Annotated in this window: 47 protein-coding genes, 1 tRNA gene, 1 pseudogene and 1 riboswitch; of the genes and pseudogenes, 35 read left to right on the forward strand and 14 right to left on the reverse strand. The window is 58.5% G+C overall.

Annotated features, from left to right (window positions below):
• The 6 genes from AD930_RS01470 to prfA form a co-directional block, all read left to right on the forward strand.
• The coding region (locus tag AD930_RS01470) for an aspartate kinase (protein WP_061504847.1) at positions 1–1,015 on the forward strand (1,015 nt) is incomplete at its 5' end.
• Positions 1,008–2,093 (forward strand): NAD(P)H-dependent flavin oxidoreductase, encoded by a 1,086-nt coding sequence (locus AD930_RS01475; protein ID WP_061504873.1) that lies wholly within the window; start codon positions 1,008–1,010, stop codon positions 2,091–2,093. The genes AD930_RS01470 and AD930_RS01475, both read left to right, overlap by 8 nt.
• Positions 2,086–3,468, forward strand: coding sequence for a helix-turn-helix domain-containing protein (locus AD930_RS01480; protein ID WP_208598542.1), 1,383 nt, complete (start codon positions 2,086–2,088; stop codon positions 3,466–3,468). The genes AD930_RS01475 and AD930_RS01480 overlap by 8 nt, the downstream gene beginning before the upstream one ends.
• A 130-nt stretch (positions 3,469–3,598) precedes the next feature.
• Positions 3,599–4,759 carry a flavodoxin-dependent (E)-4-hydroxy-3-methylbut-2-enyl-diphosphate synthase gene (ispG, locus tag AD930_RS01485; protein ID WP_043552527.1) on the forward strand — a complete coding sequence of 387 codons (1,161 nt, stop codon included), beginning with the start codon at positions 3,599–3,601 and terminating at the stop codon, positions 4,757–4,759.
• Between the two features lie 129 nt (positions 4,760–4,888).
• Positions 4,889–6,160 carry a histidine--tRNA ligase gene (gene hisS / locus AD930_RS01490; RefSeq protein ID WP_061504848.1) on the forward strand — a complete coding sequence of 424 codons (1,272 nt, stop codon included), beginning with the start codon at positions 4,889–4,891 and terminating at the stop codon, positions 6,158–6,160.
• The gene (prfA, locus tag AD930_RS01495; RefSeq protein ID WP_061504849.1) at positions 6,157–7,215 is read left to right on the forward strand and encodes a peptide chain release factor 1; all 1,059 of its coding nucleotides are present in this window, start codon (positions 6,157–6,159) and stop codon (positions 7,213–7,215) included. The genes hisS and prfA overlap by 4 nt, the downstream gene beginning before the upstream one ends.
• 13 nt (positions 7,216–7,228) lie before the next feature.
• Here prfA and AD930_RS01500 read toward each other — a convergent pair whose 3' ends face one another.
• Complete coding sequence (locus AD930_RS01500; protein ID WP_061491810.1) at positions 7,229–7,705, reverse strand: hypothetical protein; 477 nt, start codon at positions 7,703–7,705, stop codon at positions 7,229–7,231.
• A 32-nt stretch (positions 7,706–7,737) separates the two neighbouring features.
• Here AD930_RS01500 and prmC point away from each other — a divergent pair, with 32 nt between their 5' ends.
• Positions 7,738–8,625 (forward strand): peptide chain release factor N(5)-glutamine methyltransferase, encoded by an 888-nt coding sequence (gene prmC, locus AD930_RS01505; RefSeq protein ID WP_061491811.1) that lies wholly within the window; start codon positions 7,738–7,740, stop codon positions 8,623–8,625.
• A 253-nt stretch (positions 8,626–8,878) separates the two neighbouring features.
• Positions 8,879–9,316, forward strand: a complete 438-nt coding sequence (locus AD930_RS01510) for a DUF4167 domain-containing protein (RefSeq protein ID WP_043552531.1) — start codon at positions 8,879–8,881, stop codon at positions 9,314–9,316.
• 235 nt (positions 9,317–9,551) lie between these two features.
• Here the strand turns inward: AD930_RS01510 and AD930_RS01515 are convergent.
• A tRNA-Met gene (locus AD930_RS01515) sits at positions 9,552–9,626 on the reverse strand.
• An 89-nt stretch (positions 9,627–9,715) separates the two neighbouring features.
• Positions 9,716–10,174, reverse strand: a complete 459-nt coding sequence (locus AD930_RS01520) for an MlaD family protein (protein WP_061504850.1) — start codon at positions 10,172–10,174, stop codon at positions 9,716–9,718.
• Positions 10,175–10,303: 129 nt separating this feature from the next.
• Here AD930_RS01520 and AD930_RS01525 point away from each other — a divergent pair, with 129 nt between their 5' ends.
• Both AD930_RS01525 and AD930_RS01530 read left to right on the forward strand, forming a co-directional pair.
• The gene (locus AD930_RS01525) at positions 10,304–11,152 is read left to right on the forward strand and encodes an undecaprenyl-diphosphate phosphatase (RefSeq protein ID WP_061491813.1); all 849 of its coding nucleotides are present in this window, start codon (positions 10,304–10,306) and stop codon (positions 11,150–11,152) included.
• Positions 11,153–11,252: 100 nt separating this feature from the next.
• Positions 11,253–12,782: an amino acid permease gene (locus AD930_RS01530; protein ID WP_061504851.1), complete on the forward strand. Its 1,530-nt coding sequence runs from the start codon at positions 11,253–11,255 to the stop codon at positions 12,780–12,782.
• Positions 12,783–12,812: 30 nt separating this feature from the next.
• Here AD930_RS01530 and AD930_RS01535 read toward each other — a convergent pair whose 3' ends face one another.
• A complete protein-coding gene (locus AD930_RS01535; protein ID WP_082781605.1) occupies positions 12,813–13,928 on the reverse strand; it encodes an ATP-grasp domain-containing protein in 1,116 nt (371 codons plus the stop codon).
• Positions 13,925–14,500, reverse strand: a complete 576-nt coding sequence (locus tag AD930_RS01540) for a DedA family protein (protein WP_043552540.1) — start codon at positions 14,498–14,500, stop codon at positions 13,925–13,927. The genes AD930_RS01535 and AD930_RS01540 overlap by 4 nt, the downstream gene beginning before the upstream one ends.
• A 220-nt stretch (positions 14,501–14,720) precedes the next feature.
• Here AD930_RS01540 and AD930_RS01545 point away from each other — a divergent pair, with 220 nt between their 5' ends.
• The 8 genes from AD930_RS01545 to AD930_RS01580 are packed head-to-tail and all read left to right on the forward strand — an operon-like array spanning position 14,721 to position 22,583.
• Positions 14,721–15,725, forward strand: a complete 1,005-nt coding sequence (locus AD930_RS01545) for a lytic murein transglycosylase (RefSeq protein ID WP_061504852.1) — start codon at positions 14,721–14,723, stop codon at positions 15,723–15,725.
• Entirely contained in the window at positions 15,722–16,603 is an 882-nt protein-coding gene (locus AD930_RS01550) for a septal ring lytic transglycosylase RlpA family protein (protein ID WP_061504853.1), read from the forward strand. Before AD930_RS01545 ends, AD930_RS01550 begins: the two co-directional genes overlap by 4 nt.
• A gap of 8 nt (positions 16,604–16,611) precedes the next feature.
• Positions 16,612–17,829 carry a D-alanyl-D-alanine carboxypeptidase family protein gene (locus AD930_RS01555; protein ID WP_061503190.1) on the forward strand — a complete coding sequence of 406 codons (1,218 nt, stop codon included), beginning with the start codon at positions 16,612–16,614 and terminating at the stop codon, positions 17,827–17,829.
• Between the two features lie 3 nt (positions 17,830–17,832).
• Complete coding sequence (gene tmk / locus AD930_RS01560; protein ID WP_061504854.1) at positions 17,833–18,471, forward strand: dTMP kinase; 639 nt, start codon at positions 17,833–17,835, stop codon at positions 18,469–18,471.
• 4 nt (positions 18,472–18,475) lie between these two features.
• The gene (locus AD930_RS01565) at positions 18,476–19,423 is read left to right on the forward strand and encodes a DNA polymerase III subunit delta' (RefSeq protein WP_061504855.1); all 948 of its coding nucleotides are present in this window, start codon (positions 18,476–18,478) and stop codon (positions 19,421–19,423) included.
• Positions 19,420–20,961: a methionine--tRNA ligase gene (metG, locus tag AD930_RS01570; RefSeq protein ID WP_061504856.1), complete on the forward strand. Its 1,542-nt coding sequence runs from the start codon at positions 19,420–19,422 to the stop codon at positions 20,959–20,961. Before AD930_RS01565 ends, metG begins: the two co-directional genes overlap by 4 nt.
• 11 nt (positions 20,962–20,972) lie before the next feature.
• The gene (locus AD930_RS01575) at positions 20,973–21,761 is read left to right on the forward strand and encodes a TatD family hydrolase (protein WP_061504857.1); all 789 of its coding nucleotides are present in this window, start codon (positions 20,973–20,975) and stop codon (positions 21,759–21,761) included.
• Between the two features lie 18 nt (positions 21,762–21,779).
• The gene (locus tag AD930_RS01580) at positions 21,780–22,583 is read left to right on the forward strand and encodes an MBL fold metallo-hydrolase (protein ID WP_061504858.1); all 804 of its coding nucleotides are present in this window, start codon (positions 21,780–21,782) and stop codon (positions 22,581–22,583) included.
• Positions 22,584–22,729: 146 nt separating this feature from the next.
• On the opposite strand, the gene AD930_RS01585 is transcribed toward AD930_RS01580, so the two are convergent.
• Together AD930_RS01585 and pdxH are read right to left on the reverse strand one after the other, a co-directional pair.
• Positions 22,730–23,608 carry a universal stress protein gene (locus AD930_RS01585; RefSeq protein WP_061491823.1) on the reverse strand — a complete coding sequence of 293 codons (879 nt, stop codon included), beginning with the start codon at positions 23,606–23,608 and terminating at the stop codon, positions 22,730–22,732.
• A 63-nt stretch (positions 23,609–23,671) separates the two neighbouring features.
• Complete coding sequence (gene pdxH / locus AD930_RS01590; RefSeq protein ID WP_061504875.1) at positions 23,672–24,307, reverse strand: pyridoxamine 5'-phosphate oxidase; 636 nt, start codon at positions 24,305–24,307, stop codon at positions 23,672–23,674.
• A gap of 168 nt (positions 24,308–24,475) precedes the next feature.
• On the opposite strand from pdxH, the gene fabI reads away from it, so the two are divergent.
• Together fabI and aroC are read left to right on the forward strand one after the other, a co-directional pair.
• Positions 24,476–25,315 (forward strand): enoyl-ACP reductase FabI, encoded by an 840-nt coding sequence (fabI, locus tag AD930_RS01595; RefSeq protein ID WP_043552559.1) that lies wholly within the window; start codon positions 24,476–24,478, stop codon positions 25,313–25,315.
• Between the two features lie 8 nt (positions 25,316–25,323).
• On the forward strand, positions 25,324–26,394 hold the full coding sequence (aroC, locus tag AD930_RS01600) for a chorismate synthase (protein WP_061503177.1): 1,071 nt from the start codon (positions 25,324–25,326) through the stop codon (positions 26,392–26,394).
• A gap of 3 nt (positions 26,395–26,397) precedes the next feature.
• Here aroC and AD930_RS01605 read toward each other — a convergent pair whose 3' ends face one another.
• Positions 26,398–26,829 (reverse strand): OsmC family protein, encoded by a 432-nt coding sequence (locus tag AD930_RS01605; protein WP_061503175.1) that lies wholly within the window; start codon positions 26,827–26,829, stop codon positions 26,398–26,400.
• A gap of 257 nt (positions 26,830–27,086) precedes the next feature.
• Between AD930_RS01605 and AD930_RS01610 the strand changes: the two genes are divergently transcribed.
• Entirely contained in the window at positions 27,087–28,586 is a 1,500-nt protein-coding gene (locus tag AD930_RS01610; protein WP_061504876.1) for a malate:quinone oxidoreductase, read from the forward strand.
• Between the two features lie 103 nt (positions 28,587–28,689).
• On the opposite strand, the gene AD930_RS01615 is transcribed toward AD930_RS01610, so the two are convergent.
• From AD930_RS01615 to AD930_RS01640, 6 genes are all read right to left on the reverse strand, one after another.
• On the reverse strand, positions 28,690–29,214 hold the full coding sequence (locus AD930_RS01615) for a 6-pyruvoyl trahydropterin synthase family protein (RefSeq protein WP_061504859.1): 525 nt from the start codon (positions 29,212–29,214) through the stop codon (positions 28,690–28,692).
• The gene (queC, locus tag AD930_RS01620; RefSeq protein ID WP_061504860.1) at positions 29,207–29,935 is read right to left on the reverse strand and encodes a 7-cyano-7-deazaguanine synthase QueC; all 729 of its coding nucleotides are present in this window, start codon (positions 29,933–29,935) and stop codon (positions 29,207–29,209) included. The genes AD930_RS01615 and queC overlap by 8 nt, the downstream gene beginning before the upstream one ends.
• Positions 29,936–29,938: 3 nt before the next feature.
• Positions 29,939–30,583, reverse strand: a complete 645-nt coding sequence (gene queE, locus AD930_RS01625; RefSeq protein ID WP_061504861.1) for a 7-carboxy-7-deazaguanine synthase — start codon at positions 30,581–30,583, stop codon at positions 29,939–29,941.
• 45 nt (positions 30,584–30,628) lie between these two features.
• Positions 30,629–31,630, reverse strand: coding sequence for a biotin synthase BioB (gene bioB, locus AD930_RS01630; RefSeq protein WP_043552567.1), 1,002 nt, complete (start codon positions 31,628–31,630; stop codon positions 30,629–30,631).
• 135 nt (positions 31,631–31,765) lie between these two features.
• The gene (locus AD930_RS01635) at positions 31,766–32,806 is read right to left on the reverse strand and encodes a threonine aldolase family protein (RefSeq protein ID WP_061504862.1); all 1,041 of its coding nucleotides are present in this window, start codon (positions 32,804–32,806) and stop codon (positions 31,766–31,768) included.
• A 55-nt stretch (positions 32,807–32,861) separates the two neighbouring features.
• Positions 32,862–32,978: riboswitch (SAM-I-IV-variant riboswitch) on the reverse strand.
• Between the two features lie 95 nt (positions 32,979–33,073).
• Positions 33,074–33,847: an SDR family oxidoreductase gene (locus AD930_RS01640; protein ID WP_061504863.1), complete on the reverse strand. Its 774-nt coding sequence runs from the start codon at positions 33,845–33,847 to the stop codon at positions 33,074–33,076.
• Positions 33,848–33,994: 147 nt separating this feature from the next.
• Here AD930_RS01640 and AD930_RS01645 point away from each other — a divergent pair, with 147 nt between their 5' ends.
• The 14 genes and pseudogenes from AD930_RS01645 to AD930_RS01710 all read left to right on the forward strand — a co-directional run.
• Positions 33,995–34,918, forward strand: a complete 924-nt coding sequence (locus AD930_RS01645; RefSeq protein WP_061504877.1) for a LysR family transcriptional regulator — start codon at positions 33,995–33,997, stop codon at positions 34,916–34,918.
• 99 nt (positions 34,919–35,017) lie between these two features.
• The gene (locus AD930_RS01650) at positions 35,018–35,299 is read left to right on the forward strand and encodes a putative hemolysin (RefSeq protein ID WP_043552575.1); all 282 of its coding nucleotides are present in this window, start codon (positions 35,018–35,020) and stop codon (positions 35,297–35,299) included.
• Between the two features lie 1,163 nt (positions 35,300–36,462).
• The gene (locus tag AD930_RS01655; RefSeq protein ID WP_061491035.1) at positions 36,463–37,149 is read left to right on the forward strand and encodes a phosphoadenylyl-sulfate reductase; all 687 of its coding nucleotides are present in this window, start codon (positions 36,463–36,465) and stop codon (positions 37,147–37,149) included.
• Between the two features lie 49 nt (positions 37,150–37,198).
• Positions 37,199–37,993, forward strand: a complete 795-nt coding sequence (gene cysD, locus AD930_RS01660; RefSeq protein ID WP_061491034.1) for a sulfate adenylyltransferase subunit CysD — start codon at positions 37,199–37,201, stop codon at positions 37,991–37,993.
• A 24-nt stretch (positions 37,994–38,017) separates the two neighbouring features.
• The gene (gene cysC, locus AD930_RS01665) at positions 38,018–39,910 is read left to right on the forward strand and encodes an adenylyl-sulfate kinase (RefSeq protein ID WP_061504864.1); all 1,893 of its coding nucleotides are present in this window, start codon (positions 38,018–38,020) and stop codon (positions 39,908–39,910) included.
• Between the two features lie 136 nt (positions 39,911–40,046).
• Entirely contained in the window at positions 40,047–40,898 is an 852-nt protein-coding gene (cysT, locus tag AD930_RS01670; RefSeq protein WP_061504865.1) for a sulfate ABC transporter permease subunit CysT, read from the forward strand.
• Positions 40,895–41,698, forward strand: a complete 804-nt coding sequence (locus tag AD930_RS01675) for a sulfate ABC transporter permease (RefSeq protein ID WP_061504866.1) — start codon at positions 40,895–40,897, stop codon at positions 41,696–41,698. Before cysT ends, AD930_RS01675 begins: the two co-directional genes overlap by 4 nt.
• Positions 41,695–42,768 carry a sulfate/molybdate ABC transporter ATP-binding protein gene (locus tag AD930_RS01680; RefSeq protein WP_061504867.1) on the forward strand — a complete coding sequence of 358 codons (1,074 nt, stop codon included), beginning with the start codon at positions 41,695–41,697 and terminating at the stop codon, positions 42,766–42,768. The genes AD930_RS01675 and AD930_RS01680 overlap by 4 nt, the downstream gene beginning before the upstream one ends.
• A 145-nt stretch (positions 42,769–42,913) precedes the next feature.
• The gene (locus AD930_RS01685; protein ID WP_061504868.1) at positions 42,914–43,258 is read left to right on the forward strand and encodes a DUF2849 domain-containing protein; all 345 of its coding nucleotides are present in this window, start codon (positions 42,914–42,916) and stop codon (positions 43,256–43,258) included.
• A gap of 26 nt (positions 43,259–43,284) precedes the next feature.
• The gene (locus AD930_RS01690) at positions 43,285–44,979 is read left to right on the forward strand and encodes a nitrite/sulfite reductase (RefSeq protein ID WP_061504869.1); all 1,695 of its coding nucleotides are present in this window, start codon (positions 43,285–43,287) and stop codon (positions 44,977–44,979) included.
• Positions 44,966–45,454, forward strand: coding sequence for a DUF934 domain-containing protein (locus AD930_RS01695; RefSeq protein ID WP_061504870.1), 489 nt, complete (start codon positions 44,966–44,968; stop codon positions 45,452–45,454). The genes AD930_RS01690 and AD930_RS01695 overlap by 14 nt, the downstream gene beginning before the upstream one ends.
• Positions 45,455–45,472: 18 nt before the next feature.
• On the forward strand, positions 45,473–47,485 hold the full coding sequence (locus AD930_RS01700; protein ID WP_061504871.1) for a glycosyltransferase N-terminal domain-containing protein: 2,013 nt from the start codon (positions 45,473–45,475) through the stop codon (positions 47,483–47,485).
• Positions 47,485–48,471 (forward strand): tetraacyldisaccharide 4'-kinase, encoded by a 987-nt coding sequence (gene lpxK / locus AD930_RS01705; RefSeq protein WP_373320513.1) that lies wholly within the window; start codon positions 47,485–47,487, stop codon positions 48,469–48,471. The genes AD930_RS01700 and lpxK overlap by 1 nt, the downstream gene beginning before the upstream one ends.
• Positions 48,468–48,678 (forward strand): annotated as a pseudogene (locus tag AD930_RS01710) (lauroyl acyltransferase); the annotation flags it as partial. The gene lpxK and the pseudogene AD930_RS01710, both read left to right, overlap by 4 nt.

The following is a 48,678-nucleotide window of genomic DNA, read 5'->3' on the forward strand; positions in this document are numbered from 1 at the left end:
AACAAGCGGCCTGCTGGCCATTGCACTGCAGAAGCTGGGCGTGCCCTCACGCTCCTTTGCTGGCTGGCAGGTGCCCATCCGTACCGACTCGGCACACGGCAAAGCCAGCCTGGACACGATTGATGGTGAACGCCTGCTGGGCAGCATGGCCGAAGGGATGGTGCCGGTTGTTGCAGGCTTTCAGGGCGTGGGGCCTGATGGCCGCGTGACGACGCTGGGGCGTGGCGGGTCCGATACGTCCGCTGTGGCTCTTGCGGCCGCCATCAAGGCTGACCGATGTGATATTTATACCGATGTGGACGGGATTTACACGACAGACCCGCGCATTGTGGCCAAAGCCCGCAAGCTTGAAAAAATCACCTATGAAGAAATGCTGGAACTCGCCTCTGTAGGGGCCAAGGTTCTGCAGACGCGCAGCGTGGGCCTTGCCATGCGTGAGCAGGTGCGTGTTCAGGTGCTTTCAAGCTTTGTGGATGGCCCGGCGATGGTTGAAGGTAAACTGCCCGGCTCTCTTGTGGTGGATGAGGACGAAATCGTGGAAAAGAAACTGGTAACCGGCATTGCGTATTCCCGTGATGAAGCAAAGCTGTCGGTCAGGCGTATTCCTGATCGTCCGGGTATTGCCGCGGCCATTTTCGGCCCGCTGAGCGAAGCCAACGTGAATGTGGACATGATTGTGCAGAGCACGGGTGCTGATGGCACAACGAACATGACCTTCACCACCAGCAAAACCGACCTGCCGCGTGCGATCAGCACGCTGGAATCTGTGCGGGATGCCGTGCAGTATGAAGAGCTGGCAACAGACGATGATGTGGTGAAAATCAGCGTCGTCGGCACAGGCATGCGCTCGCATGCCGGGGTGGCAGCCACCATGTTCCGCACACTGTCTGAACGCTCTATCAATATTCAGGTGATCTCTACCAGCGAGATCAAGGTGTCCGTCCTGCTGTCTGCTGAGTATGCAGAGCTGGCCGTGCGCGCCCTGCACACAGCCTATGGACTGGACAATGTCTGACATGCCTGCTCTCGACCTGAACGCCCCGCCGACCGAGGCTGAAAGAGCCCGTGCCCGGACGCGCTTTGACCATCTGTGTCGGCGCGGCACGGAGTTCCTTGGCACGGACTACGCTATTCTTGGCGGGGCAATGTCCTGGGTGAGTGAGCGGAATCTGGTTTCGGCTATTTCTAACGCTGGCGGGTTTGGCGTGATTGCCTGCGGGGCGATGCAGCCGGAACGGCTGGCGGAAGAAATTGCTGCAACGCGTGCGATGACAGACCGGCCGTTTGGTGTGAACCTCATCACCATGCATCCTCAACTGGATGAACTGGTGCAGGTCTGCCTGAAAGCTGGTGTGGGTCATATCGTTCTGGCGGGTGGCATTCCGCCCGGTGCGGCCATTAAGGCAGCGAAGGAAGGTGGTGCGAAGGTTGTGGCCTTTGCTCCGGCTCTGGTGCTGGCCAAGCGTCTGATCAAGATGGGCGTTGATGCGCTGGTGATTGAAGGCGCAGAAGCGGGCGGGCATGTCGGCCCGGTGTCTCTGACAGTGCTGGCGCAGGAAATCCTGCCGCATATCGATCAGGTTCCGGTGTTTGTCGCAGGCGGTCTGGGCCGGGGCGATGCGCTAGTCTCCTATCTGGAGCTGGGAGCGTCCGGTGGCCAGCTGGGCACACGGTTTGCCGCGGCGGCCGAGAGCATTGCGCATGAAAAGTTTAAGAAGGCCTTTGTGCGTTCCAATGCGCGTGATGCCATTACGTCTGTGCAGCTGGACGAGCGCTTCCCGGTTATTCCTGTACGGGGCCTTGTGAATGAAGGGAGCCGCCGCTTCCTTGCGCATCAGGCAGACGTCATTAACCGCTTCCAGAGCGGTGAGCTGACGCGTGAGGAAGCTCAGCTTGATATCGAACATTTCTGGGCTGGTGCGTTGCGCCGTGCTGTGATTGATGGTGATGTTGAAAACGGATCTGTCATGGCCGGGCAGTCTGTTGGTATGGTAAAGGCCGTTCAGCCTGTGGCTGAAATTATCTCTGACCTTGTTGAGCAGGCTGTTGTGGCGCTCGTCCGCCAGCAGCGGCGCATGGATTGTAATGGCTGAACCCGGTTCTGTTCCAGAGCAGGAACTTCCTGCTTTCTCCCCCCCTTTGCCTGATGTTGAAAGCCTCGGGGTGGGGGCGGCGTTGCGTACGCGGCGGGAACAGCTTGGGTGGTCTCTGCCTGATGTCGCAGCATGGCTGCGGATCCGTGAATCTTATCTGGAAGCGCTGGAAAGCGGGCGGGCCGGCGTTTTTCCGGCCGAAGCTTACGCGCTGGGCTTTTTGCGCACCTATGGGGCCGCTTTAGGGTTTGATGCCTCAGCGCTGGTCGTGCGCTATAAGCGGGAAGGGAAAGGCGGCGGACGCAAGCCGGACCTGACATTCCCCGCACCGGCGCCTGACAGGCGCATCCCGCCCGGCGTCAGCGTCTCTCTGGGGCTTGCGGTTATCCTGGCAAGTTATATTGGCTGGTATCACTTCATCGGGCACGCTCCGCCATTGCCCGAGCATGTGCCTCCGGTTGCCACCATTATTCCCGGTGCACAGACCAATAATGCCCCATCCCCGCAGGTGGCCTCTATTCTGCCCGGGCCGGGCGCTGTGCCGTCTCGCAGACCAGAGGATCAGGCATCTGCTGCGGCAAATGGTGCCAGTGCTCCGCAGGCGCAGGCTGGCACTCAGCCGTCTCTGGATCAGAACGGCAATCCGGATTTCTCAAAGCCATCATTTCCTCCGACGCAGGGTGAAGCGACGCCTGATGCCGGAGCAGTTGCAGGCACAGCTGGAGAGACTGCTGCTGAAAACAGTGGTGTGGCTAGCGGCGCGCAACCTGCGCCAGATCAGCAGGGCACCATTGCTCCCGGAGTTCTGCCGGATAATCAGATTGTCCTGAAAGCCGTAGCCCCCAGTTGGGTGCAGGTGAAGGATGCCAGCGGCAAGGTCGCATACGATCACATCATGCAGGTGGATGATCAGTGGACCGTGCCCGCAGAAGGCGGCCCGTATAGCCTGACTGTAGGGAATGCTGGCGGTATTGTGCTGAGTTCAGGGGCGGTGACGACCCAGCCGCTGGGGCGAAACGGATCTGTGCGCAGAAAGCTGGTGTTGACGCCTGAGGCTGTAAAGGATGGTTCTCTAGCCGCTGCGGCACAATCTGCGTCGCCAGCCGGTGCGGCTGGTCCGAGCGCTAGCCCAGCGACACAAACGGGTAATGTTGTGCCTGCTGTGCCCGAGCCCAAACGCCCTGCCGGAGTGAACGGAGAGGGGGCGGTACCGGCTATCTGGGCAGATGGGCAGCCTGCGTCAGCCCCGCCAGTTGCGGATGCACCGGCACAGGAGGCACCCAAACCGCGCCCCCGGCATAAGCCCGTCGAAAAGCCTGAACCCAGTGCGGATGATCTGAATGCTCGTCAGCTTCAGGGGATAGGCGGGCACTGAAGGACTGTTTTTCGTGCTTTCATGTAGCCAACGCGCATTGATTTTGGCAGGAAGGCATCAAACGTAATGGGCAGGCGCGTGACGGAACGCGGTTTGCCTGACAACTGTCGTCGCGACAAAAGGATGTAACATGAGTGGCTACCGGCCTTACCAGCATATCGAGCGTCGGAAATCACGGAAAATCCATGTCGGCAAAGTTGCCGTCGGTGGGGATGCGCCGATTTCCGTCCAGACCATGACCAACACGCTGACCAGTGACGCGCAGGCCACGATCGAACAGATCCGCCGTGCAGAACTGGCAGGCGTGGATATTGTGCGTGTGTCCTGCCCGGATGAAGAGAGCACCAAGGCGCTGGAAGAAATCGTGCGCGAAGTGAATGTGCCGATCGTGGCCGATATTCACTTTCACTACAAACGTGCGATTGAAGCCGCTAAAGCAGGTGCTGCCTGCCTGCGCATCAACCCCGGCAACATTGGCAGCCCCGACCGCGTGCGTGAAGTGGTTCAGGCCGCCAAAGACTATGGCTGTTCCATCCGTATTGGTGTGAATGCCGGGTCTTTGGAAAAGCACCTGCTGGAAAAATATGGTGAGCCGAACCCCGAAGCGCTGGTGGAAAGCGCTCTGGAACACGCCAAGATTCTGGAAGATCATGACTTCCGTGAATTCAAGATCAGCGTGAAGGCTTCCGACGTGTTCATGGCAGTTGCGGCCTATCAGCAGCTGGCTGACGCCTGTGACTATCCGCTGCATATCGGCATTACGGAAGCAGGCAGCAAACGTGCTGGCACCGTGAAGTCCTCTATTGGTCTGGGCAATCTGCTGTGGGCTGGTGTGGGTGACACCATGCGTGTGTCTCTCTCCGCCGCGCCTGAAGAAGAAGTGCTGGTGGGCTGGGATATTCTGAAATCCCTCGGCCTGCGTCATCGTGGTGTGAAGATCATTTCCTGCCCGTCCTGTGCGCGTCAGGGCTTCAACGTGGTTGAGACGGTGCAGACGCTGGAAGATCGTCTGGCTCATATCAAAACCCCGCTGACCCTTTCCATCATCGGCTGCGTGGTGAACGGACCGGGTGAAGCGTTGATGACTGACCTCGGCGTGACCGGCGGTGGCTCTGGCCGCCACATGGTTTATTCCGCTGGTAAGCAGGATCATACCGTGCCGGGTGCCGACATGATTGAGCATGTTGTGGAACTGGTGGAAGCCCGCGTGGCGGCCATTCAGGCAGAAGAAGCCAAGGAAAAGGCTGAAGGCGTAGTGCCGGAACTGCCGGAAATGTCTTCCGCCAAATAAGGTCTCGGAAAGGTGCGTGTGCGGGCTTTCTGGCCGCCACGCCCCCGAGAGATTTTCTCTTTTTTATTACAGATCAGGACACGATATCCGGCGGCCTGAGCCGTGCGGGGGTCAGGTCGGGAGTCATTCGTGAGCAGCATTCAGCCCGTTAGAGGAACGCACGACCTTATTGGGGAGCAGCAGCGCCGACACGCCCATGTGGTGTCTGTCGCCCGCCATATTGCTGGCCTTTACGGGTTTGATGAATGGGCAACCCCGATCTTTGAAGAAACCCGCGTGTTCTCCCGCTCTCTGGGCGATACGTCGGACGTGGTCTCCAAGGAAATGTATTCCTTCAATGATCGCGACGGTGAAAGCCTGACCCTGCGGCCGGAAGGCACCGCAGCGATCTGCCGCGCACTGGTGACCAATGGCCTGACCCAGTCTCTGCCGCAGAAGGTTTTTTATGCCGGGCCGATGTTCCGGTATGAGCGCCCGCAGAAAGGCCGGTATCGCCAGTTCCATCAGATTGGCGCGGAGCTTCTTGGCGCAGCGGAGCCGCTGGCCGATGCGGAAGCCATTGCTCTGGCGCATCAGCTCCTGACAGCACTTGGCGTTGCGGATGATGTGACGCTGGAACTGAATACGCTGGGCGATACAGCCAGCCGTGATGCCTGGCGGGCGGCGCTGGTGGCGTATTTCTCCGGCCATAAAGACAAGCTGTCCGAAGACAGCCTGAACCGTCTGGAAAAGAACCCCCTGCGTATTCTGGACAGCAAGGATGCCGGGGACCGCGTTCTGGTGGCCGATGCGCCGATGATGGAAGACTTCCTGACACCGGAAGCGCGTGCGTTCTGGGACGGCCTGCGTCGTACGCTGGACGGGTTCGGGATCGCCTACAAGGTCAATCCGAGCATTGTGCGCGGGCTGGATTACTACAACCACACGACGTTTGAGTTCGTCACGCGCCGCCTTGGCTCTCAGGGCACAGTGCTGGCTGGCGGCCGTTACGACGGGCTTGTGCAGCAGATGGGTGGGCCAGAAGTGCCGTCTATCGGCTGGGCTGCCGGGGTGGAACGCCTCGCCATGCTGCTTGAGGAAGCTCCTGCCGCGCCGCGTTCTGTGGTGATCGTACCGGTTGGGTCTCCGGATGAAGGGGCTTTGCTGAGCATCCTGCAAACGCTGCGTCAGCAGGGCGTGCGGGTGGAAATTGGCTATCGTGGCTCCCTGCGCAAGCGGATGGAACGCGCCGGCAAGCAGAACGCCAGCCACGTGCTGTTCCTGGGGGATGATGAACTGGCGCGGGGCAGCTTCCGTGTGAAAAACATGGGAACGGGGGAAGAAGCTGAAGTCTCGCGTGACACGCTGTTTTCCAACGCTGCCAGCATGTTTGCCAAAGCAGGTGAGTCTGCCGCGCAATGACTTTGGACGAACGGCTGGACAGAATTGTTGGCCGGGCGCTGGAGCTTGAAGCCCTGCTGGCAAGCGGTGTGAGTGGTGAGGCCTTTACACAGGCCTCACGGGAGTACGGGGAAATAGAACCCGTCGTCTCCCGTATTAATGCCCTGCGTGCGGCGGAGCAGGAAGCCCGTCAGGCGGAAGCCCTGCTGGCTGATCCTGAAATGAAGGAACTGGCCGAAGCGGAGCTGTCCGAACTGCATGAAACACTCCCGCAACTGCGGCAGGATGTCCGTCTGGCCATGCTGCCGCGTGATGCGGCAGATGAACGCAGCGCCATTCTGGAAGTTCGTCCCGCAGCGGGTGGAGATGAGGCTGCTCTGTTCGCTTCAGAACTGTTCGATCTCTATCGCCGGTATGCGGACCTTCGGGGCTGGCGCTTTTCCGTCATGGATTATGATGAAAGCGAGCTTGGCGGCCTGCGCTGCGGCATTGCTGAAATTACCGGCAAAGGTGTGTTTGCCCGCCTGAAATATGAATCCGGCGTGCATCGGGTGCAGCGTGTGCCCGCTACGGAAAGTCAGGGCCGTATCCATACCTCAACCGTGACGGTGGCTGTGCTGCCGGAAGCGGAAGAAGTGGATGTCACCATTGACGAGACCGATTTGCGCATCGATGTCTATCGCGCCTCCGGCGCTGGTGGGCAGCATGTAAACAAAACGGAAAGTGCGGTGCGCATCACCCATATGCCCAGCGGCATTGTGGTGGCCATGCAGGAAGAAAAAAGTCAGCACAAGAACAAGGCCAAGGCCATGAAAATCCTGCGGGCGCGGCTGTATGAGCGGGAGCGTGCGCAGGCGCATGAATCCCGTGCGGCAGACAGGCGCTCTCAGGTTGGCACGGGTGATCGATCCGAACGTATTCGCACTTACAATTTCCCGCAGGGGCGCGTGACGGACCATCGGGTGAACCTCACCCTCTACAAGATTGATCGCATCATGCTGGGTGAGATTGACGACTTTGTGGATGCGTTGACGCAGGAAGAGCAGGCGGCGTTGCTGGCTGCGGAAGGGCTGTAAGGCTTCCGGTCTTTCAGCTAACCGGCGTTGCGCAGACGTTGGACTGGCCGGGGTGATGTTCCGCAGCATCCAGATCATCCCGGTCCTGCAGGAAAAACTCGGTAAAGTTGTCTGATCCCAAAGCGTAGAAGTGATGATGGTCGGGGTTGTGCAGGGTGCCGTCGCTATTCACCTCATGCGTCTCCACCCGGCCTTCGGGCGTGCGGATCGTAATCTCTCCACACAGGGTATAGGTGTGCTCAAGGCGGCCAGCGGGCGTGGTGACCCGAATGGTTTTTTCCGGGGTCTGGTCATTCAGCCGGATGGTCGCAGCGAGCACGCCATCAATATAAATGCGGGAGACTTCCGAGATCTCGGCACTGGCCTTGCCATCTGTCACGGTAAATTCGCCTGCCAGCGCGGGACCTGCGGCAAGGGGCGCTGTGACAAGAGCAGCACAAACCGCTAAGGCCGTGCGGGAGATGGGAGGGATGCTAAAAGAACGCGTCATGAAACCCGAACCGCTGACAGGAAAGTAATCTTGTGACTAGAGCAGAAAACAACCAGACCGGCCAGACTCTGGAGCAACTGCTCGCTCTGGGCACCCGGCAGTTGGCCGAAGCCGGAATTGAATCGCCCCGGCGTGAAGCCCGGCTGTTGTTGACCTACGCTCTGGGGCTGACGCCTGAACAGATGCTTTCTCGTTCCCCGCGTGATCTGGTGCCGGAGCAGCCTTTTCTGGCGTATCTGGCGCGACGGGCTGCGCGGGAGCCGATGGCCTTTATTACCGGGAGCAAAGGCTTCTGGACGCTGGATCTGGCAGTTTCTCCCGCCACTCTGGTGCCGCGTGGAGATAGTGAAACGCTGCTGTCCTGCCTGCTGGACTATTGCCCGGAGACGCAAAGCCCCAAAGCCATGCTGGATCTGGGAACCGGCACCGGCTGCCTGTTGCTGGCCGCACTGGCGGAATATCCGTACTCCTGGGGAATTGGGGTGGACATCAACCCGGATGCGGCCGTGCTGGCGCAGGGGAATGCCCGGCGCTGCGGTCTGGCAGACCGGGCGCTCTTCATGGCCGGGGTGTGGGATAACGCGCTGCACGGCCAGCGCTTTGACGTAGTGCTGAGCAACCCGCCTTATATTCCCACAGCGGATCTGGCTGAGCTGATGCCGGAAGTGCGCCTGCATGAGCCTCTGGCCGCGCTGGATGGCGGGGATGATGGGATGGAAGCCTATCGCGTGCTGTGCGCGCGCATGCCGCATGTGCTGGCGCAGGATGGTGTCGCGATTTTTGAAATCGGGATCGGGCAGGGGGATGACCTGCGGGCTGTGGCGGCCGAGACTGGCCTTGAGGTGCTGGAAATCCGTTCCGACTTTGGAGATGTGCCCAGAGCCGCAGTTTTGCGGGTCTGTCGTGAAACGAGCGCATAAAAAACAGGTTGGCTTTATGGCCGTTGGTTGATAATGTGCTGAAAGCTTATCCTTTTGGCAGCGATGGTCTTCTTTTAGCCGCTACCCGGACAAGCCATGGGGCTTTTTTACTCAGCAGCGGTTTTCTCTGCGCTGGACTAAGCCCGTTCCGAAAGACAATTCGGCCTTCAGTCAGGAAACGCGTCTTAACACAATAGTCTTGGACTGTTTCTTCATGCAGAACGCCATGAACAGGAAAGTGCTGCGATAGCTCATGAATGTAAAACGGATGCGAACCAGAAATCATCGCTCCAGCGGTGGGAGTGGTGGTACTTCCCGGCATCTGAATGGTCAGATCCCGATGAACCGGAACCATGTTTTTGACAGCCATGGACCGGATGTCCGTGTGCGTGGGACAGCCCAGCAGCTTTTTGAAAAATATCTCCAGCATGGTCGGGACGCGACAGGTGCGGGTGACCGTGTTGCCGCTGAAGCCTATTTTCAGCATGCCGAACATTATTTCCGCATTATGAACGCCATGGCGCAGGCTGCTCAGCAGAGCCAGCAGGAGCGTGCAGAACGTCAGGCCTCGCGTCAGAGCCGCCCGCAGATGAATGCTGGTGACGAGACGAACGAAAACCGTCAGGATGGTGACGACGCTCAGCCGCCGCATGGTGAAGCCGAGCCTCAGCCGGAATTTTCTGAGCACTGAGAAAAGACCATGTGCTTCAGCCCGGACTTTGGTGACGGGCTGAAGGGCAGGGCGTAATGCGCATTCCACGCTGTATTTTGCAGCATGGAAACAGCATTGCTGTGGCTACTGCGTAGCGTTGCCAGCTTGGTATTTTTTAAAAATAGAAAAGACCGAACCCTTTAAAATCAGTCTGATACGCCATGTGTAAATTTAAAAGCTTACAACGGCTAATCGCCTGATTTTTAAGGAAAGATGGTAGCGGCGGACGGATTTGAACCGCCGACCAAGGGATTATGATTCCCCTGCTCTACCGCTGAGCTACGCCGCCATCGTTCGGTGGAGGTGATCTACTATCGTGAGGGGGAGGCCGTCAAGACGTGAAGTCTGAATTTGTTACAAAAAATGTGCACGCGCCTCTTACTGGCCGAGATTTCCACCCCCGAAGATATAATTGCTGACCTGCTGCTCCAGGCTGGATGGTTCGATCGTATGGGTCATCAGCGTGCCGGGGGCGACTGCGGTGTGAGATTGGCCCGGTTCGATAATGAGAGCGTTATCGGATGAGAGCGTGCTGCTGCCGATTGTCAGCGTGCTGTCTTCCGGCAGTTTCAGTTCCGAATTCAGCTGGAAGCGGACAATGGCCATCTGGGAGGCCGGGTCCAGCGTGACGGAAGAAACACGGCCGACATTTACGCCAGCAAGATCCACATCCGCACCACGGTTCAGGCCATTGGCGGAGACAAAGCGGGCGGAAAGATCATACCGATCCTGCCCCGGTGCTGTCTGGGTGGCGCGGGCATAGAGCGCAAACGCCAGAGTGCCAGCCAATACGGCACCGCTAAAAATGCTCGCGCCTACGCGGCCACGTCCAATCATGAGTGTAATCTCTCCATTTATCCTGCTGTGGCGTGCTGCGCCTGAGCCCATCAATGCTTGCAGCACGTACGCACATGGTGCAAGGACAACCTTCCTTCTTTGATGCGGCCAAATCAGGGTTTGTAACGGATGTCTTTCATTCAGGCGATGATCATAGCGCTCCTGCAGGGCGCGACGGAGCTTTTTCCAGTCAGCAGTCTGGGGCATGCCGTAATCTTGCCTGCATTGCTGCACTGGTCTTTTGACCAGCATGCTCCGGCGTTCCTGCCGTTTCTGGTCATGCTGCATCTTGGCACCTCCGTCGCACTGCTGATCTTTTTCTGGAAAGACTGGGCTGCTCTGGTCAAAGGCGCGCTGGGTGGTGCGGGGCAAAGCCTGCAAATGCAGAGCCTGCATATCCTGAGCCTTCTGGTGGTCGCGACCATTCCGGCTGTAATTATCGGCTTTCTGTTTGAACATATGCTCCGCAGCCTGTTCGGCTCAGCCTCTGCCGCTGCGATTTTCCTGTTTCTGAACGGTTTTATGCTGCTTCTGGCAGAAAGGTTGCGCGGCATTTCCGGGCGCGCAGATGTCCGCACTGTGGCGGATATGACCTATAAAGATGCGGTCATTATTGGGCTGTTCCAGTGCATTGCATTCCTGCCCGGTTTTTCCCGCTCAGGGGCAACCATCTGCGGCGGCCTGCTGCGTGGCCTGCGGCACGATACAGCAGCGCGTTTTTCTTTTCTAATGGCGGAACCCGTTATTATCGCTGCGACGGTGCGTGAGGCCTTCAAGCTCCGCTCCGAGCCGTTTGACCCGGCCCAGATGCATCTGGCGATGATTGCTGCTGTTGTGTCCGGTATCACGGCGCTGGCCAGCACGGCTTTCCTGATGCGGTATTTCCGTGACCATGATAGATGGGCGCTTTCCCCATTTGCCTACTATTGTATGGCGGCTGGCGCGATTGCGACGGTAATTTTTCATTTCTCTTCGTGAACGAATAACCTACGCTGTGCCGGGTGTGGGGTAATACTGTATTGGCAAGCCGGGCTGGATTATCAGGCCCGGTTTTTGGTTGGAGGTTACACAGGCTCTCATGGGGTTTTCATCCTGCCCGGATAAAGGGCGGTCTCGTCGCAAATCACTTGAGAGAATTGAGCAGGAAAACGGTGCTCAACGGCTGAAGAGAACGCTGGGGCCTGTGCAGCTCACCATGCTCGGGGTTGGTTCAACCATCGGGGCTGGCATTTATGTCATGACCGGTACGGCTGCGGCCAACTATGCTGGCCCCTCCATTCTGCTTTCCTTTATTGTGGCAGGTCTGGCGTGCCTGTTTACGGCTCTGTCTTACGGTGAGCTGGCCTCGGCCATGCCGGTTTCAGGCTCGGCCTATACCTACGCTTATGTGTCCATGGGCGAGGCCTGTGCGTGGGGCGTCGGGTGGCTGCTGCTGCTGGAATACGGTATTTCCTGCGCGGGCGTTGCGGCAGGCTTTTCCGGTTATGCTGTCAGCCTGCTTCAGGATTTTGGTATCCAGATCCCGCATGCGCTGACGACCACCAGCCTGCAGGTGATTTTCGATAGTGCGGGGCGGCATATTTCCGGCGGCGGTCAGCTGGATCTGGTTGGAGCCTTTTCCATTCTTGTGGTGACTGGCCTGCTGATTCTGGGAGTTAAGGAATCCCTGCGGATCAATACCGCCATTGTCTTCCTGAAGGTTGGGGTGCTGGCTGTTTTTGTCGGAGTGGGCCTCTGGCAAATTCACCCCGCTTACTGGACGCCCTTCATCCCGCCGCATGAAGGGGGTTTCCGCTACGGTATTCCGGGGATCTTCCGGGCGGCCTCGATCATTTTCTTTGCCTATGTAGGGTTCGAGGCAGTTTCAACCGCATCGTCCGAAGCACAGAACCCCCGGCGGGATATTCCGGTTGGGATTATCCTCTCGCTGCTGATCTGCACGGCGGTCTACATGATTGTGGCGGCTGTGCTAATTGGGGTCGTGCCCTGGAAACTGCTGGACGTGGCGGACCCGTTGGCGGTGGCAGTCAATGCCATGCATCAGCCATGGCTGGCATTTTTTGTAAAAATCGGCGCGGTGATTGGCCTGTGCTCCGTGCTGTTCGGCTTGCTGTATGCGCAAAGCCGCATCTTTTTTGCGATGGCGGAAGATGGCCTGCTGATGCCGCTCTTTTGCAGGCTGCACCCGCGTTACTGCACGCCGTGGATAGGCACCATTCTGCTGGGTGTGGTGGTGGCTATTGCGACCGCGACGCTGCCGATTGATATCATTGGCGATCTCGTCAGTCTGGGAACGGCGACAGCCTTTGGGATTGTTTGCTTTACGGTCATCTGGATCCGCAATACGGCTCCGGACTTCCCGCGCACGTTTAGTGTGCCGGGAGGCGGCTTTACCGTGAAGGGGATCTGGATTGGGTATGCGCCGCTGCTGGGCATCCTGTTCTGCCTGATTATGGCAGCGCCCCTGTTTGTCGATATGATTTTTGCGCTGTTTTCCGGGGACCCGGTGCCCGCTACTCTGCTGGCGGTTTATTGCGGGATCGGCTGGGCCAGCTACCGGTTTTATGGCCGTAAAAATTCCCGCCTCGGGCGGGAACTGGCCGACTGAGGTTGTGGAGAGGCTGCTTTAAGCAGCCTCTTAGTCGTTCATGGGGTAGGAGGCCAGCAGGCGCTTCTGCTGCCGCCACAGGCGGACACCGTGCCACAGGCCGCTGGACTTCCAGCCTTCCTTTTTCTTCTTGGCCCCAATGCGGAATGTTTCACGATAATGGTGGAACTGGGCCGCATAGGCTTCACGCAGGGTCGTGCTGGAATCCCAGATGTGGGTGGCTTCCGAGCCGACGCCGTTGATTTCGATAATCTCGAATTTCTCGCCTTGTTTGAGCGCCTCAACGGACTCAAATTTCACATCCACCCGGCCAAAATGGAAATCGGGGATGTCCTGCATGATCTCATCCAGCCGGTTAACCAGAGCCGGGGTGATATCCGCAGCGCCATTATGGAAAATGGCGCCTTTACAGTGGTTGCCAGCAAAAACGAGGTCGAGCGTTTCCCCTTCAGCCAGCACGTCGTTCAGGCGTGCTTGCAGGCGAGGGGTATAGATATGCAGCAGCAAGCTGGTGCGTGGGTCCTGCTTGAGCAGGTCCAGCACCGTAGAGCGGCCATTTCCTACCAGCACCGGGATATCTTTGTAGGTGAGGGAAGAAATCTCACCGCGCGGGCTGTCCGGGTGGCGGATATAAAACAGACCTGCTTCGTGCCTGTAGGGAATAAGCCGCTGGAGAACCAGCTTGATGCGGCGCGGGAAGGCCGCCAGAGCCGCCGTCAGTTCCGCTTCCGTGCGGGCGAGTTTGACGCCGGTGCCGTTACACCCAACGTCGGGTTTGACCACAACAGGAACACTCAGCCCTTTATCCGCTAAAGCAGCCAAAGCACGCTTTGTGTCGTCCGTGCCGGTGATGAGCGTGGTGTAAGGCGCAATCCAGCGGGAGGCGACGCTGCCTGCCATATCCAGAATGCCGCTTTTGCTCTCCCCACACAGGCCGCCGGTTTCAATCCGCGGATTGGCGGCCGTCGGGGTGCTGAAGTCTCCGTAGCGGATACCCAGCAGGATCCAGTAAATGACGACGGGCGTATAGAACGCCCAGCCCGGCCAGAACTCAAAGCTGGACAGAGGTGAGCCTGGTTTGCTCCGGGCCTGTCCTGATGGAGTGGGAGCCGTATGGGGCTGAGACGATGTGGACAGCTGGGTCATTTTCCCTGCTTCTGAATGCGGGCGGCAATGCGACCCATAATGATAATGACCAGCACAAAGCCGAAGATACCGACCCAGCGCCAGGTTCCGAGATGGGCCAGCAGAAACCCACCGATGCGCAGCGATAACGCAAAAAGGGCAGATGTCCAGATCATGGTGGCCAGAATGGTTGCCAGAGTGAAGGTGCGCAGACCTGCATTGAAAAACCCGCAGGCCGTATAAAGGGGTAGACGGGTGCCCGGTACAAAACGGCTGATAAACACGACCTTGAACAGCTTTTGGGTCAGCCACTGGCGCTGTACGTCCCGCTCCGGGGTTTCAATCCATCTGCGGGCAGGGGGCCAGCGTGCGGCCAAATAACCCAGCCCGTATAGTCCGACATCCCCTGCAACAATTCCGACATAAAGCGCGATTAAAGCTGTGCCCGGCGCCAGTGTATGGAGCTTGACCTGTATGGCGGTAAGAACTGTTGCGGCATCTTCAAGAATAAACGTGGCGATGATGACAATAAGAACCTGAAAGAACGGCTGCGTTGTTGTCAGTTCAAGAAAATGGTCCAGAGATCCGGGCATACAGAAAAAGGGTCCACAAGTCGGAGTGCGGGAGCGTCACAGGATGCGGGGAGAGAAGGAGTCTCCACACGCCCGAATGTCAAGCAATACAGCAGATACAAAGGCGCACGGAGTGCGAAACATGCCGTATGGGTGTATCTGAGAGACAGACAAGATGTGGGAGGATAAAGTGACGTCCTGTCCCGCTGGTTTATGCGTGTAACAACAGGGCTGATACGGAATGCTGAGAAGACGATTTCTTGTGGGCGGGGCTGTGTCCGCCGCTGTGGTGACCCCGGCTTTTGCAAAAAGCAAAGTGACGCACTCTGCTCCCTCTGCAGCCGAGCAGGGGAGCTATGCCGCGTTTCTTGCCGGTGTGCGACGGGAGGCCATAAGCAAAGGTCTTTCCGCTTCTGTGGTGGACGAAGCGCTGGCGCTGACATCGGAACCCAACCCGAAGGTTCTGAAGGCAGACCGGCATCAGCCGGAATTCACCCTGACATGGGCGCAATACAAGGCGCGGGTGATTACCGATAAAAAGATTTCAGACGGGCAGGCCTCTGTTAACAAACGCGAGGCGCTGCTGGGTAAGGTGAGCCAGCTTTATGGCGTGGATCGTGGTGTGATTGCTGGGATCTGGGGGCTCGAATCTGCTTACGGCACTAAAATGGGCACGTTCCATGTGGTCGATGCGCTTGCGACTCTGGCGTATGATGGACGCCGGGCCGCCTTTTTCCGCACGGAATTGTTCAAGGCGCTCACCATTCTGGGGCAGGGCGATATTACGCCTGCTGGTATGCTGGGGAGCTACGCCGGTGCCATGGGGCAGCCGCAGTTCATGCCCAGCGCGTACGAACAGTATGCCGCCAGTTTCCCTGCCGGTGGCCGCCGCGATATCTGGACCAATGAGGGCGATGTGTTCGCCTCTATTGCCAACTATCTGGCCAAATGCCACTGGATTGCCGGTCAGCCTTGGGGCGAGGCGGTCGATATGCCGGATTCTATTGATCAGGGGCAGATCGGGCGGAGCATTGTGCGTCCCGTTTCCTACTGGGCAACGCAGGGTGTGAGGCCGCAAGCTGGTGGTGACTTTACCCATATGGGGCTGAGTGGCGCCATTATCCGGCCTGATGGCGTTGGGGGCGAAGCCTATATGGTGTACCACAATTTCAATGTCATCCGGCGGTATAATCCGTCTGATTTTTATGCTCTGGGTGTTGGTCTTCTGGGTAGTGCCGTGGCGTGAAAAAAGCCGTTCTTCTCTGTTGCGTTGGTGTGGCGGCCTGTTCCAGACCGCAGCAGCCAGCGGTAAAGCCTGATGTGCATTATGTGGTCGGTCCTGCCTGGCAGGCCGGAGCCACATGGGTGTATCCCCGCGAGGATTTTTCCTATCAGGCCAAGGGGCTGGCTGTGCGTCAGGCGGCGTCCACCAAGCCGCTGACAACGGATGGAGAAGTGCGGAATCCGCTTTCCATGACGGGAAGCCACCCCACCCTGCAACTGCCTGCGGTCGTGACAGTCATTAATCTGGACAACGGGCGGGAAATTACCATCCGCGTGAATGACCGTGGTCCGGCGGAAGCTGGCCGCGTTCTGGGGCTTTCACCCAAAGCGGCGGATCTGCTGGGGGTGGGGGCAGAGCCGGCCCGGGTCAGAGTGGTGGAAGATGAAGTCACCAGCCGCCAGTTGGCGGAAGTGCTGCCCGGTGGCCCGATGTTGCAGATTAACGCGGCACCGCGGGAAGCGGTGAGGCAGACGGACCTTGGTGCTTCAAACGCGGCACTACAAAATGCAACCGCGTCCCCTCAGCCGGAGCCGCAGGCAGCCTCTGCAGGGCAGGTTACGGCCCAGACTGCCGTGCAGTTACCGGAGCTTCCCGCTCAATGGCGGCAGGGGCAGCCCGAGGCGACGCAACTTTGGGTTGAGACGGCAGATTTTACAGCGCGCGGGGCAGCAGCAAGGCTGGCCGCGCAGGATGGAGGCTCGGTCTGGCCTTCTTTCACGCCACAAGGCAAGATGTGGGCTGTCCGACAAGGACCTTTTACGACTATAAGCGACGCGGATGCGGCCTTGAAGCGTGCACTCGCTGATGGCTTGACCGGATCTCATATCGTCGTCGAATAGGAAAGAACGTGCAAACTCGACGGTTTCTTCTCGCAGGGGGCGCAGCCCTCCTCTCAGGTAGTTATTCTCTGACTGCTTTTGCCCGCAAGCCAAAAGGAGCGCACCCGCATGCGGCTGCTCCCGCCGCTGCGGCGCCTCAGCCTGATGGAGTAGCGCAAACACCTGCGACCACGCCTGTCGGCCCGCTGGATACACTGGCGCGCTGGGCGTGTATTATTGACTATAAGAGTGGCGCGACCCTGCTTGAAAAAGCAGCGGATGAACGCATGCCGCCGTCCTCTCTGACAAAGATGATGACGGCTTATGTCACGTTCAGCATGCTTAAGGCTGGCCGCCTGCGGCTGGATCAGGCGCTGCCGGTAAGCGAACGCGCCTGGCGGATGCAGGGCTCCCGCATGTTCGTGCCGCTGGGGCAGAGCATCCCCGTGCAGGACCTTATTCAGGGCATGGTTATTCAGTCCGGCAACGATGCCTGCATCGTGCTGGCGGAAGGGATTTCCGGGTCTGAAGAACAGTTTGTCACGCTGATGAATGACATGGCGGGCAAGCTGGGGCTGACCAATTCCCACTTTATGAACGCGACGGGCTGGCCTGCGGAAAACCACTACATGACAGCCCGGGATGTCGCCTATCTGGCTCTGCGGCTGATCCATGATTTCCCGGAATATTACCATTATTTCTCGGAAAAAGAGTTTTTCTTCAACAAGATCCATCAGACAAACCGCAACGCGCTGGTTGTTAAAGGGCTGGCTGACGGCCTGAAGACCGGCCACACGGATGCGGGCGGATTTGGTCTGTGTGCGTCGTCTGAGCGTGACGGTCACCGGGTCATCATGGCCATTAACGGTCTGCCGACAGATGGTGCGCGTGCGCGTGAGGGTGAACGCCTGATGGGCTGGGCCTTTGCAAACTTCGAGTCTGCAACCATCGTCTCCAAGGGCGATGTTCTGGAACAGGCACCCGTCTGGATGGGGGCAAGCCAGACCGTTCCGCTGGTAGCTGCGCAGGACTTCACCATGATGCTGCCGCACGGCTGGCGGAACGGGACCCATCTGTCTCTGGATTATCAGGGGCCGCTGGCGGCTCCTATTCAGCAGGGGCAGCCAGTCGGGCAGTTGACCGTTATGCTGCCGGGTGGCCGACAGGCGCTGGTGCCAGTGGTAGCCGGGCAGAGTGTGCCGGCTTTGGGTGTTCTGGGGCGTGCAGCGCGCCGTCTGCACCTCTGAGCCATGGCAAAGGGTTTGTTTGTTACACTGGAAGGCAGCGAGGGGGTGGGGAAATCCACCCAGCTCCGCCTGTTGCACTCCGCTCTGGCTTCTCTGGGGCATGATGTTCTGACCACGCGGGAGCCGGGCGGCTCTCCGGGGGCGGAAGATTTGCGGCAGCTTTTGCTGTTTGGCAAAAATCCGCTCTCCCTGCGGGCTGAAATCCTGACGCATTTTGCGGCCCGTGCTGACCATCTGGATCAGATGATCACGCCGGCACTGGCCGAAGGGCAGATTGTGATCTGTGATCGGTTTACGGATTCCACCATGGCCTATCAGGGCTATGGGCGTGCGGAAGGTGAGCCGGACGTGCTGGATATGATCTCCCGCCTGCAAAGCCAGTTGGGGCGTGACCCGGACGTGACTTTTCTTCTGGAAGCACCACGGGACGTAGCCCGTTTGCGGCTTGCTGCGCGCGGTGCCCCGGTGGACCGGTATGAGCAGTCCGACGAGGCGTTTCATGCGCGGGTCAGCGCCGGGTTCCGGGAAATTGCTCGGCAGAATACCGGGCGGATCCGCAGGCTGCAGACGGATGCGCATTCAGCTGAAGAGATTAACAGTCTGATTGTGAAAGATATTCTTTCTCACATCGCGCAGGCTTAAGCCGGTGCAGAGTGACCCGCGTCAGGCCTCCTTGCACCTGCATGGGCATGCAGAGCCTCTGCAGGCGTTTCGTAAGATTTTTGAAAACGGGCGTCTGCCGCATGCCTGGCTGATTACCGGGCCACCGGGCATTGGCAAGGCGACCTTTGCTTTCCGTCTCGCCCGGATGATTCTGGGCGGAGAAGAGCCGGAAAGCCCGGCAGGGCGGCGAATTTCTGCTGCCACGCATGCGGACCTTCTGGTCGTCAGCCGCAGTTTTGATGAAAAAAAGCAGCGCTATCGCGGTGAGATTGTCGCGGACGAGGTACGCCCCATTAATGCCTTTCTGCGCCGTACGGCAGCAGAAGGGGGCTGGCGCGTTGTGATTGTGGATGGCGCAGAATGGCTCAACCGGAGTGCGGCCAACGCGCTGCTGAAAATTCTCGAAGAACCGCCCCCAGCGGCGGTGCTGCTGCTAACCTGCTCAGCACCGGGGCGTCTGCTACCCACCATTCGGAGCCGGTGCCGCAGGCTGGAACTGGAGCCGCTGGACAGCATGGACATGATGGCCGTGTTGCGGGAGATCCAGCCCGAGGCCTCCGCTGAAGAAATCAGCCGCGTGCAGGCGGCAGCCCACGGTGCACCAGGGCGCGCTGCGGCGTTTCTGGCTGATCAGAATGGTCAGATTGCCAGTCTGGTGGAAGAAACCCTTAATGGGACTTCGGCCAGCCGAGGCTATGAAATTGCCGAAATCGTTCTCCGTAAGGATGGCGGTTTTAATTTATTTTTCAGTCTGTTATCAGATTTTCTTCAGGAACGTGCACGTCAGGCCGCCCGGCAGGGAAATGCCGCGTGCGTTGCGCTGGCAGACGCATGGGAAGCGATCATGCGTCTTCAAAGCGAGACGGAACGCTTTAATCTCGATAAACAGGAAACACTTCTCGAAGCCATGACTATTGCGAGCATTGCATGACCCGCCCTTTCTACGTCACGACCCCGATTTATTATGTGAATGGCGCGCCGCACATTGGCCATGCCTACACCTCCATTGCTGCGGATGTGCTGGCACGGTTCCATCGTCTGGCCGGAGATGATGTGTTTTTTCTGACCGGCACTGATGAGCATGGCCAGAAAGTAGAGCAGGCTGCGCAGGCTGCGGGCGTGGAACCCAAGGCGTTTGCCGACCGGGTGTCTGATGACTTCCGCAGCATGGCGGACGCCATGGCCATTTCCTACGATGATTATATCCGCACCACGGAGCCGCGCCACATCAAGGGCGCGCAGGCTCTGTGGCAGAAAGTGGCGGAAAATAATGCCATTTATCTGGGGGCGTATGAGGGCTGGTATGCCCTGCGCGATGAATGCTTCTATGGGGAAGACGAGCTGATTGAGGGGCCGGATGGTCAGAAAGTCGCCCCGACAGGCGCGCCTGTCGAGTGGGTGAAGGAGCCGTCTTACTTCTTCCGGCTGTCTGATTTTCAGGACCGTCTGCTAGCCTATTACGAGGCAAACCCGGACTTCCTTGGCCCGCATGGCATGAAGCGGGAGATCGTCAGCTTTGTGAAGCAGGGGCTGCGGGATCTGTCCATCAGCCGCACCAGCTTCAACTGGGGTATCCCGGTGCCGGGTGACGATAAGCATGTGATGTATGTTTGGTTCGACGCGCTGGCGAACTATCTCAGCGCACTGGACTACCCGGATACATCCGCGCCGCGTGCCCGGTTCTGGCCTGCCAGCCAGCATCTGGTGGGGAAGGATATCGCTCGCTTCCACGCCATTTACTGGCCCGCCTTCCTGATGGCTGCTGGGATTGAACTGCCGAAGAAGATTTTTGCAAACGGCTGGTGGACTGTTGAAGGCCAGAAGATGAGCAAATCTCTGGGCAATGTGGTGGACCCGCGTGATCTGGTGAAAGAGTTCGGGCTGGATGCCGTGCGCTTCTTCCTGCTGCGGGAAGTACCCTTTGGTGGTGATAGCGATCTGTCTCGCAAGTCTCTGATTATGCGGAATAATATTGAACTGGCGAATGATCTGGGTAATCTGGCCCAGCGCACGCTGTCTCTGGTGGCCCGCAACTGTGGGGGCGTTCTGCCAGAACGTCGGACGCTGACGGAAGAAGACACGCAGCTTCTGAACCACGTGGCCGTCTTGCCGGAACTAATGGCCAGCCAGCTGGACCGATGTGCTCTGACGGATGCGCTGGAAGATGTGTGGAAAGTCATCCGCGCCTGCAATGCCTATATTGATCATCAGGCCCCGTGGGCGCTCAAAAAGACCGACCCGGAACGGATGAGCGATGTGCTGCGCGTGCTGGTGGATGCCCTGCGCGGAATTGCCACCATGCTCCAGCCCTACATGCCGCACAGCATGGATCGGATGCTGACCCAGCTTGGCGTGACGGAAGAGGAGCGTACCTTTGCGGCTCTGGAAACGCCGCTGCCGGGAGGCCGTCAGCTGCCTGCGCCGCAGGGGATTTTCCCGCGCTATGTCGAAGCCGCTGACCCCGCGTGAATGAGACGAGTATGACTGGACTGATCGATTCCCATTGTCATCTGGATCACTACACGGATGATGAACTGCCCGCTCTGCTGACGGCGGCCAAAGAGGCCGGCGTTGCCGGGATGGTGACCATCGGCACCCGTCTGGCCCGGGCGGATGAGCAGAAACGTCTGACGACCTTCAACACGCCAGACGTGCGGGTATGGTGCACGGTTGGCACGCACCCGGACCATGTTGAAGAAGTGCCGGTGCCGTCTGTGGACGAGATTGTTGCAATCGCAGATGTGCCAAACGTCGTGGGAATTGGCGAAAGTGGTCTGGACTATTTCCATGGTGTGGAAGAGGTCAGACCGCTCCAGCAGGAGAGCTTCCGGCGACATATTGGGGCCGCCCGTGCGCTGAATGTGCCCATTATCATCCATGCCCGGCAGGCGGATGAGGACGTGGCGCAGATTTTGCGGGACGAATCAGCAAAAGGGGCTTTCCCTATCCTGCTGCATTGTTTTGCCTCCAGTGTTGAACTGGCGCGATGCGTGGTGGATCTGGGCGGTTATGTCAGTTTTTCCGGGATTGCGACCTTCCCGAAGTGCGGGGAATACCGCGAAGTTGCGCGGGACCTGCCGGCAGACCGCATTCTGGTCGAAACCGATTCTCCGTATCTGGCGCCCGTGCCGCGCCGTGGGAAGCGGAATGAACCGGCTTACGTGGCCTATACAGCCGCCTGCCTCGCGCAGGAGCGTGGGCAGGATCTGGCTGATTTCACACAGATGACGACCGATAATTTTTTCCGTCTCTTCCGTAAGGCGGTCTGAGCAGGAAAGACAGACGGTATGAAGGTGACAATTCTGGGGTGCGGCGGGTCCGCCGGTGTTCCCATGCTCGGCGGTGAAGACGGCCACGGCATCTGGGGGCAATGTGACCCGACTGAACCCCGGAATATCCGCACCCGTGCTTCGATTTTTATTCAGATGGAAGACGGGGAAGGCATTCTGGTGGATACCGGGCCGGATATTCGTGCGCAGTTGCTGACGCACGGGATCAGCGCCTTCAAATCCATTTTCTACACCCATGCCCATGCCGACCATATTGCCGGGCTGGATGAGGTGCGGGGCATCAACCGTGTGGTGAAGCAGCCAATTACGGCCTACGGCACCCCCTCCGTTCTGGAGGAAATCCAGACACGCTTTAACTACGTGTTCCAGCCCTGGACCCCGCCACATTTCTTTCGCGCGGTGGTGGAAGCGCATCCGGTGCCGTTGCAGGGGGATGTGGTGATGGGCGGCTACAAGGTCTCGCTGTTTGAGCAAAGCCACGGGCGTATCCCGTCATCAGGTCTGCGGTGCGGGGATTTTGCTTACAGCACAGACGTTGTGGAACTGCCTGAAGCCTCGTTCGACGTGCTGGCCGGGGTGGATACGTGGATTGTTGATTGCTTCCAGAAGGAACCGCATAGCGCGCACGCCTGGCTGGACCGGGTGCTGGAATGGAAGGACCGTATCCAGCCGCGCCGTTTGATTCTGACGCATCTGGGGCCGGATATGGACTGGGCATGGATGCAGGCCAATCTGCCGGACGGGGTCGAAGCCGCATGCGATGGCCTGAGCTTTACGCTGCCTGACCCGGAAAAAGCCTGAGGGTCGTTTTGCGGTCAGCGCTCTGGAAGGAGACTGGCTGCTATAAACTGGCAATGTTGAATGAAAATATACCCCCGGACTCTTATGCAGTCCGTGGGTATTTTATTACCTACTGGAGGCCCTGAAGCCCGCTAAAAAAACAGGTTTTACCGGCTCATCAGCACCGTCAGATCGGCATGCTCCAGAATATAACGGGTCACACCGCCCAGAATGAGCTGGCGCAGGCGGGAGTGGGAATAGGCCCCCATGGCCAGCATATCAGCATCAAAATCGTGGCAGGCGGCCAGCAGACCTTTGCCAACATCCCGGTCAACCGGGGGGAACTCGACAGAGTCGGCTTTGATGCCGTGGAAAGAAAGATAGTCGATCACATCGCGCGCCTTGGGGCCGCGCCGCTGATAATCCTCACAATGCAGAACCCGCACAGCTTCCGCCGTCTGAGCCCATGCCAGAGCGCCACGCAGAGAGGAGGAGGATTCAGCCGTTCCGTTCCACCCAATGCAGACGCGCTTAATCATGCCTTTGGGGGGCGTGCGGGGCGCGATCACAACAGGTCGGCCACTATCAAACAGAACCGCATGGAGCGTTTCTGAAGACGAGACCTCAGCGCCGGAATCCGGGTGCGGCACCAGCGTGAAGTCTGACAGGCGGGCGTGAGAGGGCACAATCTCACTTTCCGCTCCGTTCAGGATGTTGAAGCTGATGCTCGGTTTGTCCCACGGAAAAACGGAGTGAGGGGAAATCACTTCAATATCCGGATGCGTCGCCACAAAGCGTTCAAACAGGGCGCGCACTTCATGCGCATGGCGCGAGCTTTCATGCTCGGCGGTGCGCATCAGATCTTCCACCATTGCGCCGGACAGGCCTTCGCCTGCCAGTGGCGCAATATCCCGGCCATCCGGGCGCACATGCAACACAGCCAGATGCGCCCCAAAGCGGCGGGCAAAATTGTAGCCCCGAATCAGCGCGGCTTCCCCATTGGAAGTGCTGACCATGGGGAGCAGGATTTTACGGACGTCTTTCATTGTTCTTGTTCTCCGCGTTGATAAGAATCGGGCTGGCCGACCGGGTAACCTGTTCCGTGAGAGTTATGGATATAAACGCGTGACATTCCAGTGGTTTCCGTCGCGCGTCCATGTTGCGCGATCATGCAGGCGGTAGGGTCTTTCCTGCCAGAACTCAAAACAGGTTGGCTCTACCCGGTAGCCGGACCAGTTTTCCGGACGCGGAATGAGATCCTGCCCCTCGTAACGGGCTTCAACATCCTTCAGGCGTCGCTCAAAAATGGCGCGGTCCGCCAGCGGGCGGGACTGATCAGACGCAACAGCACCCATGCGGGAGATACGGCTCCGACTCGCAAAATAGGCATCCGATTCTTCCGTGGTGACCGGCGTCACTGTGCCTTCAATCCGGATCTGCCGGCGCAGGCTCTTCCAGTGAAACAGCAAGGCGACATGCGGATTTTCCGCCAGTTCATTCCCCTTGCGGCTGTCATGATTGGTGTAGAAAACAAACCCGCGCCGATCCATGCCCTTCAGCAGCACAATACGGGCTGACGGGTGGCCATTGGGCGTGCTGGTGGCAACGACCATGGCGTTCGGGTCTGAGGGTTCGGTTTTTTCAGCCTCGTGCATCCATTCGGAAAACAGAGTGAACGGATCGGCCGTAAGGTCAATCAGTGCTGGCGAGGAGGCCGGGGAGGGAGTGGAAGTCGATTCAGTCATACCCTGTTCTTTCAGCATCGAATAAAGCCGCTCTTCACGCTTTGTATCGAAAGGCAAGAATGGTTTGAAGCGTTACGCTAGCGCTTTGGTCTTGTTTAGCAGGCTGTGGTATGCGACCAACCGCTACAGTTTTTAGAGCACACTCAACAGACAGGTCGAGGTCACAGCATGTCTTCCAACAACACCACATTGCCCGCCCAGGGAACATTGATGCAGGGCAAAAAAGGTCTGGTAATGGGTGTTGCCAATGATCGTTCCATTGCCTGGGGTATTGCACAGGCCGTTGCGGCTCAGGGTGGTGAGATGGCGTTCACCTATCAGGGGGAAGCACTGGGCAAGCGCGTCAAGCCGCTGGCGGAAAGCATCGGGGCCTCTCTGGTTCTGCCGTGTGACGTAACGGATGAGGCTGCTCTGGATGAGCTGTTTGCCACGCTGGAGAAGACTTGGGGCAAGCTCGACTTTGTGGTGCATGCTATTGGCTGGGCCGATAAGCAGTTCCTGCGTGGGCGGTATGTCGATACCCCGCGTGAGGCGTTCCTGACGGCTATGGATATTTCCTGCTTCTCCTTTACCGCAGTCGCCCAGCGGGCCTCTGCTCTGATGAAGGATGGCGGTTCTCTGCTGACTCTCACCTATCTGGGCGCTGAGCGCGTAATGCCGCATTATAATGTGATGGGTGTTGCCAAGGCAGCTCTGGAAGCCTCCGTACGGTATATGGCAGCCGATCTGGGCCGTGATGGTATTCGCGTCAACGGCATTTCTGCTGGCCCCATCAAGACGCTGGCTGCCAGCGGCATTGGCGATTTCCGCTACATTCTGAAGTGGAACCAGTATAATGCGCCGCTGGAACGCAACGTGGCTCTGGAAGAAGTGGGCGGTGCAGGGCTTTATATGCTCTCTGACCTGTCTTCCGGCGTGACGGGTGAAATCCATCATGTGGATTGCGGCTATAACATTGTGGGCATGAAAAACCCCACGGCTCCGGATATCTCTGTAGCAGGCGACTGAGGTTTACTGTGTCCTACAACAGCTTTGGCCATCTTTTTCGCGTCACCACCTGGGGTGAAAGCCATGGACCGGCCATTGGCTGTGTAGTGGATGGTTGTCCGCCCCGCCTGCCTCTGACAGAGGCTGATATTCAGCCGTTTCTGGACCAGCGGCGACCCGGTCAGTCTGCCTTTACCACGCAGCGCAAGGAGCCGGATGCCGTGCGTATCCTCTCTGGTGTGTTTGAAGGGCAGACAACGGGCACCCCGATTTCCCTGCTGATTGAAAACACGGACCAGCGGTCCCGCGACTACGGCGATATTGCTCAGACTTATCGCCCCGGCCATGCGGATCTGACGTATGACCTGAAATACGGTATCCGCGACTATCGTGGCGGCGGCCGGTCTTCCGCGCGTGAGACAGCGTGCCGGGTGGCAGCAGGTGCTGTGGCGCGGCAGGTGCTAGGGCAGGGCGTGCGTATTCGCGGTGCTTTGGTGCAGCTTGGTCCGCACAAAATCGACCGGTCTCGCTGGGACTGGGATGAGGTGACCCGTAATCCGTTCTTCTGCCCGGACGCAGCCTGCGTGCCGGAATGGGAAGAGTATCTGGCAGGCATCCGCAAGGCGGGGCTTTCCATCGGTGCGGTGATTGAAGTTGTGGCCGAAGGTGTTCCGCCCGGTCTTGGTGCGCCGGTTTACGGCAAACTGGATTCCGATCTGGCTGCTGCTCTGATGAGCATCAATGCCGTCAAAGGCGTGGAAATTGGCGACGGGTTTGCATCTGCCGCCCTGACTGGGCTTGAGAATGCTGACCCCCTCTCCATGCAGGATGGCGAGATTACCTTCGGAGCAAACCATGCCGGTGGCATTCTGGGGGGTATTTCCAGCGGCCAGCCGATTGTGGCGCGGTTTGCGGTCAAGCCGACCAGTTCCATGCTGGCGCCGGTGCCATCTGTGACCCGTGACGGCCAGAATAAAGACGTCATTACCAAAGGGCGGCACGACCCGTGCGTTGGGATTCGTGCTGTGCCCGTAGGGGAAGCCATGATGGCCTGCGTGCTGGCAGACCATCTTTTGCGGCATCGCGGACAGGTTGGCTAAATCTTAGCCAATCAGTTTTGCGTCCAGCGTGATGTTGGCCTTGAACAGTTTGGAGACCGGGCAGCCGGTTTTGGCCTTATTGGCCAGTTCTTCAAACTGTTCCGGCGTCGCACCCGGCACTTCGGCTTCCAGCTTGAGGGCCACGGCATCAATCTCAAATCCATCAGCCGCCTTGTTCAGGCTCACTTCGGCTGTGGTGTCGATGGATTTTGCTGTCAGACCGGCCTCTCCCAGAATGAGGGAGAGCGCCATGGAAAAACAGGCAGCGTGCGCAGCACCCAGCAGCTCTTCCGGGTTAGTGCCCGGCTTGCCCTCAAAGCGCGTATTAAAACCGTAAGGCTGGTTTTCAAGGGCATGGCTTTCCGTGGAAATAGTGCCGCGCCCTTCTTTGATGGTGCCTTCCCAGTGGGCAAAGCCATGTTTTTTGATAGCCATGATATCATCCTTTTCTTCGTCGGGCGGAGAGTGCACAGAACGCGGCCTCAGCCGTTAAGTTCACGCAATGCTGCTCCGCTCTCGCAGAGATGAGAACCGTGCCGGACTGAAAATGTGGCATAGGATATGCGCATAACCACACGGGTTACCTCACGCCCGCTCTTGCACCGGAGCGGGAACCACGGCATGCGGGAAAGACCTTCTGCCCGTCTCCTGCTTCCGATGGGAAGAAATGGGCTGATAATGCGGAGACCATGATGAGTTCCACCACGACCGATTCTTCTTCATCCGTTGATGTCGCCCTGATTGGTGGGGGCGTGATGAGCGCCACCCTTGGGGTGTTTCTCCGGCAGTTACAGCCGGACTGGCGCATCAGCATTTTTGAGCGTCTGGATAGCGTGGCGGAAGAAAGTTCGGACGCGTGGAACAATGCGGGCACCGGCCATTCCGCTCTGTGTGAGCTGAATTATACGCCGCAGAAAGCCGATGGCAGCGTGGATATCAGCAAAGCTGTTGCGGTGAATGAGGCGTTCCAGATCTCGCGCCAGTTCTGGTCCCATCTGGTTGAAAAAGACATTATCGCCTCTCCGCGTGATTTTATTACGCCTGTGCCACATATGAGCTTTGTCTGGGGAGAGGCCAATGTTGCCTTTCTGCGTAAGCGCCATGAGGCCCTGAACGCACACCCGCTGTTCTCTGGCATGGAATATTCTGAAGATCCCGCTCAGATGGCGCAGTGGATGCCGCTTGTCATGCAGGCTCGGCCACCGGGCCAGCCTCTGGCCGTGACGCGGAGCCTGAACGGGACGGATGTGAACTACGGCGCGTTGACGCGCCTGCTGTTCAGTTACCTGACAGAAACAGCAGGCTGCACCCTGCATACCAAACATGATGTTCTGAATATCAAGCGCGGCCCGGATGGCCGGTGGCAGATTCTGGTGCAGGACCTGCGGCTCAACACCCAGCGCACAATCAATGCCCGCTTTGTGTTTATTGGGGCCGGGGGCGGTGCGCTGTCTCTGCTCCAGAAGACGGGCATCCCGGAAGCTAAAGGAGTGGGTGGGTTCCCGGTCAGCGGCCAGTTCCTGCGCTGCACCAACCCGGAGATTGTGGCGCAGCATCGGGCAAAGGTTTACGGCAAGGCCTCTGTTGGTGCGCCGCCTATGTCCGTGCCGCATCTGGACACCCGCATGATTGACGGCAAGCCCGCGCTGCTGTTTGGGCCGTATGCGGGCTTCTCAACCCGTTTCCTCAAGCACGGGTCTTTGATGGATCTGCCGCGTTCCATCCGGCCTGATAATATCAAGGCCATCCTGTCCGTCGCACGGGATAACTGGGCGCTGACCAAATATCTGATTGAGCAGGTCATGCAGTCCAATAGTGAGCGGATGAACGCTCTGCGTGACTTTGTGCCTACCGCACGCTCCAAGGACTGGGAACTGGTGGTGGCTGGCCAGCGCGTGCAGATTATCAAGAAAGACGCCCAGAAGGGCGGCGTTCTGCAGTTTGGTACGGAAGTCATTTCCAGCCAGGATGGCTCGATTGCCGCGCTACTTGGGGCCTCTCCCGGAGCCTCTACGGCCGCGCCGATTATGCTGACCGTGCTGAAAAAATGTTTTGCCGAGAAGCTGCCGGAATGGGATGCAAAACTGAAAGCCATGATCCCGTCTTATGGTCAGACGCTGGCCAATAACCCGGATCTGTGCGCCGAACTGCGGGATAAAACCACGAAGGTTCTGCAACTGGCTGACGACTGAGGTTTTTTCTTCCCGTGCTGCGCGCCACAAAACACTGGTGCGCAGCATGGGATATTAGAAACCTCCGATAAAAAATCGGGTGCAGAATTAAAAGGTGCTGCCGTCAGTCGGAAATCGACATGTCCGCACGGTGCCACCAGCAGGCCTCAGGGGATCGGACGGCCGGGATCATGTCGTCCGGGTTGCCGCTGAAGGTTACGGTATTGGTTGGCGTTTCCTGCAACGAGACTTCCGTGCAGCGGAGCATGTCGCCATCAGCCCGTAAAAAGGCGCTGAGTTTCGCCATCATCAGGCAAACCATCAGTTCCGTTGTCGGGTCACCTGGCGTGATGACAATACGCTGTGCGCGTGCCGGCTCGTTGGCCTGAAACCATGCCAGCAGCGGGTCATCTTCCGCCAGTTGTAATGCGTGATCCAGCTTTTCATCCACAAAGCGATGCCACGTGCTTTTTGCCCGCTGGAAAGAGACGGGCATATTGCCTTTTCCATCCAGCCGCGTGTGCGTGGTGGGGCTAAGGCGCACTGTGACAAATTCATTGTGTCCATGAGGCAAGGCACAGGATTCACTGGCTCCGTGGATCAGGCGGTGGCCCATGGAAAAGCGACGGGTAAAGACCAGATCAGGCATCGGTCTTCTCCGCCACATAGTCTTCCCACCCGGCGCGACGCAGGGCGCAGGCGGGGCATTCTCCACATCCATGCCCCCACGGGTGCATGGTGCCGCGGTCCCCCAGATAACAGGTGTGGCTTTCCTGATTAATCAGGGACACAAGCGGGGTTCCGCCCAGCTCTTTAGCCAGTTTCCAGGTTTCGGCTTTATCAATCCACATCAGTGGTGTGTGCAGCACGTAGCGTGAGTCCATGCCAAGATTCAGGGCGACCTGTACAGCCTTGATGGTGTCATCCCGGCAGTCGGGGTAGCCGGAATAATCCGTCTCACACACGCCGGTGACAATGTGGCGAATACCCCGGCGGGCAGCGAGGGCTGCGGCAAAGGTCAGGAAAATGATGTTGCGGCCCGGCACGAAGGTATTCGGGAGGCCATCTTTTTCCATGGCGATTTCCGCATTACGCGTCAGCGCCGTTTCAGAAATATCGCCGAGCGCCCCCAGAGCAAGGGTGTGGTCCATGCCCAGCCGGTCTTTCCAGAGGGGATTTTGCGCGCGCAAGCCGTCCCGCAGGGTTTCACGGCATTCCAGTTCCACAGCATGGCGCTGCCCGTAATCAAACCCCAGCGTTTCCACCCGCCCAAAGCGGGCGAGGGCCCATGCCAGACAGGTGGCGGAATCCTGGCCGCCGGAAAACAGGACCAGAGCAGCTTCTTCAGAGGCACGTGCGGGAGTAGACATGGGTCAGGGGATACCGGTCAGCTTGTGGGTCTGTAAAGAAAGGCCCCATTTGGGGTGGGCCAGACAATAACGGATGGCAGCCTGTATATTGTCGTTCTGGTTCGGCCCGTCCATGGGTTGCAGCCAGAAATGCTTGAAATCAAGATGCTCCACCTTGGCCGGATCAAGCCCCGGTTGCGGGTAAACCAGCTTGAGTTCTGTACCGCTTGTCTGTTCCAGTGCGGCGCCCTCTTTGGGGCTGATGCACAGCCAGTCGATACCCTCCGGCGCGTGCAGCGTGCCGTTGCTTTCCACCGCGATGGTGAAATTGCGGGCATGCATGGCGTCAATCAGAGCGGCATCCAGCTGAAGCAGCGGTTCACCACCGGTAAAAACCACCAGCCCCGGCACTGTCATGGCGCTACCAGACACAGGCCAGAAGCCGGCAATGATCTCGGCCAGCTTCTCGGCAGTTTCAAACTTGCCGCCGCCATCACCATCCGTGCCGACAAAATCGGTGTCACAGAACTGGCAGATAGCCTCGGCCCGGTCAGCTTCCCGACCAGACCACAGGTTGCATCCTGCAAAACGACAGAAGACAGCCGGTCGCCCAGCCTGTCCACCCTCACCCTGCAGGGTGAGGAACATTTCCTTGACCATATAAGACATGCGACAGCTCCTGACGCAGATCAGGCAAGGAATGCAAGAGACATTTTAGACAGAAATGCCAGTTGTATGCATGCCCAGCTTGTCCAGCAGCTTGCGATCCCGCGAAGCCTGCGGGTTTGGCGTGGTCAGCAGGCGTTCCCCATAGAAAATGGAATTGGCACCAGCAAGGAAGCACAGGGTCTGTGTTTCATCGCTCATATCCTCGCGGCCAGCGGCCAGACGAACCCGGCTTTTGGGCATGCTGATACGGGCTGCGGCAATCATGCGGACAAAATCCAGCGGATCGACTTCTTCAGACTCACCTAGCGGCGTGCCTTTTACGCGCACCAGCAGGTTGATCGGAACGCTTTCCGGGTGCGCGGGCAGGGAGGCGAGGGCGGCAATCAGCCCGGCGCGGTCGGTCTCATTTTCACCCATGCCGACAATGCCGCCACAGCAGACATTAATGCCCGCATCCCGCACGTTGGACAGGGTATCCAGGCGGTCCTGATAGGTGCGGGTGGTGATGATGTCGCCATAGTATTCCGGCGAGGTGTCGAGATTGTGGTTGTAGTAATCCAGCCCGGCTTCACGCAGCTTGCCAGCCTGTCCGGCATCCAGCATGCCCAGTGTCACGCAGGTTTCCAGACCAAGGTCTTTGACGCCTTCAATCATGGCGCAGACGGTTTCCAGATCGTGGTCCTTGGGGGAGCGCCATGCGGCACCCATGCAGAAGCGGCTGGCCCCGGCGTCCTTCGCCTTGCGGGCTTCCGTCAGCACGGCATCGACGGCCATCAGACGCTCGGCCTTCACGCTTTTTTCATGCAGCGCGCTCTGCGGGCAGTAGGCACAATCTTCCGGACAGCCACCGGTTTTGATGGAAAGCAGCGTGGAAATCTGCATTTCCGTGGGGTCGAAATGCGCCCGGTGCGTGGCCTGAGCACGGAACATCAGCTCCGGAAACGGAAGGTCCAACAGGGCCTGAATTTCCGGCACCGTCCAGTCATGACGGATTTCCGGCAAAGAGGCTGAGGAAGAACGCGTTACAGGAGAAGAACCGTCAGGCATGCGCAAAGAACCAGATTTTAAGTGGAAAGTAGGACTGAATATATCCGGTTTACCCCGGCAAGACCAGCCTGCAGAACGACGGGGGTGGCCCGGATTGAGATTTCATTTCGGGCCATAGGAAAAAGGAATATCCCGCTAGAGGGCTGCATGCAGGCTTTTAATGTCAGCCGCCAGCGCATCGACCTGCGTGAGATCCGCATCCCACGCAAACATGAAGCGCGCGCCACCGCCAATAAAGGTGTAAAAGCGCCAGCCTTTCTCTCGCAGGCCCTCCAGCAGTTCTGGGGGAGCTTTTAAAAAGACGGCATTGGCTTCTGCGGGGAACATCAACTCCAGCCCGTCCAGCGGGACAATCTGTTTGGCCAGATGCGCAGCCGCTTCATTGGCGCTTAGAGCATTGCGCAGCCATGCCCCGCTTTCCAGAACGCCAACCCACGGGGCAGCCAGAAAGCGCATTTTGGATGCGAGTTGCCCAGCCTGTTTGCAACGGTAATCGAACCCATCCGCCAGATCGCGGTCAAAAAACAGAATGGCTTCGCCAACGGCCATGCCGTTTTTTGTGCCGCCAAAACACAGCACATCCACGCCGGATTGCCATGTCATTTCCGCCGGGGAGCAGCCAAGGGCAGCGCAGGCATTGGCAAAGCGGGCACCGTCCATATGCAAACGCAGACCCAGATCACGGCACACAGCGGAAATCGCCTGAATTTCAGCCAGCGTATAAACCTGCCCGGTTTCGGTCGGTTGAGTGATGGTGACGGCGCGGGGCTTGGGGAAATGGATGTCCGTGCGGCCTGTCGCCAACGTGCGGATGGCATCAGGCGTCAGCTTGCCACCCTGGGTGGGGGCCGGCAGCAGTTTAGAGCCGTTGGAAAAAAACTCCGGTGCGCCGCATTCGTCAGTTTCCACATGGGCCAGCGCGGAGCAGATCACACTGTTATAGGACTGACACAGGGAGGCCAGCGCCAGCGCATTGGCCGCTGTGCCGTTGAAGGCAAAAAAGACATCACAGTCTTTTTCAAACAGAGTGCGGAAGGCATCGGCTGCGCGGGTGGTCCAGATATCCTCGCCATAGGCAGGCACGTAGCCCTGATTGGCGTCCTGCATGGCGGCAAGAGCTTCCGGGCAGATTCCGGCATAGTTATCGCTGGCAAACTGTTGGGTAATCTGTGTCATGTTTGATCTCTTCAAAACGGTACGAGATCAAAAGACAAAGCGACGACGCGCGTGGCATGGGTCCGTTATTGCCGGTCTTCTGGCCACATCCCTTCACTGCAAGGCAGGGAAGGCACCACCTTGCACGGACGCAGGTTGGTGTCAGGCGTCGGCCTGACTCTTGATGCTTCTGACCCTAGTCATAAATAATCGATAAAAAAACACAACAATTTGTTGGCGCGGCACGGGGAAGGAGCGATGCGTGCGCTCCCTCCCACAAAGGCTGGCTTATTTGGTGGTGTAGCCGCCATTGACCAGAATGGTCTGGCCCGTCATCCACCAGCCTTCCGAGACCAGAAAACGGACGAACGGTGCAATATCTTCAATGTCCGTCAGGCCGGTTTTGCTGAAGGCGGACAGGGCGGCGGCGGTTTTATGATACGCCACGGCATCAGGCGCTTCCTGACCGTAAAAGAACGGCGTGTCCATCGGCCCCGGACCAATGGCGTTGACTGAAATGCCGCGTGCGCCAAATTCCTTGGAGGCTGCCCGCGTGAAATGTTCAACCGGGGCTTTGGCACCTGCATAGGTGGAATAGAACGGGGTGTAAGCGCCCAGCAGGGACGTGACGAGGGTCAGCAGTTTGCCATTGTCATTCAGGTGCAGTCCGGCTTCCTTGATGAAGAAATAGGCCGCCTTGGAATTGATGGCGAACATCTCATCAAACTCAGCTTCCGACGTCTCTGCAATCGGCTTTTTCAGCACTTTGCCGACGGTGTTGATGGCAATATCGGGTTTACCGATGGCGGCAATGGTGTCCGCAAACAGTTTGCTGTTGGCGGCTGCGGTTGTCAGGTCTGCCTGCAAGACAACGGCCTGCACACCGGCGGCTTTCAGGTCTGCCAGAGTGTTTTCAGCCTCAGGGCGACTGGCGTCACTATTATAGTGGATGGCAATGGCTTTGACGCCATGCGCAGCCAGATCACGGGCAATCAGGCCGCCAAGGTTCTTGGCGCCGCCCGTAATCAGAGCGGTTTTTCCTTTGAGACTATGGTCTGCCATATCCGGTTGTCCTTTCGTTGAAAGACACCGCAGGATGCGGACTTTCATGAGGGAAACAGTATCATCTCGTTTTTCTTAATAAATAGGTGTCTTTAGACAACACTTGTCGTATAATCCGAACAATAGGGCGTGCTACCCGAGGATGCTGTGGACCGGATTGATCTTTTTCGTATTTTCCTGCGGGTTGTGGAGTCTGGCAGTTTCTCAAGGGCTGCGGATACCCTCAACATGCCGCGGTCCTCCGTTTCCACCGCTATTCAGGCGCTGGAAAGCCGGGTAGGGGCACGCTTACTGTCCCGCACAACACGCACGGTTTCCACCACGGCAGATGGTCGGGCTTTTTATGATGTCTGCCTTCGGCTGGTGGCGGACGTGGAGGAGGCAGAAGGCCTGTTCCGGCGGGACAAAGCTGCGCCGCGTGGCGTTTTACGCGTGGATATGCCGGGACGGATCGGGCGGTTGATTGTAGCGCCAGCCTTACCGGATTTTCTGGAACGCTACCCCGAGATTGATGTTGAACTGGGGGTAACGGACAGACCCGTCAATCTGGTGGAAGACGGGATTGATTGCGTGCTGCGCATCGGGCCTCTGCAGGATTCCGGGCTGATTGCCCGGAAGGTCGGCGAACTGGCGTTGATTAACGTTGCAAGCCCAGCCTATCTGGCTCGTTACGGCACGCCCGCTACACCGCAGGATCTGCCGCATCATCTCGCAGTCGGCTATGCGTCCGCCTTCAGCGGGCGGGTGGAGGAATGGGAGTGGCAGGAAGGCGGCGAGTTACGCACCTGCACCATGGCGGGGCGCGTGACGGTCAACAGCGCGGAAGCCCTGATAGCCTGCTGTCTAGCTGGGCTGGGGATGATTCAGGTACCTGCCTATGATGTTCAGCAGCAGTTGAGGGCGGGGGAGCTGGTGGAGGTTCTGCCTGAGTGGCGGGCCGAGCCGATGCCCATGACGTTACTCTATCAGCACCGTCGACATTTTTCTCATCGTTTGCAGGTGTTTGCGGACTGGCTGTGCGCGCTGCTGGAACCCTGCCTGCATGAAGCGGGTGAGAGGCGATCTGCGTGAAAAATGCGGAAATGGTCAGCGGATGACTGTGCGGGGCGTGACAAATTCTGACCCATACGAGAAAGTGTCTTTCAGATAATTAAAACAGGACCTGTTGCTATGACCTTTACGTTTTCTCGCCTGACCCGAGCCGCACTGGCGGTCTGTGCCGCAGGGATGCTGGCAGGGTGTGAGCACCATACAGAAGACCAGAGCCGGAACAGCGTTCGGCCGCTCCGTATCCCCAATCCGGCGGCACTTTACTGTACCAAAAAAGGCGGTACGCTGAGCATGCAGCAGGACGCGACCAAAGGGCAGGTGGGCTATTGCCATCTGCCAGACGGTACAGTGATGGACGAATGGGAATTGTTCCGCCGGGATAATCCCAGCCCGACGAAATAACCGCGTATTTCAGGGACCGTCCGCCAGGAATGATTGGTCTGCCAACGCAGGTCTGGTTGTCTGGCGGCGGTAGCTGATGCTGTGATTTGTTGAGAAATTACGGGCAGGGCACGTATCAAAGGCTTTGCCTGAACGGAACTGTGGTTTCAGGGCGTTTCTGGTGATCAGTCCAGTGCAACGGCCTTAGAATGAGATCCGGCAGTGTTTCTCAGAAAAGGCGCATGAGGAAGCGTGGTTTTGCGAGCCGGTGTGGTTCATGAGTTGAGGCGCGACGGATATTCATGTGAGCTGCCTTGCAGGGTGTGCCGTTGGCGTCATGGTGAGCCAAGCCAAGCCAAGCCAAGCCAAGCCAAGCCAGCAATGCCTATGGTGGGTCGATCCGATGGATCATCGGAGGCGATCTGGGCTGAGATATCAGAGCTTCGGTGTTTTGGGTTACAACGAGCGGTACAGGAGATCGAAACCAGAGAGAGATATGTGCTGGTTGAGGGGAATGGATCTGGCGGGATTAATGGCGTCTGACCCACTGGGACATAAATCGCATAAGATATATTATGCCAACTAAATGATATCTGAGAGTGGATGCGGCTGTTGGGTGTGTCTGATCTGGTTGCCGTCAGACACTGCGCTCTCTGGATCTGCTGGTTCGGCCAATGGCCTGACCAGCGGTTGCAGCGCGAAAGTTTCAAAACAGCCTAGTGCTTTGATTTGGAATAATTTTCCGAGGCAGAGCCGCTTCGGATGCGCGTAAGGCGCGTCTAGAGCGGCGCAGAGTGCTCTGAAGCGTTTCACGCGATGAATAGTCTCGGTGGCGCTGTTGCGCTCTCTGGGCCGCTTTGGCGGGACTCTCCTGCTCTCTATCGTCCGAGCGCCTCTTTCTCTCAAAATAGCACCTTTTGCGCACTCAAGGTCTGGCTAGGTCTATTATTGGATCCGCCAGTTTTTCAGTCACTTATGCGGATCGGATTATTTCAAAAATGACAAATAATTTGCTCGCAAAAGACAGAGCACTCATTTTAGGTTAGAAAATATCATCTGTGCGTGTGGAATACCTTGCCTGCAAAATACGAAATTCTTTCGTGGAGAATGGGCTTGAAGCGGTGTGGATTTACGTGCAATATCCTGTAAACACTATTTCACGTAGTTTTTATTGGAATTCCCGAATGTCTGTTGCCCGGTCAGTTCTGACAGTCTTGCGCTCCCAGGCTCAGGATCCTGCCAGACTTCTCAGCACAGCATCTGCCCAGCTTGGTAAAAAGGTGGGCGTGATGTCCTCCTTTGGTGCGGAATCAGCCCTTTTGCTGGCTTTTGTGGCGGAAGCTGATCCGGATATGCCTGTCCTGTTTCTGGAAACGGGCAAGCATTTCCCGGAAACGCTGGCCTATCGGGCGGAGCTTGCGCGATTCCTTGGCCTGAAAAACGTGATTGATGTTCGGCCCGCACAGGCTGAGGTGCAGGAACGTGACCCGACCGGAGAACTCTGGGCGTTTGATCCGGATGCCTGCTGCCGCCTGCGGAAAGTTGAGCCGCTGGATCTGGCAACCCTGCCCTATGAGGTTCTCGTAACCGGGCGTAAGCGCTCTCAGGCTTCCACCCGTGCTGCTCTGCCGGTTGTGGAAGAAAAGGAGGATGGCGCAATCCGCCTGAACCCGCTGGCGCTCTGGGAGGCTGAAGACATCACGCGGGAAATGGCCCGCCGTGGTCTGCCTCCTCATCCACTGGTGGCGGAAGGCTACCTCTCCATTGGTTGTGCGCCGTGCACGCGCCCTGTTGGCCAGACGGCAGACCCACGCGCGGGGCGCTGGGCCGGACTGGCCAAAACAGAGTGCGGCATTCACACGGCTTCCTGAACGTTCAGGACACCTTATCTCTCTTCTCAAAACAGGTTTGACCAGACAAATGGACCATCTTGATCAGCTCGAGGCACAGAGTGTCTTCATCCTTCGGGAAGCCTATCGCAAGCTTAAGCCTCTCGCCATGTTGTGGTCTTTGGGTAAAGATTCCAACGTCATGGTCTGGCTGGCCAAAAAGGCTTTTCTGGGTCGCGTGCCCTTCCCCGTTATGCATGTAGACACCGGTAAGAAATTCCCGGAAATGTACAAATTCCGGGATGAATACGCCAAAAAGTGGGATCTGGACCTGCTGCTGGGCACCTGTCCGCCGGTTGAAGAGATGGACCCGTCCCTGCCGCCAGCCGCCCGCTCTGCTGCGCGCAAGACGGCAGGTCTGGCCGCGATGATTGAAAAGCACAAACTGCAGGGCGTGATTGCCGGCATCCGTCGTGATGAGCAGGGCACGCGCGCCAAGGAGCGCGTTTTTAGTCCGCGCGGCGCCAGCCACAAGTGGGATATCCGCAACCAGCCGCCGGAATTCTGGGACCAGTATGCCACCCCGCATGAAGAAGGCATGCACATCCGCGTGCATCCTCTGCTGTCATGGCGGGAGATTGATATCTGGCGCTACATCGAGCGCGAAGGCATCCCGCTGGTGGATCTGTATTTTGCCAAAAACGGCAAGCGGTATCGTTCTCTGGGTGATCAGGACATTACCAACCCTGTTGAAAGCAATGCCAGCACGCTGGCTGAGGTTATTGCTGAACTGGAAACCACCCGTACGTCCGAACGGTCTGGCCGGGCCATGGATCATGAATCCGAAGATGCCTTCGAGCGGCTGCGCGTCGCCGGTTATCTTTGAGCCTTAGCGGACTGGAATAGAATTATGACGAACACGCTTTCCCCCTCTGTGGCTCAGTCTCAGGAGCCCGCGACGCCGATCGTTATCGTCGGTCACGTTGACCACGGTAAATCAACCCTGATCGGCCGCCTGCTGCATGACACGGATAATCTGCAGGACGGCAAGGTCGCCCAGATTATTGCCTCATCCAAAAAGCGCGGGCTGAAGGTTGAGTGGAGCTTCCTGCTCGACTCCCTGCAGATCGAGCGCGATCAGGGTGTAACGGTTGATTCCACCCGCATCCCCTTCCTGCTGAATAAGCGGGAGTTTGTGATCGTGGATGCGCCGGGCCATCGCCAGTTCCTGCGCAACATGATTACCGGCGCTGCGGATGCGGAAGCCGCTGTACTGGTGGTGGATGCGGCTGAAGGTGCGCGCGAACAGACCCGTCGCCATGCCATGCTGCTGCACCTTATCGGCATCCGGCACGTGATTGTTCTGCTGAACAAGGTCGATCTGCTGGACTTCGATCAGGCGAAGATTGAAGCTGCTGAAAAATCCGTCTCCGAACTTCTCACAAAGCTGGATCTGGAAGCCGCTCTCTTTATCCCGGCCTCTGCGCGTGATGGCGACAATATTGCCAGCCGCTCCGACCGGATGCCCTGGTATAGTGGCCCGACCCTGACGGAAGCTCTGGCACAGGTCCCCTCGCCTGCGTCCCGCGCTGAACTGCCGCTGCGCCTGCCGGTGCAGGATGTCTACCGCTTTGACGACAAACGCTATGTGGCAGGCCGCATTGAGCGTGGCCGGGTGCGCGTTGGCGATACGGTGATTATCGGCACGCAGAAAACCCCTGCGAAGATTTCTTCCATCGCAAGCTGGCACACGGCACCGCAGATTTCTGCTGCTGCGGGTCAGTCCGTTGCGGTCACGCTGGAGCCGGATGTGATCCCGGACCGGGGTGACCTGCTGCACAAATCAGAAACTCCGCCGGTTGCGGCTTCCCGTATCCGCACGCGCCTGTTCTGGCTGCGTCAGGAACCGTTGCGTGTGGGAGAAAGCTTCCATCTGCGTCTGGCGACGGCGGAACATGCCGTAACGGTGACGTCTATTGATTCCGTCGTGAATCTGGATGACCTGCAGAAATATGCTGGTGAGGAAGTCCCGGCAGAAGGCTTTGCAGAAATCACGCTTTCTGCGTCAGAAACCATTCTGTTTGACCCCTTCGTGCCGGGCACGGCAGATGGGCGCGGCGTTCTGGTGGACCGTCAGCAGCGTATTGTCGGTGGTGCACCGCTTCTGGGCCCAGCCGCTATCGCTGATGGTGAAAAAGTTATTCACCCCACAGGAAGCACCGTCACGACGCAGGACCGCACACGGGCCAAAGGTCATCGTGGTGGCGTGTTCTGGCTGACGGGCCTTTCCGGCTCAGGCAAAAGCACTCTGGCACGCGCAACGGAAGCAGCCCTTTTTGCTGATGGTGTGGACGTTACTGTTCTGGACGGCGACACTCTGCGTGCTGGCCTGTGCAAGGATCTGGGCTTCTCTGAAGCAGACCGGACTGAAAATGTCCGCCGTGCTGCGGAAGTTGCGCGTATTCTGCGTGATGCTGGTCAGGTTGTGCTGGTCGCACTCATCTCCCCCCTGCTCTCTGACCGCGCTCTGGCTCGTCAGATCCTTGGGGAAGAGTTTGCAGAAATCTTTGTGGATGCGGACCTTGCAACCTGCGAGCAGCGTGACCCCAAAGGTCTGTATGCTGCGGCACGGTCTGGCAAGATCAGCGGCTTTACAGGCATTGATGCGCCTTATGAAGCACCGGTCAGCCCTGCCCTGCATCTGAAAACCAGCGCAGGAAGTGTTGAGTCCGAAACGAAAACACTTGCATCCTTCATCAAAGACACCGTCAGATTGTCAGGTGCATTGAAAGCCCGCTCTTAATCAGGGCGAAGCACGGGTCAGAATAGAGTGTTGCTGCCCGCAACCTGTGTTCTGGCTCGTGCTCTTTCAGGGCTGTGCCTGAGGATGGCGGCAGGAGAAGGATGAAGATGAGTTCCGGTCAGGCTTTTAACGCGGCATGAAGCAGGCTGTTTTGTCCTTTTTGCGGGGTGGCGGGTCCGCCCTGCCCGGTTATCGGCTGGCGCTTGGGGTAACCCTTCTCTGGACGGGCTTTTTTATCGTCCTGCCCTTGTGCGCGTTGATCATCCGGCCCTGGCAGGATGGTGTGGGCGCTATGGTTGCGGCAACGCATGACACGCGCATGTTTGCTGCGCTGTGGACCAGCTTTTCCAGCGCTTTTCTGGCTGCAGTGCTGAATGTGCCCCTTGGCTTGCTGCTGGCGTGGGCGCTTGTGCGCGGGGATCTGCCGGGCCGCAAGATTGCGGATGCGCTGATTGACCTGCCGCTTGCTCTACCGACTGCGGTATCAGGCATTACACTCGCCACGCTTTACGGCCCGCAGGGGTGGCTTGGTGCCCCCCTCGCAAAACTTGGTCTGGTGCTGGCCTATAGCCGGACCGGCATTGTGCTGGCTTTGATGTTTGTCGGCCTCCCCTTTGTGGTGCGCACGGTTGAGCCTGTGCTGAAAAACCTGCCGCGCGATATGGAAGAAGCCGCCGTTCTACTGGGTGCCAGGCCCTGGCAGGTGGTGACACGCGTCGTCATTGCTCCTCTGCTTCCAGCTTTGGTGACGGGCTTTGGGCTGGCCTTTGCGCGCGGCGTTGGCGAATACGGCTCTGTGATCTTCATCGCAGGCAACCAGCCCTTTAAGAGTGAAATTGCCCCGTTGCTGATTGTCGTCCGGCTTCAGGAATTTGATTATGCGGGGGCTACAGCCATTGCGCTGATCCTGCTGCTGACTTCTCTGCTCGCGCTGGTTCTGGTCAGTCTGGTGCGCAGGCGGTTGTCCGTGTGGGGTGAACAGAGATGAGGAAATATTCTCTCTGGGTCCTGACATGGGTGCTGATTGTGCTGGTGTTGCTTATGCCACCTGCCGTGGTGGTGGCAGAGGCGCTGAAAACCGGGCTGGCACCCGCTCTGGCTTCCTTGTCTGATCCGGATGGTCTGGCGGCTATCTGGCTGACGCTGGAGGTTACAGCCGTCTCCGTGTTGGCCAATACCATCTTCGGCGTTCTGGCAGCTTGGGTGCTAACAAAATATCGCTTCCCCGGCCGGTCTGCTCTGCTGGTGCTGGTGGAGCTACCGCTTAGTATTTCCCCCGTTGTATCCGGCCTTGTCTGGCTTTTGCTGTTCGGTGTTCAGGGCTGGTGGGGGCCAGCGCTGGAACAGGCAGGCATTCATATTGCCTTTGCCGTGCCCGGTATCATGCTGGCCACCATCTTTGTCACGCTGCCCTATGTAGTGCGCACCCTTGTGCCGCTGATGGAACAACAGGGGCGCGATGCGGAAGAGGCCGCCATGCTGGCCGGAGCCGGGTTCTGGAATATTCTCTGGCGGGTTACGCTGCCCGGTGCGCGGGTTGCGCTGTTTTCCGGCATTTTGCTCACCACGGCGCGGGCTATGGGTGAGTTTGGTGCGGTTTCCGTGGTGTCTGGTCATATTCCGGGCATGACCGAGACCATGCCGCTGCATATTGAAAGTCTTTATAATGGATACCAGACCGTTGCAGCCTTCAGCATGGCTGCGCTGCTGGCTGGCATGGCAATGATGGCCGTCTTGCTCCGCTCCGCGCCGGAGTGGCTGGCCCGCTGGAGGGAGAAGCAGGCATGAGTGTGCAGGTTGAGCATCTGGTGCGTTACGCACCGGGCAGCACGCGGCGTCTGCTGAATGATGTCTCGCTGAATGTGCCAACCGGGGCGTTTGTGGCGCTGGTGGGGCCATCTGGTGCCGGAAAAACAACTCTGCTCCGGGCTATTGCCGGGCTGGATACGTTTGAACAAGGCACCTTGCTGCTGGACGGGCAGACGATGGGGACCATGCGGGACCGTGCCCGCAAGATTGGCTTTGTCTTTCAGAATTACGCCCTGTTCCCGCATATGACGGTGGCAAAAAACATTTCTTTCGGGCTGGATGTGCTGCCCCGTTCAGAACGCCCTTCCCGCTCCGCTATTGCAGCGCGTGTGCAGGAACTGCTGGACCTGATGCAGATCCCGGACGCAGGCGCGTCTTACCCGGCGCGGCTTTCCGGTGGGCAGCGGCAGCGTGTGGCGCTGGCCCGTGCACTGGCAACGGGTCCTAAACTTCTGCTGCTGGATGAACCCTTCGGCGCGCTCGATCCGATTGTGCGACGTTCGATCCGCACATGGCTGAAAGCCCTGCATGAACGTCTGGGGCTGACGACCATTCTGGTCACGCATGATCAGGATGAAGCTGTGGAAATAGCGGATCGCATTGTGGTGATGCAGCACGGCCAGATTGTGCAGGATGCGACACCGGAAGAGCTGAACCGTAACCCGCAAACGGCGTTTGTTATGGAGTTTCTGGGGGAAGCACCATCTTTTAACGGCATCGTCCAAGATGGTCTGATGGTGCCGGATGAAGCCGGTCTTCTTCCTTTTGCCGTCGATGCGTCTGTCCCTCCCGGTCCGGTCACGGCCATGCTGCGGCCTTATGAAATTCAGGTCTGCGGCCCTGATGAGCGCTCGGCGCAAGAGCCGGTTATTCCCCTTGTTGCGGAGGGAGCGCGGAACGGTTATCGGCATTACAGGGCACAGCTGGCTGAGCGTTCTGTTCCGTTCAGTATCCCCGATTTCACGGAAAATACTGTGGAGATTCAGGCCTCTGGGCTGCTTGATATCAGCCGGGCCAGACTGTTTCGGGATGGAGAACGTTGCGGATAAACGGAGCTCGCTGAGCGCGACGTTATTTTATCACGCAATCTCGTGCTTCATGTATGATCACTCAAAATGGCGCGTGGTATATTGATAATATATCACGCATGATGTAATTTCTTTTCCCAAGGATCGTTCCGGAAAGGGATATGCTGTGGATCGCAGAAACAGTCGCCGGGATGCTGAAGGTACCAGCGTCATCACCGCCAATCGTCTTCTGGATGGACGCATCGTCTGGCTGGCTGCCGATGGCCAGTGGGCGACGCTGATTGAGGACGCAAAGCTCTACCCCAACAGCGCGGTTGAGGAGGCTCTGAAAGCCTGTAATGCCCGTGCGCAGGAAGAGGCTCTTGTCGGGATTTATGGCGTTCAGGTCACCCAGACGGCCTCTGGACCGCTGCCTGTCACCAGCCGGGAGCGCATCCGCGCGGCTGGCCCCAGTGTGCATCCTGATTTCACGCCAGACTGGCATGCGCCCCACCCTGCTCCGTACGCCTGAACAGACGATCAAGATTGGCTTTTTCCATGTCTCATTCTCCATCTGCCGCACTGCCCGTCGGGCATTATGCTTATGATGACGTTGACCGCACGTTCCTGAAGCAGCGCGTTGCTCAGTTTAAAGATCAGGTTGAACGTCGTCTGTCCGGTGCCTTGACGGAAGAGGAATTCAAGCCGCTTCGCCTGATGAACGGCCTGTATCTCCAGCTGCATGCCTATATGCTGCGGGTAGCCATTCCCTATGGTGTGCTTGATGCGAAGCAGATGCGCGTGCTCGCGCATATTGCTCGCACGTACGACCGCGATTACGGACATTTCACCACCCGGCAGAATATTCAGTTCAACTGGATCCGGCTGGAAGACACGCCGGAAATCCTGAATGTGCTGGCCGATACGGACATGCACGCTATTCAGACCAGTGGGAACTGCATCCGGAACGTGACGGCAGATCAGTTTGCCGGCGCTGCAGCGGATGAAGTGCTGGACCCACGCGTCTATGCGGAAATTCTGCGGCAGTGGTCCACGCTGCACCCAGAATTTACGTTCCTGCCCCGTAAATTCAAAATCGCCATTTCTGGTAGCCAGCAGGACCGTGTGGCGGCGCGATTCCACGATATTGGCCTGATTGCCCGTGAGGGCGAAAATGGTCGTCCGGTGTTTGAAGTCTTTGTGGGTGGCGGCCTGGGCCGTACCCCGATTATTGGTGTCAGACTGCGGGATGACCTGCCGGAAGAAGATCTGATTGCGTATCTGGAAGCAGTTCTGCGCGTCTATAACGCGCATGGCCGGCGCGACAATATCTATAAGGCGCGTATCAAAATTCTGGTTCAGGCGCTCGGGACGGAAGAATTCCTGAATCAGGTGAACGCGGAATTTGCCGCCATGGACCGCGCACGCTACCGCCTGCCGGAAGCGACCGTTGAGGCAATTCGCGCGCGGTTTGGTGCACCGGATTTTGCCCCCGTAGGCAATGCAGCGGAAAAACTGGCCGCCCAGCGTAAGGCAGATCGGGCATTTGATGCGTGGGTCCATACCAACACCCACCCGCACAAGCAGCCGGGCTATTGCTCGGTTACCGTGTCCTGCAAACCGGCTGGCGGTATTCCGGGGGATGTGACCTCGGCGCAGATGGACCTTCTGGCTGATCTGGCAGAACGTTACAGCTTTGGGGAACTCCGCATTACCCACCTGCAAAACGTGGTGCTGGGCCATTTGCGGCAGGATGCGCTTTATGATGTCTGGCAGGCACTGGAGAAAAACGGGCTTGGGGAAGCCAATGTCGGCTTCATCACCGATATCGTCGCCTGCCCCGGTCTGGATTACTGCGCGCTCGCCAATGCTCGCTCTATCCCCATCGCCCAGAAGCTAAGCTCCCGTTTTGCCAATGCTGATCTCCAGCGGGAAATCGGGCCGCTGCGGCTGAATATTTCCGGCTGCATCAATGCCTGCGGGCATCATCATGCCGGGCATATTGGCATTCTGGGTGTCGATAAACGGGGTGAGGAAGCCTTCCAGATTACGCTGGGCGGTTCCGCTGGAGACGGCGATGCTTCCATCGGACAAATTCTCGGTTCTGCCATGTCGGAAGATGAAACGGTTGATGCAATCGCCCGGATCATTGATACGTATCTTTCCAGACGAACGGCGGGTGAGCGGTTTATTGAAACGTGCCGCCGTTTAGGCACAGCACCATTCAAGGACGCCGCATATGCCACTGCTTGAGAACGGCCAGATTATTCAGGACACATGGCAGATTGCCGTTGAGGGAGACTCTCTTCCGACTGGCAATGTGCTGGTGCCACTGGCCCGCCTTTCTGAAGGACTGGGCCGGAATACCGATGCGCGGCTTGGCGTGGTGCTGACTTCTGCTGACGAAGTTGAAACGCTGCGGGATGCCCTGCCCCGGCTGGATGTTGTGTCGCTGACTTTCCCTATATTTCGGGATGGTCGCCCGTTCACGCAGGCCCGGGCATTGCGTGAACATCTGCACTTCAAAGGTGAAATTCGGGCTGGCGGCCATGTTCTGCCGGACCAGTATGAGTTTCTTCTCCGGTGTGGGGTCACGGCAATAGATTTACCCGAAGGCTCTGATCCCGCTGTCTGGCAGCGGGCGCATGAGGCCTTCACGGTGGCCTATCAGCCGTCCATTCTGAATGAACAGGCAGAAGGATTTGCCTTGCGGCGGAGGCTGACCTAGCGCCGGAGATCTGGCACTGTGGCACGTCTTCCGCACTCCGCCGGATCTTTCGTTAGAAAAATTCTTGTCAGCACAATCCGGGGCTATCTGGGCTTAACCCTGCGCACCACGCGCTGGACGTTTAGTATCGACCCGGAGGCCCGCGATGTTCTCACCTGTCAGGATGGCCGCACGGCAGTTGTGGCTTTCTGGCATGAGGTTCTGCCGCTCACCCCAGCCTTGTGGTGGTGGGCGGAACCGCAAAATCCCGCCATGCGCCTGCATGTGCTCATCAGCCGTAATCGGGATGGCCGGCTGATTGCCGATATTGTTGGAAAATGGCGGATCTGGTCCATTGCCGGGTCTTCCGACACACGGGGTAAAAACAAAGGTGGCGCTGCGGCTCTGCGCCGTATGCGGGCCAGATTACGGCATGGTGGTATTGTTGCCATTACGCCCGATGGCCCACGCGGCCCACGCAGGCAGGCCCAGCAAGGGGCTACGGCTTTGGCAGCCCTTGTCAGAAAGCCGATTGTGCCTGTTGGCGCGACATGCCGGGGCATCCGCCTGAATTCCTGGGATAAAATGATTTTGCCGCTGCCTTTCGGGCGCGGTCATTTTGTGTGTGGCGCGCCGCTTATCCTCCCGCGGGAAAAAGAAGCACAGGCCGAGCATAGCGCGGACCGGCTGCTGGCTGAGGCGATCACCAAGGTCACGCTGGAAGCTGAGCGGCCATGGGTGGATCGCCCCGGGCGGCAGAAGGAAAAAGTCTGGCTTGCGCCGCTCTCGCTTCAGCCTTCACGGGTCTGGAGCTGGGTTGCGACCGGTCTTGCGCCTGCCCTGCCTTTTTTGCTGCGCTGGCGGCAGACGCGCGGGAAGGAACTGCCGGACCGGGTGCGGGAGAAGATGGGCTTTGCCTCGCAGGGGCGCCCGGCAGGCTCACTGGTCTGGTTCCATGCGGCCAGTGTGGGTGAACTGGTGTCCATTCTGCCGCTGGTGCAGCTCTGTCTGGAGAAAAAACCGGCTCTGACGGTGCTGGTCACCACCGGAACCGTCACGGCAGCGCGCTTGTTGCAGCAACGTCTGACGCATCCCCGGCTTATCCATCAGTTTGTGCCGCTGGATGTACCGCGCTGGGGGCAGCGTTTTCTGGCGCACTGGCGGCCACAGGCCGTGGTTTTCACGGAAAGTGAACTCTGGCCAAATCTGATCGGTTTGTGCCACCGGCAGAATGTGCCCGTGGCCCTCGTCAATGGGCGGATGTCGGAACGCTCTTTCAAAAACTGGGGTAAACTGCGCCCTGTTGCCAGGCGGATGCTGGAGCGGTTTGCATGGATTGCAGCGCGCTCCGAAGAGGATGCGGAGCACTTCCGACAGCTGGGAGCCCGGTCCCTGACGAAAGCAGGCGACCTCAAAACAGCCGCTCCACCGTTGCCGGTTGATGAGACTGAGTTGCTGGCAGTCCAGCATCAGCTCACCGGACGACCTGTGTTCCTCGCCGCCTCCACGCATGAGGGAGAAGAGGACGCGCTTCGGCAGACGGTCCAAACCTTGCGGGCACGTTTTCCGTCCCTTCTCACCATTATCGTACCGCGCCATCCAGAACGCGGTGCGACCGTTAGCGCTCTTTTCTGCGGAGCGCCCCGAAGGGCTTTGGGGCAGGTTCCTGCGCCGACCGATGCCGTATGGGTGTGCGATACGCTGGGCGAACTGGGACTGTTTTATCGGCTGGCTGGCATTGTTTTTATCGGCAACAGTCTGACAGAGGTGCGGACGGGTGGCGGCGGCCATAATCCGTTTGAACCCGCTCGTCTGGACTGTGCGCTGGCAACCGGCCCACGTGTTCAGAATTTTCAGGAGGCCTTCGCTGTTCTGGGCCAGAGTGTCACGACCGTTCACACTGCGGCAGAACTGGCTGACTGGGCAACCAGCATGCTGAACGATCCTGAGTGCCGGCAAGCCTGTGCGGCACAGGCGCAGGCCGTGGCGACCGCCAATATGGCTCTGCCAGAGCAATTGACGGATAAAATTCTGGCGCTTCTGTCATCATGATCCGCCCTCCCCGTTTCTGGTCAGACCCGCAGGCCAGAGTGTTCCCGTGGCTGCTTTCTCCTATCTCAGCGTTAGTGGCGGCCTGTGCGGTGAAGAGGCAGAAGAAAGCAGGCTGGAAAGCTCCCGTACCGGTCTTGTGTTGTGGCAATCTCACCACGGGTGGCACAGGTAAAACAACCGTGGTGCTGGACCTCGTGACCCGGCTGAAAAAACGGTCGATTGCCGTGCATGCACTCACGCGCGGTTATGGCGGCCGTATCAAAGCGACCACACAGGTGAACCTTGCTCGCCATTCGGCGCGTGATGTAGGGGATGAGGCCCTGCTGCTGGCCCAGCAGTGCCCCACATGGGTTGGGGGAGACCGGGCCGCATCCGCTCGCGCAGCCGTAGCGGCAGGTGCTACGTGTCTGATTATGGATGATGGCTTTCAAAATCCTGGCCTGCACAAGGATGTGTCTCTTCTGGTGGTGGATGGTGTGGTTGGGCTTGGCAACGGTCATGTTCTGCCTGCCGGACCACTGCGCGAACCCCCGGCGGATGCGCTTGCGCGGGCCTCTGCCGTTTTGCTGATTGGGGCAGATGAAACGGATTTTCTGACGCAATACGAGGGAGTGCTGCCGGATGTTTTGCGGGCTAATCTGCAAACAGGATTGGAAGCGCAAGGGCTCAAAGGGAAGCGGTGTATTGCTTTTGCCGGACTGGGCCGTCCCTCCAAGTTTTTTGATGGGCTTCGGCAAACCGGGGTGAACCCGGTGCAGTGTCTCGCTTTTCCAGATCATTATTTTTATAAAGATCGGGATATGACCCATCTTGCGACACTGGCCCGGCAAGCGGACGCACAGCTTGTGACGACCCCCAAAGATACAGTCCGGTTTCCTCTCGCTTTCAGAAAGCAGCTTCGGACCGTTGGTGTGGGGCTTGTCTGGCAGAATGATGCTGAGCCCGAGGCCTTACTGGACCAGCTTTTAAACCAGAGGTCCGCATGAGCGACGTGCGCATAACGCGCCTGATGCGTCTGGAAGCCCGGGTTGCTCAGGCGTTGCTGAGCCTGTTTTTACGGATGGGGCCTGTACGGGCATCCAATTTCGCGGGAGGGTTTTGTCGGTTCATTGGGCCACTTTTGCCGGTTTCCAAAATAGCAGCCAAAAATCTGCAACTGGCTATGCCGGAGCTGAGCGCCCCGGAGCGCACCC

Origin of the sequence: Acetobacter malorum (assembly GCF_001580615.1) — a bacterium.
Classification (GTDB): domain Bacteria; phylum Pseudomonadota; class Alphaproteobacteria; order Acetobacterales; family Acetobacteraceae; genus Acetobacter; species Acetobacter malorum.

Coding starts and splice junctions, on each gene's coding strand:
- AD930_RS01475 (WP_061504873.1), top strand. CDS start 1,008: ATGTCTGACATGCCTGCTCTCGACCTGAACGCCCCGCCGACCGAGGCT.
- AD930_RS01480 (WP_208598542.1), top strand. CDS start 2,086: ATGGCTGAACCCGGTTCTGTTCCAGAGCAGGAACTTCCTGCTTTCTCC.
- ispG (WP_043552527.1), top strand. CDS start 3,599: ATGAGTGGCTACCGGCCTTACCAGCATATCGAGCGTCGGAAATCACGG.
- prfA (WP_061504849.1), top strand. CDS start 6,157: ATGACTTTGGACGAACGGCTGGACAGAATTGTTGGCCGGGCGCTGGAG.
- AD930_RS01500 (WP_061491810.1), bottom strand. CDS start 7,705: ATGACGCGTTCTTTTAGCATCCCTCCCATCTCCCGCACGGCCTTAGCG.
- AD930_RS01510 (WP_043552531.1), top strand. CDS start 8,879: ATGAATGTAAAACGGATGCGAACCAGAAATCATCGCTCCAGCGGTGGG.
- AD930_RS01520 (WP_061504850.1), bottom strand. CDS start 10,174: ATGATTGGACGTGGCCGCGTAGGCGCGAGCATTTTTAGCGGTGCCGTA.
- AD930_RS01525 (WP_061491813.1), top strand. CDS start 10,304: ATGTCTTTCATTCAGGCGATGATCATAGCGCTCCTGCAGGGCGCGACG.
- AD930_RS01530 (WP_061504851.1), top strand. CDS start 11,253: ATGGGGTTTTCATCCTGCCCGGATAAAGGGCGGTCTCGTCGCAAATCA.
- AD930_RS01535 (WP_082781605.1), bottom strand. CDS start 13,928: ATGACCCAGCTGTCCACATCGTCTCAGCCCCATACGGCTCCCACTCCA.
- AD930_RS01540 (WP_043552540.1), bottom strand. CDS start 14,500: ATGCCCGGATCTCTGGACCATTTTCTTGAACTGACAACAACGCAGCCG.
- AD930_RS01545 (WP_061504852.1), top strand. CDS start 14,721: ATGCTGAGAAGACGATTTCTTGTGGGCGGGGCTGTGTCCGCCGCTGTG.
- tmk (WP_061504854.1), top strand. CDS start 17,833: ATGGCAAAGGGTTTGTTTGTTACACTGGAAGGCAGCGAGGGGGTGGGG.
- metG (WP_061504856.1), top strand. CDS start 19,420: ATGACCCGCCCTTTCTACGTCACGACCCCGATTTATTATGTGAATGGC.
- AD930_RS01575 (WP_061504857.1), top strand. CDS start 20,973: ATGACTGGACTGATCGATTCCCATTGTCATCTGGATCACTACACGGAT.
- AD930_RS01580 (WP_061504858.1), top strand. CDS start 21,780: ATGAAGGTGACAATTCTGGGGTGCGGCGGGTCCGCCGGTGTTCCCATG.
- AD930_RS01585 (WP_061491823.1), bottom strand. CDS start 23,608: ATGAAAGACGTCCGTAAAATCCTGCTCCCCATGGTCAGCACTTCCAAT.
- pdxH (WP_061504875.1), bottom strand. CDS start 24,307: ATGACTGAATCGACTTCCACTCCCTCCCCGGCCTCCTCGCCAGCACTG.
- fabI (WP_043552559.1), top strand. CDS start 24,476: ATGTCTTCCAACAACACCACATTGCCCGCCCAGGGAACATTGATGCAG.
- AD930_RS01605 (WP_061503175.1), bottom strand. CDS start 26,829: ATGGCTATCAAAAAACATGGCTTTGCCCACTGGGAAGGCACCATCAAA.
- AD930_RS01610 (WP_061504876.1), top strand. CDS start 27,087: ATGAGTTCCACCACGACCGATTCTTCTTCATCCGTTGATGTCGCCCTG.
- AD930_RS01615 (WP_061504859.1), bottom strand. CDS start 29,214: ATGCCTGATCTGGTCTTTACCCGTCGCTTTTCCATGGGCCACCGCCTG.
- queC (WP_061504860.1), bottom strand. CDS start 29,935: ATGTCTACTCCCGCACGTGCCTCTGAAGAAGCTGCTCTGGTCCTGTTT.
- queE (WP_061504861.1), bottom strand. CDS start 30,583: ATGTCTTATATGGTCAAGGAAATGTTCCTCACCCTGCAGGGTGAGGGT.
- bioB (WP_043552567.1), bottom strand. CDS start 31,630: ATGCCTGACGGTTCTTCTCCTGTAACGCGTTCTTCCTCAGCCTCTTTG.
- AD930_RS01635 (WP_061504862.1), bottom strand. CDS start 32,806: ATGACACAGATTACCCAACAGTTTGCCAGCGATAACTATGCCGGAATC.
- AD930_RS01640 (WP_061504863.1), bottom strand. CDS start 33,847: ATGGCAGACCATAGTCTCAAAGGAAAAACCGCTCTGATTACGGGCGGC.
- AD930_RS01650 (WP_043552575.1), top strand. CDS start 35,018: ATGACCTTTACGTTTTCTCGCCTGACCCGAGCCGCACTGGCGGTCTGT.
- AD930_RS01655 (WP_061491035.1), top strand. CDS start 36,463: ATGTCTGTTGCCCGGTCAGTTCTGACAGTCTTGCGCTCCCAGGCTCAG.
- cysD (WP_061491034.1), top strand. CDS start 37,199: ATGGACCATCTTGATCAGCTCGAGGCACAGAGTGTCTTCATCCTTCGG.
- cysC (WP_061504864.1), top strand. CDS start 38,018: ATGACGAACACGCTTTCCCCCTCTGTGGCTCAGTCTCAGGAGCCCGCG.
- cysT (WP_061504865.1), top strand. CDS start 40,047: ATGAAGCAGGCTGTTTTGTCCTTTTTGCGGGGTGGCGGGTCCGCCCTG.
- AD930_RS01675 (WP_061504866.1), top strand. CDS start 40,895: ATGAGGAAATATTCTCTCTGGGTCCTGACATGGGTGCTGATTGTGCTG.
- AD930_RS01680 (WP_061504867.1), top strand. CDS start 41,695: ATGAGTGTGCAGGTTGAGCATCTGGTGCGTTACGCACCGGGCAGCACG.
- AD930_RS01690 (WP_061504869.1), top strand. CDS start 43,285: ATGTCTCATTCTCCATCTGCCGCACTGCCCGTCGGGCATTATGCTTAT.
- AD930_RS01695 (WP_061504870.1), top strand. CDS start 44,966: ATGCCACTGCTTGAGAACGGCCAGATTATTCAGGACACATGGCAGATT.